This window comes from Phenylobacterium sp., from assembly GCF_030651185.1.
Lineage (GTDB): Bacteria > Pseudomonadota > Alphaproteobacteria > Caulobacterales > Caulobacteraceae > Phenylobacterium.
The window spans coordinates 449,445-503,479 of record NZ_JAUSCJ010000022.1; the positions used below are offsets into that span (position 1 = coordinate 449,445).

Sequence of the window (54,035 nt, forward strand, 5' to 3'; positions counted from 1 at the left end):
CCTGATCGGCCTGCACGTGGCCGGCGCCCTGAAACACCAGCTGTTCAGCCGCGACGAGCCGGTCCTGGCCCGCATGGTGCCGGGCGCGGTGGCCGGCCGCTGGCTGGAGCCACGCCTGGCGCTGATCGCTCTGGGGGTCGTCTTCGCCATCGGCGGCGCCTGGCTGATCCATCCGAAGCCCACCGCCTCCGCGCCCCTGCCGCCGCCTCTCGTCCAGACCGCCGAGCCGGTGACGCCCGTCGTCACGCCGGCCGCGGTTCCGGCGCCGATCGCCGAGGTGGCCGCAGCGCCGGCCGAGGCTTCGAAGTGGACCGTCGCCAAGAGCTCGACCCTTGGCTTCTCCACCTCCTGGGGCGGCCAGGCGCTGGAGGGCCGGTTCGACCAGTGGACCGCCGACATCGCCTTCTCGCCGGACGCGCTGGACCGCAGCCACGTCAAGGTGACCATCGACCTGGCCTCCGTCGCCACCGGCGATCCGCAGCGCGACGTGGCCCTGCCGGGCGCCGACTTCTTTGACGTGGCGCAGCATCCCAGGGCGATCTTCACCGCCGACCGGTTCGAGGCCGCCGGTCAGAACCGCTATGTCGCCCACGGCAAGCTCGCCCTGCGCGGGGTCACCAAGCCGGTGCGGCTGCCCTTCACCCTGAAGATCGACGGCGACAAGGCGCGCATGAGCGGTGTAACCAGCCTCGACCGGACCGCCTTCGGCGTGGGGCAGGGCGAGTGGCAGGCGACCGATCAGATTCCAGCTCAGGTGAAGGTGAGCGTGCAGCTCACGGCGACGCGCTAGACGCGGCGCTCGCGGCTTTGCGCGCGGGCGCGCTGGTCATCCTGCCCACCGAGACCGTCTACGGCCTGGGCGCAGATGCGGCCAACCCCGCCGCCGTGGCCGCCATCTATGAGGCCAAGGGCCGACCGCGGTTCAATCCGCTGATCAGCCACGTGGCCGATCTCGCGACAGCCGAGCGGCTGGCGGTGTTCGACGACCGGGCGCGCAAGCTGGCGGCGGCCTTCTGGCCGGGGCCGCTGACGCTCGTCTTGCCCATCGCGACCGACACCGTGGTCTGCGACCTGGCCCGCGCCGGGCTGGAGACCGTGGCGATCCGCGTCCCCGCCCATCCGGTGGCCCGGAAGCTGCTGGTTCGGTTCGGTGGCCCGGTGGTGGCGCCGTCGGCCAACCGCTCCGGACGGCCCAGTCCCACCACCTTCGCCGACGCGGTGGACGAGACGGGCGACAAGGCCGCCGCCGCCCTCGATGGCGGTCCCTGCGCCGTGGGTCTGGAATCCACCGTCGTCGCCCTGCTGGACCGGCCGCGCCTGCTGCGGCCGGGGTCGGTGACCCGCGACCAGATCGAGGCGGTGATCGGGCCGCTGGCCGAAGCGCAGGACGACGCCAAGCGCTCGCCCGGTCGGATGGCGCGGCACTATTCGCCGGAGGCCCCGGTGCGCCTGAACGCCGACGCGCCCGCGCCGGGCGAGGCCTATCTCGCCTTCGGGCCCACGAGGGCGACCGGCAATGTCCTGAACCTCAGCGCCTCGGGCGACCTGCGCGAGGCCGCCGCCAACCTGTTCGCCTTCCTGCGCGCCGCCGACCGCACCAAGCCCGCGGCCATCGCCGTCGCGCCCATCCCCGCCGAGGGCCTGGGGGAGGCCATCAATGACCGCCTGATCCGCGCGGCGGGCTTTGTCGGCTAGGGCCTTCGGGAGTAGGCTGAGCGCCATGACCATCTCCGTTCCTGCCGATGTCCTGTCCCGCCTGAAGGCCGTGCTCGGCGAGGGCGGGTGGAGCCAGGACCCTGAGCGCCTGGCGCCCAAGCTGCTGGAATGGCGCGACCGCTGGAAAGGAACCACGCCCTTCCTGGCCCTGCCGAAAACCACGGCGGATGTTTCTGCGATCGTCGGCGTCTGCCATGAGGCGGGCGTGCCGATCACCACCCAGGGCGGCAACACCGGTCTGGTGGGCGGCCAGATTCCGCAGGGCGAGATCCTGCTCTCCACCGAACGGCTGTCGACCATCCGCGATGTGGACGCCTTCGACGACGTGATCGTGGCCGAGGCCGGGGTGACCCTGGCCGCGGTGCATGAGGCGGCGCTGAAGGTGCGGCGGCGGTTCCCCATGGGCCTGGCCTCGGAGGGCACGGCCACCATCGGGGGGATCGTCTCCACCAACGCCGGCGGCACGGCGGTGCTGCGGTATGGCAACACCCGGGACCTGGTGCTGGGGATCGAGGCGGTCCTGCCCAATGGCGAGATCTGGAACGGCCTGAAACGGCTGCGCAAGGACAACACCGGCTATGACCTGAAGCAGTTGTTCATCGGCGGGGAGGGGACGCTGGGGGTCGTCACCGCAGCGTCCCTGAAGCTGTTCCCGATCCTGTCCAGCCGCGCCACGGCCGTGGCGGCGGTGGAGTCGCCGGAGGTGGCGATCCAGCTGCTGGTGCGCGCGAAAGAGGAGGCTGGCGGCGCCGTCGAGGCCTTTGAACTGATGGGCCGGCGCGGGGTGGCGTTCGTGCTGAAGAATATTCCGAACCAGCGCGACCCGCTGCACCGCGAGTATCCATGGTATGTGCTGATCGAGATCGCCTCGGGCGAACCCGGCGCGGCGGAATCGGCCATGGAGCGGCTGCTGGGCAAGGCCCTGGAGGACAGCCTGATCCTCGACGCCGCCATCGCCCAGAGCGAGGCCCAGGCCCAGGCCTTCTGGTCGGTTCGCGAGAACCAGTCGCCGGGCCAGAAGCCCGAGGGCGCGACCTGGAAGCACGACATCTCGGTCCCCGTCAGCCAGGTGGCCAAGTTCATCGGTGAGGCGACGGCGGCCATGGAGGCCTTCGCCCCCGGCTGCCGCATCACCGCCTTCGGCCACGTCGGCGACGGCAACATCCACTACGACGTGATCCGCCCCGAGGGCGGCGACGACGCGGCGCACTCGGCCAAGCGCAATGAGGGCTCGCGGATCGTCCACGATATCGCCGCGGGCATGGGCGGCTCGATCTCCGCCGAGCACGGGCTGGGGGCGATGAAGACCGAGGAGGCCCGGCGCTACAAAAGCCCGGTGGAGGTTGCGGCGCTGAGCGCGATCCGGCAAAGCCTGGACCCCAAGCGGATCATGAATCCCCGCGTCTTCTTCTGAGCCGCCATGCTGATTGTCCTGTCCCCCGCCAAGGCGATGAACTTCGCCGCGCCGGACAAGCCCCTGCCGATGACCACGCCGCAGATGGGGGAGGATATCGCCCTGCTGTCGGAGACCACCCGCAAGCTGACGGTGGCCCAGCTGAAGCGGCTGATGAGCCTGTCGGACAATCTGGCCGAGCTGAACCGCGAGCGTTTCCAGGCCTTCGATCCGGCCATGGAGGAGGGGCTGCAGGCCGCCTTCGCCTTCAACGGCGACGTCTATATGGGCTTCAAGGCCCGTGAGTTGGACAAGAAGGCGCTGGCCTTCGCCCAGAACCACGTCCGCATCCTGTCAGGACTTTACGGTCTGCTGCGGCCCCTCGACGGCATCCAAGCCTACAGACTTGAGATGGGGACGCGGCTGAAGACCCAGCGCGGTCCCAGCCTCTACGCCTTCTGGGGCGACAAGGTCGCCCTGGCGCTGAACGAACAGTCCGCCGGCCACCGGGATCCGACCCTGGTGAACTGCGCCAGCCAGGAATATTTCGGCGTGGTGGATATGAAGGCCCTGACGCTGCCCGTCGTGAATGTCCGCTTCGTGGAAGAGAAGGACGGTGAGTCCCGGGTGATCAGCTTCTTCGCCAAGCGGGCCCGCGGCGCCCTGGCGCGCTACGCGGTCGACCACCGGATCACCAAGGCCGCCGACCTGAAGGCCTTCGACACCGACGGCTACAAGTTTCAGCCTCAGGCCTCCAGTGAGGCTGAGTGGGTGTTCGCCCGCCCGCAGCCGCCGCTGGTCAAGGCGAAGGCCACCGCCGACGCTTGACGCAGCGTCCGGCGCGCCGGATGTTCTTTCTAGGGGGCAGTATGGCTCCCGAAGGGGAGAACGCCATGAGTAAAGCCGCCACGCTCGACGCCACGGTCAAGACAAACGCCGGCTGGGTCGAGGGGCTGACGCGCGGCCGACACATGGCTTTCTACGGCATCCCCTATGCCGCCGCGCCCACCGGCCAGACCCGGTTCCGCGCGCCCAAGCCGGCCGGCGCCTGGGCGGGCGTGCGCAAGGCGACGGAGAAGGGCTATGCGGCCTTGCAGACCGCGCACTTCATTCCGGGCTTCGCGGCCAGCGGACCCCAGGATGAGGACTGCCTGAACCTCAACGTCTTCACCCCGGCGGCCGACAGCGGCAAGCGGCCGGTGATGGTCTGGATTCACGGCGGCGGCTTTACCCACGGGGCGGGCTATGAGCCGCTCTATGACGGCGGCCCGCTGGCCGAGCGCGGCGACGTCGTGGTGGTGTCGCTGAACTATCGCCTGGGGGCGCTGGGCTTCCTGTCGATCCCCGAGGCGGGCATTCCCGGCAACGCCGGCCTGCTGGACCAGGTGGCGGCGCTCAAGTGGGTGGCCGACAATGTCGCCGCCTTCGGGGGCGATCCCGACCAGGTGACCATCTTCGGCGAGTCGGCGGGGTCGGCGGCGGTGGCCTGCCTGGTGGCCATGCCGGCGGCCAATGGGCTGTTCAAGCGCGCCATCCTGCAGAGTGGCGTGGGCCGTGCCGGTGCGCCCGAGGTCGCCGCCAAGGCGGCCGACAAGCTGCTGGCGTGCCTGGGGCTGGACCGCAGCCAGGTGGTGGACCTGTTCGAACTGCCCGCCGCCAAGATCCTGGAAGCTCAGGCTTCCGGCGGCTTCGGGCCTGGCATGGGCTTTGGTCCGACGCGCGATCCGTCCACCCTGCCGCAGGACCCGATGAAGGTGGTTCGCGACGGCGGAGCCGCCGACATCGGCCTGTTGATTGGCTCCAACCGCGACGAGGTGAAGCTGTTCGTGCCCGGCCGGCGTGAGCCGCTGACCGACGAGGCGCTGGCGGCCGCTGTGCGTGTCCGTCTCCCGAAGGCAAGCGAGGATCAGGCTCGCGAGCTGATCGAGGTCTACCGCGCCTCTCGCCAGACCAAGGGCCTGCCCGCCGACAATCTCGACCTCATCGACGCCATCGGCAGCGACCTGCAGTTCCGCATCGCGTCGACCAAGTTCGCCGCGTCCCAGACGCCGCACAACCCGGCCTGGCTCTATCTCTTCACCCATGTGTCCCCGGCCCGCCGCGGCGCGCTCGGCGCCTGTCACGCCCTGGAGATGCCCTTCGTGTTCGGCACCACCAAGATCGAGGGCCAGGTGAATTTCGCCGGCGCGGGCCCGGAGGTTGAGCGGCTGGAGGGCGAGATCATGGACGCCTGGATCGCGTTCGCCCGCACCGGCAATCCCAACCACCGGGGCCTGCAGGCCTGGCCGGCCTACGACGCCGCCACTCGGGACACCATGGTGTTCGACACCGCCGCGGCCACCGTGCAGTCCGATCCCTTCGGGGAGGAGCGCAGAGCTCTGGAGGCGCTGCTCTAGCCGCGCTAGGGTTCCCCCCGCGTGGCCGAACCGAGCCGCCGAGGGGGATATCAGATGGCGAAAGACAGCAGCGGACCGGTGGTGCTGATCACCGGGACCTCCACGGGCGTGGGCCTGCACACCGCCATCGCCTTCGCCCGCGCCGGCTATGTGACCATCGCCACCATGCGCGACACCTCCAAGAAGAAGGCGCTGCTGGCGGAGGCCAAGGCCGCCGGGGTGAAGGTCAAGGTGGAGAAGCTCGACGTCCAGAAGAGGAAGTCCATCGAGGCCTGCGTCGAGAAGGTGATCCGCAAGCATGGCGGCATCGACGTCCTGGTGAACAACGCCGGGGCCGGCTTCCTGGGCAGCCTGGAGCAGACCACCGACGCCGACCTGGAGCGGACCATGGGGGTGAATTTCTTCGGGGTCTGGCGGATGACCAAGGCGGTGTTCCCGCACATGCGCGAGCGCGGTTCGGGGCGGATCATCTCGGTGACCAGCGTTGGCGGCCTGATCGGCCAACCCTTCAACGACGCCTACTGCGCCGCCAAGTTTGCCGTCGAGGGGATGATGGAGTCCCTGGCGCCCCTGGCGCGGCGCCTGGGCGTGCAGGTCAGCCTGATCGAGCCTGGCCCCATCAACACCGAGTTCGTCAACAGCGTGCGGTCGGTGAGCGACCTTTCGGCCTATGCCCCGCCCTATGACGCCATCGTCGCGAAATACATGGGCGCCAGCACCGGAGTCTTCGCCCAATACGGCCAGACGGGCGCCGAGGTGGCCGAGGTGATCCTGGGCGCCGCCACCGCCGAGACGCCGGACTTCCGCTACATCACCTCGGACTTCGCCAAGCAGGTGGTGGGGCCCAAGGTCGTGGACCCCACCGGCAACACCGTGGTCGAGGCCTTCGCCAGCAGACTGTAGACTATTTCTTCAGGCCATCGACGGCCGCCAGAACCACGTCGACCGGCGGACGAGTCTTGTAGCCTTCCTCGGCCAGCTTGGCCTGGACGACACCGCGCGGTGAGATGACGAAGATCGCCGGCACGGGCACGCCGTAGGCGAAGCTTTCGGGCTTGTACTGCGGGTCGCGCAGCTTGAAGGCGTCGATGGTCGCTGAGCCCGTATCGGAGAGGAAGGCGTAGGGGATCTCCCGCTGTTCGGCGAAGCGAGTCAGGACCTCGGGTGAATCGTAGCTGAGGGCCACCAGCCGGTAGCCGCGCTCGGCCAGGGGCGCCTTGGCGGCCTTCAGGTCGATGAGTTGCTTCTGGCAGTAGGGGCACCATTTCGCAGACCGGACGAAGACCAGGACCACACCGTTCCTGTCCGACAGGCCGGCGACGGTCACCGGCTTGCCCGCCAGGTCGCGGGCCGAGATCGGCGGAACCCTGGACCCCACCGCGGGGCCGGGATCAAAGGCGGCGGCGGCGGCGGCGGCGGCGGCGGGCCAGGCCAGCAGCAGGGCGGCGAACAAAGGTGCGAGCTTCATCGGGTGTCTCCGGCCGCCAACAGGGCGGGTCACATCCTGGTTCGCGCCGAGGCCAGCGAAGGTTTCAACGCGACCTCGGCGCTTGACGGACCGGGCGTCAACCCGGCCTCTGTCCTCCCAACAAACAAGACAAATGGGAGCAGACGCCATGGCCTACAAACCCTTCGACCTGACCGGCAAGGTGGCCCTTGTCACCGGTGGCAATGGCGGCATCGGCTTCGGCATGGTCGAGGCCCTGGCCCAGTCCGGCGCCGACGTGGTGATCTGGGGCTCCAACCCCAAGAAGAACGCCGACGCCGAGGCGAAGCTGAAGGGCGTCGGGGTCCGGGTCCTGACCCAGGTGGTGGACGTCGCCGACGAGCATGCGGTCAAGGCGGGCATGGCTCAGGCGATCGCCAAGATGGGTCGCATCGACACGGTGATCGCCAATGCCGGGATCGGCGGCGGCGCGCCCTCGTTCTCGGAGTTCTCCACCGAGATGTACCGCAAGGTGCTGTCGGTGAACCTGGACGGAGTGTTCTTCACCTTCCGCGAGGCCTGCAAGCACATGGTCGAGCGGGCCGGCTCCGGCGACAAGGCCGGTGGTTCGCTGGTGGTGATCTCCTCGCTGTCGGCCCTCGACGGCGCCCCGAAGAACGAGGCCTACGCCGCCACCAAGGGCGCCGTGATCTCCATGATTCGCGCCATCGCCGTGGAGCACGCCCGCTACGGCGTGCGGGCCAACGCCATCCTGCCCGGCTGGATCGCCACCGACATGACGGCCGGCGCGCAAGGCAACGACAAGTTCAACGACGCGGTGATTAAGCGGGTCCCGGCCCGCCGCTGGGGCCAGCCGGCGGACTTCGGCGGCATGGCGGTCTACCTGGCCTCGGACGCCTCGTCCTTCCACACCGGCGACAGCTTCCTGATCGACGGTGGGTACGGCGTCTTCTGAGGATGCGGCGCGGATGAGCCCACGCGCCTACTCCGCCCGCCTGGGGGAGATTTCTGACGCCCAGTTCCAGCAGGCGCTCGACCGGCTGGGCCTGGGCGAGATTCGCCAGGCCCGCGCCGTGCCCTTCGGCCTGTTCGGACAGAACGTCTTCCTGACCACCTCGCGCGGTGAATTCATCTTCCGCGGCGCTCAGCACGGCGACTGGCAGTTCGCCAAGGAGGTGTTCTTCGCGCGTCTGTTGGCGGAGCACACCACCGCGCCGGTCGCCTGGCCGCAATGGCTGGAGACTTCGCCGGAGACCTTCGGCTGGCCCTACATCCTCGCGCCGCGCCTGCCGGGATTGGCTCTGGCCGACCCGCAGGTGATCGCAGCCTTGTCGATGGACGACCGGCTGCAGATCGCCCGCGCCCAGGGTGAGACCCTGGCGGCGCTGCAGGCCCTGACCTGGGCGGCGGCGGGCGATTTCGACCTCGCCGCGGGTGGCGTCGTGCCGTTCGAGGGCGGTCACATCGGGCATCTGGTCGGCGAGGTGCGAAAGCTGATCGCCGACGCGGACGTCTCCGGCTCGCTGACCGCCGAGGACCACGCCTGGATCGAAGGCGTATTGGACCAGGCCGCCTCCGCGCGCGACGCCGAGCCTTCCGTATATCTGCACAATGATTTCAGCCTCAACAATGTGCTGGCTGAGCGGCGCGACGGCGCCTGGGCGATCACCGGCGTCGTGGACCTGATGACCTCGACCTTCGGCGGCGGCGAGGCCGACCTCTGCCGTCAGGCCGCCAACTATCTGGACCAGGACCCGGCCCTGACGGCGGCCCTGATCGGGGCCTATCGTGGGGCGGGCGGCGGCGGCCTGGACGCGCAATCCCGCGCGCCTTTGTACGTGGTCTATGAGCGCCTGCTGCTCTGGGAATACTTCACCCGCCCGCCGCAGCGCGCCGACTGGACGGCTGGCAAGACCTTCAGCGGCTGGGCGCGGCGATATGTGGACCGGCTGAGCGCCCTGCTCCGAGCCTGACCCAGGGTCATGGTTTCCTTCGCAACGCTGCGGCGCCATCCTGCGATCAACGAGATTTCGGGAGAAGACGCCATGACCCTGCACACCCCACTTTGCGACCTCCTGGGGGTCAAGCATCCAATCATGCTGGCCGGCATGGGGGGCGTCTCCTATGCCGAGCTGGTGGCCGCGGTCTCCAATGCCGGGGGCTATGGCGTGCTGGGCATGGCCGGCCGATCGCCGGAGTTCATCCGCGACGAGATGCGCAAGGTCAAAAGCCTGACCGACAAGCCCTTCGGCGTCGACCTGCTGGCGGCCTCGCCTGAGAGCCTGACGGCCTCGGTGGAGATCATCATCGAGGAGGGCGCCTCCAGCTTCGTGGCCGGGCTGGGCGTGCCCATGCCGATCATGGAGAAGCTGAAGAAGGCCGGCCTGACGGTCATGGTGGTCTGCGGGGCGGTGAAGCACGCGGTGAAGGCCGAGCAGGCCGGCTGTGACGCGGTGATCTGCCAGGGCGGCGAGGGCGGCGGCCATACCGGCCTGGTGGGCACCATGCCCCTGGTGGCCCAGGCGGTGGAGGCCGTGAAAATCCCGGTCGTGGCGGCCGGCGGCCTCTATGACGGCCGTGGCCTGGCCGCGGCCCTGACCCTGGGCGCGGTCGGCGTCTGGATGGGCACCCGCTTCATCGCCAGCGACGAGGCCCATGCCGGCGAGCTCTACCGCCAGACTATCGTGGAAGCCGCCGACGAGGACACCGTCCGCACGCGGTCCTATTCCGGCAAGCCGATGCGGGTGCGCAAGAACCCCTATGTCGAGGACTGGGAAACCCGTCCCCAGGACATCCAGCCCTTCCCCATGCAGGCCATGCTGTCGAGCCAGGCCGGCGTCATGGGCGGCATCGGCGGCCAGATCGAGGGCCTCGACCCTGACAAGTCCTGCTTCGCCATGGGCCAGTCGGCGGGGGGCATCCACGAGGTGCTGCCGGCGGCGCAGATCGTGGCCAACCTGATCTCAGAGGCCGAGACCGCGCTCAGCCGGGCGAGTAGGCTGGTGAAGGTCACCGCCTGATTTTCACGCGCCCGTCGTGGGGAGGACGTGAGGTCAGGCCCGTGTCCTGACCATGCGGTTTGGCCTCGCCTTCCAGACCCAGCCGAACCGTTGCCTGACGCGACCGAACGCCCCCCGCAGCCGCGCCCGAGATATACCCAGGGTTTCCGAAATCCGGCGAGCATCGATCCTAGGCTGAAGGAGGCGGTCTATGGCGAGCACGCGTCCAGCCTGCTGCTGGTGGACTATGACCTGCTGGCCGCGCCGGCCAAGGTCATGGACCTGATCTACGACTTCCTGGGCGCGCCGCGCTTCGCCCACGACTTCGACAACGTCCCTGATCCGGGGCTGGATCGCGGGCTGGACTCCAAAGGTCATCGCAGACTGCGATCAGGGTGGAGGCGCGGGTGTGTGCGCGCGCCTCCACCCCTCGCGGGCCGCCGGGCTGGGGGTCAGCCTGGGCGGCGGGGGCCGTCATCCTCCCGGGGGAGGTCGGAACGACGGCCTGTCGGTCAGGCCGCCAGCTTGGCGGCGGTCTGGGCGATCTTGCGGCCCTGATAGCGGGCGCCGGTGAGTTCGTTCTCGCTGGGCTGACGCGAACCGTCGCCGCCGGCGATGGTGGAAGCTCCGTAGGGGCTGCCGCCGGTGATCTCATCGACGGTCATCTGGCCGGCGTGGCCGTAGTCGAGGCCGACGATCACCATGCCGAAGTGCAGCAGGTTGGTGATGATCGAGAACAGGGTGGTCTCCTGGCCGCCGTGCTGGGTGGCCGTCGAGGTGAAGGCGCCGCCGACCTTGCCGTGCAGGGCGCCCTTGGCCCACAGGCCGCCGGCCTGGTCGAGGAAGGCCGCCATCTGAGAGGGCATGCGGCCAAACCGGGTGCCGGCGCCGATGATGATGGCGTCGTAATTGGCCAGGTCCTCGATCCTGGCGATGGGGGCTTCCTGGTCGAGCTTGAAGTGGGCGCCCTTGGCGATCTCTTCCGGCACGGTCTCGGGGACGCGCTTGATGTCCACCGTGGCGCCGGCCTCGCGGGCGCCTTCGGCCACGGCCTTGGCCATGGTTTCGATGTGCCCGTAGGCGGAGTGATAGAGGACGAGGACCTTGGTCATGGCGATGTTCCTGGGGAGAGGAAGGGGAGGGGCCGCCCCGGTTTTCACCGGGGCGGGAAGGATCTAGGCTGCGTCGACGAGGACGAGTTCGGCGTCCTCCAGGGCGGTGACGCGGACCGTGGCCTCATCGCGGATGGCGGCGCCGTCGCGGGCCTGCAGCGTGACGCCGTTGACCTCCACCGAGCCGGTGGCGGGCACCAGGTAGCCGAAGCGGTCGGCGCCCAGCTGGTACTCGGCGGTCTCGCCGGCCTTCAGGGTGGCGGCCACGACGCGGCCGTTGGTGCGGATCGGCAGGACATCGGTGTCGCCTTCGACGCCGCTGGCCAGGGTCACGAACTTTCCGGCCCGATCACCCTTGGGGAAGGGCTTGGCGCCCCAGCTGGGGGCTCCGCCGGTCTTGTTGGGCTGGATCCAGATCTGGAACAGGGTGGTGGGTTCGTTCTCCAGGTTGAACTCGGCGTGGCGGATGCCCGACCCCGCGCTCATCACCTGGACGTCGCCGGCCTCGGTGCGGCCTTCGTTGCCCAGGCTGTCCTTGTGGGTGATGGCCCCGGTGCGGACATAGGTGATGATCTCCATGTTCGCGTGGGGGTGCGGCGGGAAGCCGGAGTTGGGCGCGATCTTGTCGTCGTTCCAGACCCGCAGCGGGCCCCAGCCCATGCGCTTGGGATCGTGGTACTCGGCGAAGGAGAAGTGGTGCTTGGCGTCGAGCCAGCCGTGGTTGGCGCCGCCGAGCGAGTCAAAGGATCTGCGTTCGATCATCTCGAGGTCTCCTGTGTCTGGTGAGGAACGCGTCGGCCGCGTCGCTGTCGAGATCAAGGTAGCCATCCCTGGGCATTCTGAAATAGAAACGATGGAAACAAATCGTTTCAGGAATCGTCATGGCTAAACTTCCCGACTTCGAGGCCTGGGCGGTGTTCGCCAAGGTGGCCGAGACCGGCGCCTTCTCCCGCGCCGCCACGGAACTGGAGCTTTCGAAGGCCACGGTCTCCAAGGCCGTGTCACGGCTGGAGCAGCGGCTGGGGACGACCCTGTTCCACCGGACCTCGCGCAAGCTGGCCCTGACCGAGAGCGGCCGCACGGCCCTGGAGCGCGCGTCCCGCATCCTGGCCGAGGGGGAGGCGGTGGAGGCCGAGGCCGCCGCCCAGTCGGCGACGCCCCAGGGCTTGGTGCGGCTGGCCGCGCCGATGTCTTTCGGCACGCGGCACCTGGCGCCCCTGCTGCCGGAGTTCCTGCGGCTGTATCCGGAGGTCTCCATCGACCTCAGCCTCAGTGACCAGAAGGTGGACCTGGTGGGGGAGGGCTTCGACCTGGGCCTACGGATCGGCAACCTGGCCGACTCCTCGCTGCTGTCGCGCAAGCTGTGCGGCGTGCGGCTGGTGCTTGTGGGATCGCCGGCCTATCTGGCCCAGCACGGGCGGCCCGAGCATCCCCGCGACCTGCTGTTCCACAAGGCCCTGACCTACGCCTACGTCCTGACGCCGGAGGTCTGGACCTTCGTCCACCCGACGCAGGGCACGCAGTCGGTGACGGTTTCCGGCCCGCTGAAGGTCAACAATGCTGACGCCCTGATCCCGGCCCTACGCGAGGGGATGGGCCTGGCCCTGCAGCCGGAATTCATCGTCTGGCCCGAGCTGGCGGACGGATCCATAGAGTCGGTGATGTGCGAGTGGCGGACCCCACCCATCGCCCTGCACCTGGTCTCGCCGCCAGGACGGCTGCGGCCGGCGCGGGTGCGGGTGCTGTACGACTTCCTGGCCGCACGGCTGTCGACGGCGGCCTGGGCGGTGGTCGAGGAATTGGAGGGAGCCTAGCCCCTCAGTCCCCCACCGTCTTTGTGAACGCGCCGAAGTTCCCGAGGCACCCCTGCCAGACGCCCACGTGCTGCTTCACCTCCTCGGCGGTCATCCGCAGGTTCACCAGGGTGGCGTAGGCGACGTTGGGCTTGCCGTCGTCGGCGAGGAAGGCGCGGCAGGCGACCTGATCCTTGTTGAAGCTGTTGATCTGGCCAAGCGACACGCCCTTGGTCGAGAAGGCGGTGGAGAAGATCAGGGCGCGGCAGGCCTTCCCCCTGGCGTCGCAGTCGACGTACTGGGCGCCGAAGTCGCCGCCCGGCGTGGTGACGTTGAGAAAGACCACAGTGGCCTCCGTCCTGGCGATCTGCGCCTTGGCGTCCATCGTCTTCAGCAGGGTGATCAGGGCCGCAGGATCGCGCACATCGAAGGGCCCCGCGGGCTTGGCCGGCGTTGCGGCGTGGGCGGCGACCGCCAGGGCGGCGATGGCGGTGGCGAGGAGGGCGGTGCGCATGACAGGTCCTTGGATCGACTCGACCGGGATTTAGCCGTTTTCCGCGCATCCGGCGGCAGGAGAATGGCGCTCGCCTTGTGCGCGCGACGGGATGACAAAATCGTCGATCTTCCCTTAGATGAGCCCATGCGCCGTCTGCTGCTCATCCTCGCGCTCAGCGCCGTGGCCTTCCCGGTCGTCGCCCAGGATCGCAGCCCGGCCCTGCGCCAAAACCTTGTGGACCTGGCCTATGTGCTGGGGGAGAGCCACGCCCTGCGTCAGGCCTGCGCGGGCCCCGAGGATCAATACTGGCGCACGCGGATGATGAACCTGGTCAGCAACGAGAAGCCTGATGCGGCCCTCGACGGCCGGCTGAAGGAAAGCTTCAACACCGGCTTCGCCTCCCGCCAGAGCGAATTCCAGGCCTGCACCCCGGCCAGCCGCCGCGCCGAACTGGCCGCCGCCAACCACGGGCTGGATATCTCCAAGCGCCTGGCCAAGGTGATGATCAAGACCGAGCGCGAGCCGCTGCCCACCATCTTCGAGATGAACGCGACAGGCGAACAAGCTCCGCGCTAAACTCCCCGGACGTACAGTCGGGAGATCTCGTCATGGCCGCCGCGACCATCGCGTCTATCGCCTTCCTCATCCTGGCCCTGGTCATTGTGCTGGGCGCCATAAAGATCGTGCCCCAGGGGCGCGAGTACACGGTGGAGCGGTTCGGCCGCTACACCCGCACCCTCAAGCCCGGCATCTCCTTCCTCACCCCCTTCGTCGAGGGCGTGGGCCGGCGCATCAACATGATGGAGCAGGTGCTGGACGTGCCGCGCCAGGACGTGATCACCAAGGACAACGTCTCGGTCCAGGTGGACGCCATCGTCTTCATCCAGGTGATGGACGCCGCCGCCGCCGCCTACCGGGTGACCAATCTCGACTACGCCATCACCCAGCTGACCATGACCAACCTGCGCACCGTGGTGGGCAACATGGAGCTGGACGAGGTGCTGAGCCAGCGCGACCAGATCAACACCCGCCTGCTGGACGTCATCGACCAGGCCACCAGCCCCTGGGGCGTGAAGGTGGCGCGCATCGAGATCAAGGACCTGCAGCCGCCGCCGGACATCACCAACGCCATGGCGCGTCAGATGAAGGCCGAGCGCGAACGCCGGGCGGTGATCACCGAGGCTGACGGCGAGAAGCAGGCGGCCATCACCGTGGCCGAGGGCGCCAAGCAGGCCGCCATCCTGCAGGCCGAGGGCCGCCGCGAGGCGGCCTTCCGCGACGCCGAGGCCCGCGAACGGGCGGCGGGCGCGGAGGCCGAGGCCACCAAGCTGGTGTCCGACGCCATCGCCAGCGGCGACGTCAACGCCATCAACTACTTCGTCGCCCTGAAATACGTCGAGGCCTTCGCCAAGCTGGCCGAAAGCCCGCAGCAGAAGACCGTCATCGTGCCCGCCGACATGGGCTCGCTGGTGGGCTCCATCGCCGGGATCGGCGAGCTGGTGAAGTCGATCTCGTCCGACAGCCCGCCGCCGCGTCCGCCCGCGCCCCGCGCCACGGCGGTTCCCAGGGCGGGGAGCTGATCGGATGGAGGGCCTGATCCAACTGGTGATGGAAAATCCCTTCTGGGTCTGGGCCGCCATCGGCGCCCTGATCCTGGCGACCGAGGTCTCGACCGGGTCCGGCTGGCTGCTGTGGCCGGCGGCCAGCGCCGCGGCCGTCGCCGTGGCGGCCCTGCTGTTCCCGCAGCTGGGCTGGGTCGGGGCGGTCGGCCTCTATGCCGGCCTGACCATCGTCACCACCCTGATGGCGCGCCGCTTCTGGCCGTCCCGGCAGCCGGGCGACGCCGAGGACATCAACGACAACAACGCCCGGCTGGTGGGCCATCACGGCAAGGCGGTCGCCGATTTCCGTGACCGTTCGGGCCGGGTGTTCATCGACGGCAAGGAGTGGGCGGCCGAACTGGATGACGACGCGATCCTCACCTCCGGCGGCCCGGTGGAGGTGACCGGCGTCAGCGGGGCGCGGCTGCGGGTGCGCCCAGCTCGCTGATTTCCGACAGGAAGACCCGCAGAGCCTTGAGGAACGGCGTCACCGCGCGGAACTCGTCATCGGTGAAGCCCTCGCGCAGGGCCTCGGTCTTGGCCTTCATGTCCTTCATGATGGCGTTGGAGGCCTCGAGTCCGGCACGGGTGATTTTCACACGCTTCTTGCGGCCGTCGTCACAGTCGGCGAGCACCACCACAAAGCCCATCTTCTCCAGCTTGTGGAGGATGTTGGTGATGGCGCCCTTGGTCAGCAGCATCAAGCGGGCGAGTTCGGCCGGGGTCTGGCCATCGCCGTAGCGCAGGAACCATTGCAGCATCTCGAACTGCGCGTGGGTCATACCCTCGGGCAGGTGCTTGGTCACCGCCGCGCGCAGATAGTGCTCAATGGCGCCGATCTCCGTGAAGACCTCCACATAGGGCTGATCCTGCACGGCGGGTGTGTGGCGAGGGGTTGGCGTCGGCATCCGCGCCTCCATAACGTTCACTGTTGAACGATATGGGTGGACGCTGCTCCAGCTTCAATAGGCGCCTGCAACAATGCGCGTCGGGCGGGTGAACCGGCCTCCACTTGAGCCTGACGCGCTAGATCACGATGCGCTCAGATGGAATCGTCTGAGCGTTGAATCGTGATCTAATTTCAAAGTTATAGAGCCGGATTCAGGCTTCGAGAGAAGCCAGCCGGCTCTAGGCCCGCGCTTTCATCAGGGCTTCCTTCAGCCCCTTGCCCGCCAGGAAGTCGGCGTGCTCGTTTAGTTCGTGGCCGGCGTGGCCCTTGACCCAGCGCCAGTCGACCGTGTGGCGGTCACGGGCGGTGTCGAGCCGGCGCCACAGGTCCTCGTTCTTCACCGGCTTCTTGTCGGCGGTCTTCCAGCCGCGCTTCTTCCAGCCGTGGATCCACTCCGAGATGCCCTTCATGACGTAGGTGCTGTCGGTGTGCAGTTCGACGACGCAGGGCTTGGTGAGGGCCTCCAGCGCCTGGATCGCCGCCATCATCTCCATGCGGTTGTTGGTGGTGTCAGGCTCCCCGCCGCAGATGTCCTTGCGGTGGCCGCCGGAGATCAGCACCGCGCCCCAGCCGCCGGGCCCCGGATTCCCCGAGCAGGCGCCGTCGGTATAGATCACCACCTTGCTCTCGCTCACGCCTGATCTCCGAAGAGGACGAGGTCGGGCGCCTCGCGGTGAACCGCCAGCTTGCGCTCATACTCCAGCGGGTCCTTGGGGCGCACCAGGGCGCCGGCCGGGGTCGAGCCCCAGGCCTCGAGCCGGGTCAGGAAGAACCGCATCGCCGCGCCATGGGCCAGGACCGGCAGGGCCTGACGCTCGGCGGCGCTCAGCGGCCGGTGGGTCTCGTAGCCCGCCACCAGGGCCCGGGCGCTGGTGATGTTGAAACTGCCGTCGGCCTCGAAGCACCAGGCGTTCAGGGCCACGGCGATGTCGTAGGCCAGGGTGTCGACGCAGGCGAAATAGAAGTCGATGGCCCCGGCGAACCTACCCCCTGAGAAGAAGACGTTATCGGGGAAGTAGTCCTCGTGGATGATCCCCTGCGGCAAACCTTTCGGCCAGGCCTTGGCCAGCCGGTCCAGGTCCGCCCCGATGGTGGCGGCGAGGCCGGGCTTCAGGGCCTCGGCGTCGGCCTTGAGGGTGGCGAACAGCGGCGCCCAGGCCGCCTGGCCCAGGGCGGGCGCTCGCGTGCCGGGGAAACCCTGGGCGGCCAGATGCAGCCGCGCCAAGCCGTGGCCGGCCTCGCGGCAGTGGGCGGCGGTGGGGCGGCGGACCGATAGGCCGGGCAGAAATTCGATGATGGCGGCCAGCTTGCCACGGACGTGCTTGATGGTCTCGCCGTTGCGGTCGGCGACCGGGGCGGCGCACGGGTAGTCGTGCTCGGCCAGCCAGCGCATCAGGTCCAGGAAGAACGGCAGTTCTTCCGCCTTCATGCGCTTCTCGTAGACGGTCAGGAAATAGCGCCCGACCGTCGTCTCCAGCATGAAGTTGGAGTTCTCCACCCCCTCGGCGACGCCCTTGAACGCCACGGCGGTCCCGAGGTCGAAGTCGGCGAGCAGGAGGGCGAGCTCCTCATCGTTGATGTCGGTATAGACGGCCATGCGGGGCTCGGGATGGGGGAGCCCGCGCCGGGCGTCAAGCCTTGGCGACCACCCAGAGGTCCTGGCCGCCGTCATAGTCGGCCGGCGCCGCCCAATTGCCCTTGTGAACCGAGACCACCTTCAGGCCGGCGTCGTCGATGGCGTGGTTCAGGGCGTGGAGCTCGTGGGCGATGGCGCGCTCGGGGCTGCGGGGGTCCACCACGCTGGAGGTGGCGTCGTAGTCCTGGAAGACAAATTGCGGGTTCTCGGCGCGCCGGGGGGAGAAGGCCGTGAAGGCGAATCGCCCGCCGGGCTTCAGGGTCCGGGCGGCCTCCTTCAGATAGTGGCTCATGCCTCCAAACCGCATGTGGGTGAAGACCGACATGGCGAAGGCCACGTCCACCGAAGCGGTCTGCGCCGGGAAGACCACCTGGTCCTCCGCGACGGCGCCGCCGCGGTTGTAGTCGCCGTTCCAGACATCGAGATGGACGAAGGTCAGTCCGGGGTAGCGGCGCTTGCACATCCCGATCGCCGCCTTGGAGAGATCAAAGCCCGTATAGGGATGGTCGGTCAGGTGGCGGGCCATCCGGCCCGTGCCGCAGCCGATATCCAGCACCGCGTCGCCGGGTTTCAGGCCGGCATAGGTCTTCAGCCAGCCCACGGCCTGCAGGCCGATGGCGTCGTGGTCGCCGTTGCCGACATTGTGGATCACGCTCCACGGATCGCCCGCCCGCCGGGTCGGCAGGCTCTTGATGTCCAGCCACAGGCCCGAGAGGGCGCGGCGGAGAGGGGGCGGAGCGTAGGCGGCGAGAGCGCGGATCATGGTGTGAGGATATCGATCGGAGCGGGCGCTGTCTGCGGGCCAGGGGTCGGAGTTTGTATTACGTGCGTTATAACGATAAGATCGGTGAATGATCACGCTCAAGCTCAGCCAGATCGGCAACTCCGTCGGACTGATCCTACCGAAGGAAGCCTTGCTACGGCTGGGCGTCGCCAAGGGGGACACCCTCTATCTGACCGAGGGGCCAGGCGGTGAGATGCGACTGTCGGCCTACAGCGCCGAGGTCGCCGAGGAGATCGCGCTCGGCGAAGACTTCATGGACCAGTATCGCGACACCTTCCGCGCCCTGGCCAAGTGAAGCGCGAACCCCGCTGGGTCACCAAGGAAGGTCTGATCGTCCTTCATGACCGCAGCATCGCGCTGCATGGCGGCGCGCCGGGTTTGCGGGACGAAGGCCTGCTGGAGTCCGCCTTGGCCAGGCCCGCCAACCTCTTTCACTATGAGGGCGTGGACGATGTCTGCGCCCTGGCGGCGGCCTACCTTGTCGCGGTGGCCAGCAACCATCCCTTCGCGGACGGCAACAAGCGCGCCGCCTATCTGGCGATGGGTCTCTTCCTGATGAAGAATGGCCGGCGATTGACGGCCCAGCCCGCGGAGGCGGCGCTCATGGTGCTGTCGGTCGCAGGCGGGGAACGAGACCTTGACGCCTTGACCGCCTGGATCCGCGCCCGCTCGGTCCCTTAGCCTTCCACCAGCACCCGGGGCAGCTTGAAGCTGACGGTCTCGCGCACGGCGTCGACCTCCTCTACGGTGACGTCGAAGACCGCGCTGAGGGCTTCGATCACGCCCTGAACCAGGACTTCAGGGGCAGAGGCGCCGGCCGTGACGCCCACGGTCTGGGCGCCGTCGATCCAGGCGAGGTCCAGGAAGGACGCATCGTCGATCAGGTGGGCCTGGGCCACGCCTTCCCGCTTGGCGACTTCCACCAGCCGCACCGAGTTGGAGGAGTTGGCTGAACCCAGCACCAGCAGGACGTCGCTGCGCGCGGCCACGCTCTTCACCGCCTCCTGGCGGTTGGTGGTGGCGTAGCAGATGTCTTCCTTGTGCGGCGCCGAGATCTCCGGGAACCGCTCGCGCAGGGCCGCCACGATGGCGGCGGTGTCATCCACCGACAGCGTCGTCTGGGTGGCGAAGGCGACATTGGTCGCGTCCTTCGGCGTGAAGGCGCGCGCGTCCTCCACGGTCTCGATCAGGGTCACGGCGCCGTCTGGCAGCTGGCCCATGGTGCCGACGACCTCGGGATGGCCGGCGTGGCCGATCAGCACGATCTCCATGCCCGCGTCGTAGTGGCGCTGGGCCTCAACGTGGACCTTGGAGACCAGCGGGCAGGTGGCGTCGAGATAGAGCATGTTGCGCGACTTGGCGTCGGCGGGCACCGACTTGGGCACGCCGTGGGCGGAGAACACCACCGGGCGGTCGGTAGGGCACTCGTCCAGTTCCTCGACGAAGATGGCGCCCAGCGCCTTCAGCCGGTCCACCACATGGCGATTGTGGACGATCTCGTGCCGCACATAGACCGGCGCGCCGTACTTTTCGAGCGTGCGCTCGACGATCTGGATGGCGCGGTCGACCCCGGCGCAGAATCCGCGAGGGGTTGCGAGCAGGACCTTCAGGGGGCGGCGGGCGCGAGTGGGATCGGACATGGCCCCAAACTAGGCGTCCGGAGCTTCCACCGCCAGCCGCGTTGCGGCCTCAATCGATAGCCAGTAGTACAGGGCCGACCGCGCGAACCTCCGCGCCCCGTTTCTCTGTCTGGACGACCCCATGCGCCGTTCCCTTCTGCTCGCCGCCTGCGCCTTCATGGCCACCGCGATCGCCCTGCCCGAAATCGCCCTGGCCCAGGCCTCGCCTCGCCGCGACGAGCAGCGCCAGCAGCAGGAGGCGGCCAAGAAGAAGAAATCCAAGGAAGAGTGGAACAACGTCCAGGCGCCGCTGGCCGCCCTGCGCAACGCCGGGCCGTGCCCCTTCGTGAAGGTCCTCTACGACGCCGGCCGCTACATCGAGTTCAAGGACGCCAAGGAGGCCTCGGCCAACGTCGCCTACACCGGCGAGATCCAGGGCATCTCCGCCGGCTGCCAGTACAAGGACGACGAGCCGATCCAGGTCGAGATGGAAGTGCTGTTCGAGCTGGGCCGGGGTCCGCAGGCGGAGGGCTCGTCCAAGAGCTACCGCTACTGGGTGGCCGTGACGAAGCGCAACGAGGCGGTCATCGCCAAGCAGTACTTCGACCTGCCCATCAGCTTCGGGCCCGGCCAGGACCGGGTCTACGCCACCGAGAAGATGGCCCAGATCACCATTCCGCGCGCCAAGGACACCACCAGCGGCGCCAATTTCGAGATTCTGGTCGGCTTCGACGTGACGCCGCAGATGGCCGCCTTCAACCGTGACGGCAAACGCTTCCGGGTGAACGCAGGCTCCGCGGTCGCCGCCGCGGGGACGACCGACCGTCAATGAGCGATCTGAAACGGGGCCTGAGCGAAGCGGTCGCCGCCGCCTTCGCCGCCGCGGGCCTGCCGGCTGAACTCGGACGCGTGACGCCGTCCGACCGGCCCGATCTCGCGGATTTCCAATGCAATGGCGCGCTGGCCGCGGCCAAGACCGCGCGCCGCGATCCGCGTGAGATCGCCGCCGGCGTCACCGCGACCCTGGCCGCCGATCCGCGCCTGTCGGCGGTGGAGATCGCGGGCCTGGGCTTCATCAACATGCGGGTCTCCGACACCGCGCTGTCGGAGCGCGCCAACGAGATCGCCGCCGATCCGCGTCTGGGCGCCAGTTCGGTCGCGGCCATGCGCCGGATTCTGGTGGACTATGCTGGCCCCAACGTGGCCAAGCCGATGCACGTCGGCCACCTGCGCTCTTCGATCATTGGCGAGGCCATCAAGCGCATCTATCGGTTCCGGGGCGACATGGTGGTGGGCGACGCCCACTTCGGCGACTGGGGCTACCAGATGGGCCTGCTGATCGGCGCGGTCATGGACGAGAATCCGTTCGTGAAGGCGCTGATGGAGCAGCTTAACGGCCGCACGACGCCGATCACCTCGGAAGAGGAAAAGACCGCCTTCGCCGCCCTGGAGAGCCGGGTCAGCCTGGACGATCTCGACCGGCTCTATCCGGAGGCCGCCGCCAAGGGCAAGGCCGAGATCGAGTACCGGGAACGGGCACGCAAGCTGACGGCCGAGCTGCAGTCCAAGATGCCGGGTTACCACCTGCTGTGGCGCCACTTCGCCCGGGTGACCAAGGTCGCCCTGGAGCGGGACTTCCATGCCCTGGGCGTCGATTTCGACCTCTGGAAGGGCGAGAGCGACGTCGACGACCTGATCGCCCCCATGGTCAAGGAACTGGACGACAAGGGCCTGCTGGTCGACGATCAGGGCGCCCGGATCATCCGGGTCGCCCGCCAGGGCGACAAGCGCGACCTGCCCCCCCTGCTGGTGGTGTCGTCCGAAGGCTCGGCCATGTACGGCACGACCGATCTGGCCACCGTGCTGGACCGCAAGACCAGCTTCGATCCCGACCACGTCCTCTATGTGGTGGATCAGCGTCAGGCCGACCACTTCGAGGTGGTGTTCCGCGCCGCCTACCTGGCCGGCTATGCGGCCGAGGGCAGCCTGGAGCACATCGGCTTCGGCACCATGAACGGCATCGACGGCAAGCCCTTCAAGACCCGAGAGGGCGGGGTGTTGAAGCTGAACGACATGATCGAGATGACCCGCACCAAGGCGCGCGAACGGCTGCGGGAAGCTGATCTGGGCGCCGAGCTCGACCCCGACACCTTTGACGACACCGCCCACAAGGTGGCCGTTGCGGCCCTGAAGTTCGCCGACCTGCAGAACTTCCGCGGCACCTCCTACGTCTTCGACCTGGACCGCTTCTCCAGCTTCGAGGGCAAGACCGGCCCCTATCTGCTTTACCAGGCCGTGCGGGTGAAATCCCTGCTGCGCAAGGCGCAGGGCGAAGGGGTCAAGACCGGCCCGATCACCGTGGCGGACCCGGCTGAGCGGGACCTAGTGCTGCTGCTGGACGCCTTCGACCAGGCGCTGACCGACGCCTACGAAAAGCGCGCCCCGCACTTCGTGGCCGAGCATGCCTTCAAGCTGGCCCAGGCCTTCAGCCGCTTCTACGCCGCCTGCCCGATCCTCTCGGCCGAGCCGGTGTTGCGCGCCTCACGCCTGGCGCTCGCCGACACCACCCTGCGCCAGCTGGAGCAGGCCCTGGACCTGCTGGGCATCGCCGCGCCGGAGCGGATGTAGCCGCGCGCTCACGAAGGCCTCGACTCACGCGGGGCCAGGTTCGGGAACGATGCGGCCGTCGAGCATGTGGATGCGGCGGTCGGCGGCGGCGGCGACACCCATGTCATGGGTCACGCAAACCACCGCGCGGCCCTCCTCGTGGGCGAGCCGCTGAAACTCCTCCACGATCAGCCGGGTGTTGGCGCTGTCCAGATTGCCGGTGGGCTCATCGCCAAGGATGATGGCGGGGTCATTGGCCAGCGCCCGGGCGATCGCCACCCGCTGGCGCTGTCCTCCGGACATCCGATCGGGTCGACGGTGGGCCTCGCCCTTCAGACCCAGCTTCGCCAGCAGTTCGTGCGCCCGGTCGTCGGCCTGGCTCCGGCTGAGGCGGCCCAGGCGACGGATCGGTAGGGCGACATTGGCCTCCGCGGTGAGCTCCGGCAGCAGGAAGTGGAATTGGAAGACAAAGCCGATGCGCTCCAGGCGCAGGTGTGTCCGTTCAGCGTCCGACAGGCCGTCGGTGAGGATTCCGTCGATCCGCACCGAGCCGGTGTCCGGGCGGTCGAGCAGACCCAGCAGATAGAGAAGTGAGGACTTCCCGCAGCCGGAAGGCCCGACCACGGCCACGAACTCCCCAGGCTGAATCTTCAGGCAGGCGTCGTCGACCAGGGTCACGGTCTCCGGGTCTATCAGCCGGCGCGTGACGTGGGCGGTCTCGATCAGCGCCGTCATGCGGCGCCCCGCAGGATATCGACGGGATCGACCCCGGCGGCCTTGCGGGCCGGAAGCCAGGCCGCGACCAGGGCCGAGGCTAGGGAGGCGGCGCCGGCGATCAGGTACTGTCGCAGGCCACGGTCCAGCGGTAGCTCCAGAGGCTTGCCCTGGACGGTGATTGGCAGGCGAGCCAGGACCTCCAGCAACACGCTGCCGAAGGCGAAGCCGACCAAGGCGCCGGCCACGCCCACCACCAGGCCCTCGATCAGGAACACCCCCTCAACGTCGCCCTCGGTGAACCCCATGGCCCGCAGGATGGCGATGTCCCGGCGCTTGTCGGTGACGCTGGTGGAGACAGAGGTGTAGATGCCGAAACTCGCCACCAGCAGGATGGCCGCGATCACCGCGTACATGATGACATTGCGCACCACGAGCAGGTTGCGGATGTCGCGCGACCGCTCCTGCCAGGACACCCACTTGTAGCCCCAGCGGGCCTCAAGCGTCACCGCGACGCCCTCTGCCGCCTGGGGGTCGCCCAGCTTTATGTGCAGTTGGTTGACCACATTGGGGCGGGCGAACAGCACCTGGGCGGTGCGCAGCAGGCCGTAGGCGGCGTTGTCGCCGGCGTAGAAGCCGGCGCGGGCGTCCGGTTCGATCAGGGCCAGGATCCGCATGCGCTGGAGAACACCGGCCGAGGACGACACCAGCAGGGTGTCGCCCAGGCGCGCGCCGACCCGGTTGGCGAGGGGGCGCGAAATGATGATGCCGTCGGGCCGCGCCTCCAGGTCGGTCAGGTGGCCCCCGACCAGAGAGGCCTCGATCTTGGTCAGCTGACCCTCGATCCGCGGGTCGATTCCATTAAGCGAAAGGGGCTCTGTTCGGCCCGCGAAGCGCACCGCGACGGCGCCGGACAGCGAAGGCGCGGCCACGGCTCCCGGCTGGGTGCGCGCGGCGGCCAGCATGGCGGGCCAGTCCTTCAGGCCCCGGACCTCATCCTGGGGCCTCACGCCTCGAACCGCGACGGCGGCCTGAGGCCAGGCTGTCACGGCCGGCTGACGGGCGGGGTTGCGCTGCTCGTCCTGGACAATGATGTGCGGCGCCGTGTCGATCAGGGTGCGAATGAAATCGGTCTGCGATCCGGTCATCATCCCCGACACCGCCAGGAAGAAGCCGACGCCAATGGCCACCCCCAGTATCGCCACCAGGGTCTGGCGCGTGCGAACCGCCAGGTGGGCGAAGGCGATCCCGGCCAGGACGCCGATCCCGTTCATCGGCCGGGTTCCGGTCGTGGGGCGATGCGGTCGCCGTCCTTGAGGTCGGCGGGCGGGTCGAGCACCAGGCGCTCGCCGACCTTCACCCCTGCCAGCACCTCGGTACGTTCCGCGCCCTGGACGCCCAGGGTGACCGCGCGGCGATGGACCCGTCCGCCGGCGGCGATCCAGACCGCGCCCTCGCGCAGGGACGGGGTCGGGACCAGGATGGCCGCGGGCCGCCTTGCGATCACCAGATTGGCTTCGACGGTCATGCCGGGTCGCAGCACCGTGGCGGGATCCAGGCTCAGCCGCGCGCGGAACACGCGCCCCGTGGCGTCGCCCTGGGGGGTGATTTCGGCGATGCGGGAGGCGAAGACCTGTCCTGGAAAGGCGTCGGCGCGGATCACCGCTTCCCTGCCCACGGCCAGCCGGCCAACATCGCGCTCATCCACGCCGGCGGTCACCCGCAGGGCGCCGGGGACCGCCACCACGAAGAGAGGTACACCGGCCGCCGCCAGATCACCGGGCTCGGCCTCGCGGCGCAGAACCTGACCCGCGAAGGGCGCGCGAAGGCGGTAGTCTTCCAGCCGTACCCGGGCGCTGCGGGCCGCCTGCTGGGCGGCGTCCACCTGAGAGCGGGCGTCCTCATCGGCGGCGCGGGCGGCGAACCCGACGGCGTAGAGGCGCGCGATGCGCCGCGCCGCGGCGCGGGCCAGACCCGCCTGCGCCTCGAGTTGCAGGGCGGTGGCGGCCTGCGGACCATCCTCGAGCTGGGCCAGGGGCTGGCCTGCGGCGACCGCCTGGCCTTCGGTCACCAGAACCTGGCGAATCGGGGCGGTGACAACCGGTGCGATACGGGCCTGTCGGACATATTCGACGACCCCCGAGGCATAGACGGTGTCGACCGCTTCGCCGCGGGTGGCCGCGGCCAGGGTCACCGGAAGCGGCCGCAGCAAAGCCCAGGCGGTCCCGGCAGCCGCGCCGAGGGCGGCGAGGAGGAGGGAGGCCGACAGCCAGGTTCGCCGACGCCGCTTGCGCAGGTCCCGGGCGGAGCCTGCGGCAGGGGATGGGGCGGGAGAGGTCTCGACGGCCAAGGGCGCCTCGGGGGGATGCACGCGCGGCCGGGGGGCTGGCCTACCGGTGGGTCGCACGGCGCGCGGGGGCGGGGAATGATGCGGATCAAAGAGGCCGCTCGCCCCAGCCTGGCCGTCAGGCCGCCGGCTGGGACGGCAATCCTACTAGTCCCGTCGCAGACGCGATCTGGCGCATTGACTCAGCCCGGGCCTTCGAACAGGTTCCGCCTCGACTCTCGCGGGAGAGACCGGGCCTCGAGCCCGGAGCCGAAGGCGCAACCGCCCCGGAAACGCTCAGGCAAACGGACCGCGAAGGCTGATGAACGCTGGAAAGTAGCGCCCCCTCGGGAGCGCTCGCCGAAGGAGCAAGGGGCTGTCCCACGATCGGGGCGACCTGAAATCTCTCAGGCCCAAGGACAGCGGGGGCAGGGCGACGGCGGAGCTTTTTCCGTCGGCGCCTGCAATCGTCAGCCGGAGTCTAACACGTGTCCGATGAAGTCCTGAAGACCACCCCGCTCGCCGCCGCGCATGTGGAAGCCGGCGCGCGCATGGTGCCATTCGCCGGCTATTCCATGCCGGTCCAGTACAAGGACGGCGTGCTGAAGGAGCACCTCTGGACCCGCGAACACGCTGGCCTGTTCGACGTCTCCCACATGGGTCAGGCCCGGCTGCGGGGGGTCTCGCCGCTCTCGGCCTTCGAGGAGATCACGCCTGGCGACTTCATCGGCCTGAAGCCCGGCAAGCAGCGCTATTCGGTCCTGCTCAACAAGAAGGGCGGGGTGATCGACGACCTGATGGCCGCGCGGCCCGACGACGATGGCCTGTTCGTGGTGGTCAACGGCGCCTGCAAGGACAACGACTTCAAGGTCATCGACAACGAGCTGGCCGGCCAGGTCACCATCGAGCGCCTGGAGAACCGCGCCCTGCTGGCGATCCAGGGTCCCGAGGCCGCCGCCGTCATTGGCCGCCACCTGCCCGCGGCCCTGCGCATGGTGTTCATGGATAGCCGCGCCATGCCGGGCTTCGGGACCAACATCCTGATCTCCCGCTCGGGCTATACCGGCGAGGATGGCTACGAAATCTCCGTGCCCAACCATCAGGCGCAGGCGATCTGGAACCTGTTGCTGGAGGACGAGCGCGTCCGCCCCATCGGCCTGGGCGCGCGGGACTCCCTGCGCCTGGAGGCCGGCCTGCCGCTCTATGGCCATGACGTCGACGAGACGGTCAGCCCCATCGAGGCCGACCTCGCCTTCGCCGTCTCGGTGAAGCGCCGCGACGCCCGCGACTTTCCCGGCGCGTCCCGCATCGCCAAGGAGTTGGCCGAGGGCCCCTCGCGCAAGCGGGTCGGCCTGAAGGTGCTGGAAGGCGCCCCGGCCCGAGAGGGCGCCGAGATCGCCGACGGTTCGGGCGCCGTGGTCGGTGTCGTCACCTCCGGCGGCTTCTCGCCGAGCCTGGGCTACCCCATCGCCATGGGTTTCGTGCCGCCGGCCCTGGCCGCGCTCGGGACTCAGCTGAAGGTCATCGTCCGAGGCAAGCCGCAGGCCGCCGAGGTCGTGGCCATGCCCTTTGTTCCCACCCGCTACGTCCGCAAGATCTGAGGAGATCACCCCTATGCGTTTCACCAAGGATCACGAGTGGGTCGCGCTCGACGGCGACGTGGCCACCATCGGCATCACTGCCTATGCCGCCGAACAGCTGGGCGACGTGGTGTTCGTCGAGACCCCTGAGATCGGTAAGACCGTGAAGGCCGGCGACGGCCTGGCGGTGGTGGAGAGCGTCAAGGCGGCCTCCGACGTCTACGCCCCCATCTCCGGTGAGGTGGTCGAAGCCAACACCGAACTGGGCGACGCGCCCGAGACGGTCAACGCCGTGCCGGAATCGGGCGGCTGGTTCGCCAAGCTAAAGATCGCCGACAAGGGTCAGTACGACGCCCTGATGGACCGCGACGCCTACGAAACCTACCTCGGGACCCTGTAAGCACCCATGCGCTATCTGCCCCTGACCCCGGCCGACCGGGCCGAGATGCTCGGTGTCATCGGCGCGGCCACCATCGATGACCTGTTCGTCGACGTGCCCCCCGCCGCCCGCAAGGCCGACCTCTTCGACCTGCCGCTGCACGCCGGGGAGATGGAGGTGGAGCGCGAGCTCTCCGCCCTGGCCGCCAGGAACCGTCCGGCCGGCGCCGGGCCGTTCTTCTGCGGGGCAGGGGCCTACAAGCACCACGTGCCGGCCACGGTGGATCACATCATCCAGCGGTCTGAGTTCCTCACCAGCTACACGCCCTACCAGCCGGAGATCGCCCAGGGCACCCTGCAGGTGCTGTTCGAGTTCCAGACCCAGGTGGCGGCCCTGACCGGCCTGGATGTGGCCAATGCGTCGATGTACGACGGCTCCACCGCCTGCGCCGAGGCGGTGATGATGGCCCAGCGGGTCACCCGCCGGAAGAAGGCGGTGCTCTCGGGCGGCCTGCACCCGCACTATGCGGCGGTCACCCAGACCATCGCCCATGCCGAGGGCATGGACATCACCCGCCAGGCCGTGGCCATCGACGCCGAGGCCGCCGTGCTCTCGGCCATCGACGCGCAGACAGCCTGTGTCGTGGTCCAGACCCCCAACGTGTTTGGCGTCGTCACCGACGTGAGCAAGATCGCCGAGGCGGCGCACGCCGCCGGCGCCCTGCTGATCGTGGTGACCACCGAGGCGGTCTCCTACGGCCTGCTGAAGTCGCCCGGCGAGATGGGCGCGGACATCGCCGTGGGCGAGGGCCAGTCCATCGGCGTCGGCCTGAACTATGGCGGCCCCTATGTCGGTCTCTTCGCGGCGCGTGAGAAGTTCGTGCGCCAGATGCCGGGGCGGCTCTGCGGCGAGACCGTGGACGCCGACGGCGCGCGGGGCTTCGTGCTGACTCTCTCGACCCGCGAGCAGCATATCCGCCGCGAGAAGGCGACATCCAACATCTGCACCAACTCCGGGCTCTGCGCCCTGGCCTTCACCATCCACATGACCCTGCTGGGGGAGCGCGGCCTGCGCGAACTGGCGGCCCTGAACCACAGTCGGGCCCGCGAGCTGCGCGAGGCGCTCGCCGCCGTGCCCGGGGTGGAGATCCTGTCGCCGCGCTTCTTCAACGAGTTCGCGATCCGCGTTCCGGGCAAGGCCACCGAGGTCGTCGAGGCCCTGCTGGCCGACGGGGTGGTGGCCGGGGTGCCCTTCAGCCGTCTCGATCCCAAGGCCGGGATGGACGACGTCCTGCTGGTGGCCGCCACCGAGACCACGACGCGCGATGATATCGCCGCCTTCGCCAAGGCTCTGAAGGGGAGGACCGCCTGATGGCCATGTCCAATATCGGCCGCCCGACCCAGCCCCAGGCTGCCGGCGCCAGTTCCGTCCACACCTCTCTGACCGGCGCCCGCGGCCTGCTGCAGGACGAGGCCCTGATCTTCGAGATGGATGGCTGGGACAAGACCGGCGTCGATTTCGACCTGCCGGCCCTCGACGCCTCGGACCTCGGCGACCTGGTCCGCACCGCGCCCATCGGCCTGCCGGGGCTGTCGGAGCCCGAGGCCATGCGCCACTTCGTGCGCCTGTCCCAGAAGAACCACGCCATCGACCTGGCCCTCTACCCGCTGGGCTCGTGCACCATGAAGCACAACCCGCGCCTCAACGAGAAGATGGCCCGCCTGGCGGGCTTCGGCGACCTGCATCCGATGTCGCCGCAGTCGACCACCCAGGGCGCCCTGGAGCTGATGGACCGCCTGGCCCACTGGCTGAAGACCCTGACCGGCATGCCCGCCGTGGCCCTGTCCCCCAAGGCCGGCGCGCACGGCGAGCTGTGCGGCCTGCTGGCCATCAAGGCGGCTCATGAGGCCAAGGGGCAGGGCCATCGCCGCACGGTGCTGGTGCCCACCTCCGCCCACGGCACCAACCCGGCCACCGCGGCCTTCGTCGGCTATGACGTGGCCGAGATCGCCCAGACCGCCGACGGCCGGGTCGACCTCGCCGACCTGGAGGGCAAGCTGTCGCCTGACGTGGCGGCGATCATGGTCACCAACCCCAACACCTGCGGCCTGTTCGAGCGCGACATCATCGAGATAGCCCGCCTGACCCACGCGGCCGGAGCCTATTTCTACTGTGACGGCGCCAACTTCAACGCCATCGTCGGCCGGGTGCGCCCGGGTGACCTGGGTGTCGACGCCATGCACATCAATCTGCACAAGACCTTCTCCACGCCCCACGGCGGCGGCGGGCCGGGCGCGGGTCCGGTGGTGCTGTCGGCGGCGCTCGCCGCCTACGCTCCCACCCCCTGGGTGGTGAGCGCCGGCGAGGGCTTCAAGCTGGTGGAGGAGGCCGAGGACGAAGCCGCCGCCACCTTCGGCCGCATGGTGGCCTTCCACGGCCAGATGGGCATGTTCGTCCGCGCCTATGCCTACATGCTCAGCCACGGCGCCGACGGCCTGCGCCAGGTGGCCGAGGACGCCGTGCTCAACGCCAACTATATCAAGGCCAAGCTCTCGCCGGTGATGACGCCGGCCTTCCCGGACGGGCCCTGCATGCACGAGGCCCTGTTCGACGACAGCTGGCTCGAAGGTACCGGGGTCACCACACTGGACTTCGCCAAGGCGATGATCGACGAGGGTTTCCACCCCATGACCATGTACTTCCCGCTGGTGGTGCACGGGGCGATGCTGATCGAGCCGACGGAGACGGAGTCCAAGCAGGAGCTGGATCGCTTCTGCAACGCCCTGACCCTGTTGGCCCAGGCGGCCAAGGCTGGCGATGTGGAGCGGTTCACCGGCGCGCCATACCTCGCGCCCATGCGGCGCCTGGATGAAACCCTGGCAGCCCGCAAGCCTCGCCTGACGTGGCGCCCAGAGCCCACAACTGTGGCTCCGGCGCCGATGGCGGCTGAATAGCTACAGTCTGGACGAAATTTAACCCGCCCGAACCTTTACGAGTCGCTCGGACGTTCTCATACCTGTTGGTGCGCGGTGGCCGAACGACCTCCCCAGATCGGGCGGGCCGCGCATTCCAGGTTGAATCTCTAGTCCTACGCCATCTCTGGTGGGCGCATCTTCGCGCACGTCAGTGACGGATCGGCCGAACCTGGCTCGCCGGGGTTTGGGCTCGGGGGAAAGTGTGGCTCTGGCGCCGCGCGATCCCCGAAATGAGCATAAACCTTAAAATTTAACGCGGACGTCGCCTTTACGACTCTCTTGTGCGTTCGCATATGCGCTTAACGACGACCGCCTGTCCTCCCCCGAACAGGCGCACGTCAGAACCCCTGGTTTGAACCAAAGTGTCCTACGCCATGCCCAGCGTGCGCGCCCTGCGCGCCTCCGATGAATTCGCCCGCGAGGTTGTGGGACGGATTGTGCGCGTTGGTCTGGCGTCGCTCGGCGTGCTGATCGTGCTGGCCGGGATCGCCGTGGCGCCCCTGCCGGGTCCCGGTGGTCTGCCGGTGATCGTGGTCGGCCTGATGCTGCTACTGCGCAATTCCTTCAAGGCCCGGCGGACCTTTGTCCGTTTCCAGCACGCTCACCCGAAGATGGTGTTTCCGATCCGCCGCCTGCTGCGGCGCGAACCGGAGATCCTGCTGGTGGCCTGGCAGCAGGCCCTGCGCATTGAGCGTCTGATCGTGCCGCGCAAACTGCGCTTTGCGGTCAAGACCCGCCGGCGCTTCCGCCGCCGTCCTTCCTGAAACCGAAAACCCCTCCCGCGAGGGAGGGGCTATCGCCGAGCATAGATGTCGGACGCCCGAGGGCGGCGGCTATTGCAGCTTGGTGGCCAGTTGGCCGAGCGCGCCGTCGATCAGCGGATCGCTCTTCATGCCGGCCAGGCGCTTGGTTAGCACCACCTCGGCGGCGGCTGCGGCCAGGTCTGCAGCCGCGGCGCGAACCTCGGTGGCGGCCTGGGCCTCGGCATTGGCGATGCGGCGTTCCGCCATCTGCTGGCGGCGAGCCAGGCTCTCCTCCAGCTTGGCCTTGGCTTCGGCGGCGTAGAGTTTCGCCTGTTCCTCGGCGGCGGCCATCATTTCCTGGGCCTGGGCCTCGGCCTCGGCCCGCTCGATCTTGAGTTGAGCCAGCAGGTGCTGGGCCTCCTCGCGGATGCGGGCGGCCTCGTCGAGGTCGGACTGAATCTTGGCGGTCTGGGCGTCAAGGCTGGCGTTGATCAGCTTGGGCGCCTTGGCCCCGAAGATCACGATGCCGAGGAAGATCAGCAGGCCGACGCCGACCCACATCTCCGCTTCGGCGGGGTTCAGGAAGGCGGGCATCAGGCGGCTCCTTGGGCGGTCATGGCCGCGTCGACCTCGGCCGTGGTCATCTTCTGACCGGTCAGCTTCTGGACGATGGCCTGCGACGTTTCCACGGCGATACCGCGGACGTTGGTCATGGCCTGGTCGCGAAGACCGCGGATGCGGGCCTCGGCCTCGTCCATCTGCGCCTGGAGGCGCGCGTCCTCGGCCTTCTGGCTCAGGGCCAGATCGGTGGCGGCCTTGGCCTTGGCGTCGGCGGCGACCCGCCGGGAGCGGTTACGGGCTTCGGCGATCTCGGCCTGGGCGGCGGCGGCGTGCGACTCCGCTTCAGCCTGGACGCTGCGAGCCTGGGCGACCGCCGCGGCGATGGTGGAGGCGCGCTCGTCCCGGATCCGGCGCAGCTTCGGTACGAAGACCTTGGCCAGCAGGACATAGAGGACGGCGAAGATCAGGAAGAGCCAGACGATCTGGCCGCCCCAGTACTCGAACCTGAACTGGGGCAGTCCGCCGCTCTCGCCGCCGTGGGCGGCGGCCTCCGTGGTGCCGGCTGAGCCATGGCCCTGCGCGGCGCCTTGGGCGTCAGCGGCGGTGTGGCCGTCGCGGAGGTCCGCGGGCGGCGGTGATGTGGTCTCGGCGGCCATAAGGCTTGATCGTCCCTAAAACGCAGGCTGAGGACGCCCGGAGGGCGTCCCCATGACCCTGCGGATCTTGGCTTAGGAGAACAGGATGAGCAGGCCGAGCACGAAGGCCAGGATGCCCAGGGCTTCGGTCAGGGCGGCGCCCAGGATCAGGTTGGTGAACTGGCTGCCGGCGGCCGACGGGTTGCGCGTGGCGCCCGCCAGGAAGTGGCCGAAAATGGTGCCAACGCCGATGCCCGCGCCGATCATGCCGAGGGTCGCGAGGCCCGCGCCGATGTACTTAGCCGATTCCGCGTCCATAGTTTTCAGTCCCGTTTGGATGTTGAGAGAGGTTGTTTGTATTCGGCGATCAGTGGTGATGGCCGAGGTTGACCACGTCGTTGAGATAGACGCAGGCCAGAACCGCGAAGACGAAGGCCTGGAGGAAGGCCACCAGGAATTCCAGCGCCGTCAGGGCCACGACACCGCCCAGGGAGAGGGCCGCGCCGGGGATACCCAGCAGGCCCAGTCCGCCGCCGGCCGCCATGGCGCCCAGGGAGACGACGAAGCCGGCGAAGACCTTCAGGGCCACGTGGCCGCCCAGCATGTTACCGAACAGACGCAGGGCCAGGGTCACCGGGCGCAGGACGAAGGAGATGATCTCGATCGGCGTCACCAGGATCAGCATGTACCAGGGGATGCCGGCCGGCACGAACAGCTTGTACATGTTCGCGCCGTTGCGCAGCACGCCGTAGCCGATCACCAGCAGCATGGTCATCACCGCCAGGGAGGCGGTCACCGCCAGCTGGGAGGTGGCCGTGAACACCAGGAACAGACCCAGCACGTTCATCGCCAGGATGAACAGGAACAGGGTGAAGACGAAGGGGAAGAACTTGCGGCCCTCGGGACCGATGATCCCGGCCACGAGGTCGTCGATATAGCTGAAGACGCCCTCGCCGATCACCTGCATGCGACCGGGCACGACGGCGGCCTTGGCGGTGGCGACCGCGAAGAACGCCACGACCAGAGTCGCGGCGAGCATCATCGCCATGACGGAATTGTTGATCGACAGATCGATCGCGCCAAGACCGGGGATATTGACGGTGGGCAAAGGGAGAACCTGTTGGATCTCGAACTGATGCATCGGGCTGGCCATGCCGCCGCGAACTCCTTCAATCTTCCTGGTCGTCGAAAGGGAGGTCCTGTGGGGGGCCCCATTCTTTCGCCGCTTCGGCAGCCATACGCTGAGCCGAATTTACGGCCATCCAAATCGAAATACCGAAGCCCAGGAGGACGCCGACAATCATCCCCCAGGGCGCTGTCTTTAGGACAGCGTCCGCCCCGGCGCCCAACCCCAGCCCCACAAACACCCCGCCTATCAGCACGCCCATGAGGCGATAGCCATAGCCGGCGGCCTGCGAGCCGTAATCCCGCGGTATCTGGACCGTTCGCGCCTCAAGCGCGGCGGCCCTTTCGTCGAGGCGTCGAATGTCCTCGGCGCGCGAGTTTTCCGGATGCGGCATCTGTTATGGCCTATGTGACCACGACAACGCCCGCCGCGGCCGGGGCTTCAAGTCGCGGCGGAACCTATAGAGCCGTGTGTAGTGCGTCAAGGCTGGGAAGTTATGAATTAACACGTTGAATTCAATCGTCTTTTGTTGTCGCCCTCAGGGTGGGCGCGGAGATTCGGGAAGCGCTCGCCATGGCGCGCCTACTGCGCCGCCATAGCCTCGGCCTGGCGCAGGTCCACCGAGACCAGCTGGCTGACGCCGCGCTCGGCCATGGTGACCCCGAACAGCCGGTCCATGCGGGCCATGGTCACCGGGTTGTGGGTGATGGCGATGAAGCGGGTCTGGGTCCGCCGCCGCATCTCGTCCAGGAGGTTGCAGAAGCGGTCGACATTGGCGTCGTCCAGGGGCGCGTCCACCTCGTCCAGCACGCAGATGGGCGCGGGGTTGGCCAGGAACACCGCGAAGATCAGGGCCGCCGCCGTCAGGGCCTGCTCGCCGCCGCTCATCAGGCTCATGGTGGCCATGCGCTTGCCGGGCGGGCATGCATAGATCTCCAGCCCCGCCTCCAGCGGATCGTCGCTCTCCACCAGGCGCAGCTCGGCGACCCCGCCCTCGAACAGGCTCTCGAACAGGGTCTTGAAGTGCGCGTTGATCACCTCGAAGGCGGCCACCAGGCGTTCGCGGCCCTCGCCGTTCAGCTCGTCGATGCCTTGGCGCAGCTTGCCGATGGCGCCGGTCAGGTCCAGGCGCTCGGCCTGCATGGTTTCCAGGCGCGTGGCGTGCTCGGCGGCCTCTTCCTCGGCCCGCAGATTCACCGGGCCGATGGCGTCGCGCTGGCGTTCCAGGTTGTGGAGGTGGGCCTCCATGCCGCCGGCGTCGCCGGGGATGGCGATGGCCGCGTCGGCCAGGCTCTGGGCCAGGTCGGCGGGTTCGACCCGGGCGGTCTCGCGAATCTGGGTGGTGATCTCGGCCAGTCGCTCGGCGGCGGCCTCCAGCCTGGCCGACAGGCTGGCGCGCAGCTCCCGGGCCTGGCTGGCGGCGGCGTCGCTGGCGCGGACGGCGCGGTCGGCCTCGGCGCGGGCCCCCTCGGCCTGGGCGAGCGCATCGCTGCTCTTGGCGCGGCGGGCCTCGGCGGTGGCCAGTTCGTCCAGCAGCTTCTCGAATCGGTCCTGGTGGGTGGCCGGCGCCTCGTGGGCCTTGTCCAACAGGCCCTTGGCCTTGGCGCGCGCCTCTTCCAGGTGATCCAGGCGCTTGGCGGCGCCCTGGGCCCTGCGGGTCCAGTCGTCGCGGTCGCGGGTCAGGTTCTCCAGGCGCCGCGCCCGACCCTCGCGCTCGCGGGTCTCGATCTCCATGGCGCTGCGGGCCTCGGCGGCGGCCTCGCGGGCCGGGCCGGCGGCGAGGCGGGCGGCGGCCAGCTTAGCGGCCAGGTCCCCGATCGCGGTGTCCTCGGCCGATTCCGACTGCGCGACCCGCAGGATCGATTCGGCGTCGGCCAGCTCGGCCTCGAAGCGGCGGATGACGTCGTCCAGGGACTGGGCGTGGGCCTCGCGCCGGGTGGCCTCGCGGTCCAGCTTCTCCAGCACCAGGCGCGCGTCGGCCACCTTCTGCTCGGCGGCCTGGGGCTGACGGCGGGCGTCGCGCAGGGCCTCCTCGGCGGCCCGCACCCGGGCGTTGGCGGCGGTCTGCACCTCGCGGGCGGCCTTGGCCCGGGGCTCCAGCGTCTCGATCTCGGTCTCGACCTCGGTCAGCCGGGTCTTCTGCTCCATCCGCACGGCGGCGGGCTTGGGCGCATCGGCCCGGGCGGTGAACCCGTCCCAGCGCCAGAGGTCGCCCTCCTTGGAGACCAGCCGCATGCCGGGCGCCAGGGCCGGCTGCAGCCGGTCACCGTCGGCGCGGGCGGTCAGGGCCACATAGGCCAGGCGGGCGGCGAGGGCGCCGGGCGCCTTCACCAGCGGCCCGAGCGGGGTCGCGCCGTCCGGCCACTTCGGCGCCTGTGCATCGCGGCCGCCCCAGAAGGCCGGGGCCTTGGGGTCCAGGGCGGCGTCCAGGTCATCCCCCAGGGCGGCGGCCAGGGCCTGTTCGTAGCCGCGGTCGGGGGAAACCTCGTCCAGGGCCGGCGTGAACCCGCCGCGCTTCTGTTGCGCCACGATGCCGGCCAAGGCGCGGGCCTCGGCGGTCAGGCGGCCCAGCTGCTCGTCGGCCTTGCGGGCGGCTTCCCGCGACGCCAGCTCGGCCTCCTGGGCCTTGCCGCGTTCGTCCTCGGCGGCCTCCAGGGCGGCGCGCAGGGCGACAAGCGTCGCCTCGGCCCGCTCCAGTTCGGTCTTGGCCTCGGCGGCGGCGGGATTGACCGCCGGGCCGATCTGTTCGCGTTCGTGTTTCGCCTGCTCCAGCGCCCGGCGGGTGCGGTTCACTCGGCCCTGGGCCTCCTCGACGCGGGCCGCTCCGGCCCGGCGGCGGGCCTCCTCGGCGGCGGCCTGGGCGGCCAGGGCCTCCACGGCGGCGTCGGCCTCCACGCGGGCGGCCTCGGCGGCGCGGGACGCGGCCTCCAGTTCCGGGGCGCGCTCCGGCGCGGCGGCGATGGCGGCCTCCAGGGCCTCCAGGTCGCCGGCCATGCGGGAGAGCGCATGCTGGGCGTCCTCCACCATCTGGGTCTCGCGGGCCCGGTCGGCCTCGATGCGCGAGACGTCGCCGGTCAGCCGCTCCACCTCGGCGGCCAGGGCCTCGCCCTCCCGCTCCAGCCGGTCACGGTCGATGGCCAGGCGGTGCAGCACGGCCGCCGCAATGGTCTCGGCCTCCCGCAGCGGCTTGATCTGTTCCTCGGCGGCGGCGGCCCGCGTGGTGGCGCCGGCGGCCTCGCGGGCGGTCTCCTCCACCGCGCGGATGGCGTCGGCGGCCTCGGCCTGCAGCCGCTCGGCCGCGCCGCGCGCCTCGTTCCAGCGGGCATAGAGCACGGCGCCCTGCAGGGCTCGGATCTCCGCCGACATCTTCTTGTAGCGGTCGGCCTGGCGCGCCTCGCGACGGAGGCGGTTCAGGGCGCTCTCCAGCTCCTTGGCGACGTCCTCCAGCCGGGTGAGGTTGGTCTCCGCCGCCCGCAGCCGCAGCTCGGCCTCATGGCGCCGGGTGTGCAGGCCCGAGACCCCGGCCGCCTCCTCCAGGATCATCCTCCGGTTCTGCGGCTTGGCGGCGATCAGCTCGGAGATCTGCCCCTGGCGCACCAGGGCCGGCGAGTTCGAGCCCGTCGAAGCGTCCGCAAACAGCAGCTGCACGTCGCGGGCGCGGACCTCGCGGCCGTTGATCCGGTAGGTGGAGCCCTCGCCCTTGTCGATGCGCCGCACCACCTCCAGCACCGGGTGGTCGTTGAAGGCGGCCGGCGCCCTGCGGTCGGCGTTGTCGATGGTCAGCGTCACCTCGGCGTGGTTGCGCGAGGCGCGTCCGCCGGAGCCGGCGAAGATCACGTCGTCCATCCCGCCGGCCCGCATGGCCTTGGCGGAATTGGCCCCCATCACCCAGCGCAGGGCTTCCAGCAGGTTCGACTTGCCGCAGCCATTGGGTCCGACGATGCCCGTGACTCCGGGCTCGATGCGGAACTCGGTCGCATCGACGAAGGACTTGAAGCCCGAAAGGCGAAGCCGCTGGAAGTGCACTTGTGTGCGGGGTCCTTCCTACTTCTTGGCTTGGGCGGCGGCGATGGCGGCGTCGAACTCGGCCAGGGTGGCCTCGCCCTCCTTCATCTTCTCGCCGTTGATCAGGAAGGTCGGGGTGGCGGTGATCTTCTCGTCGCGGGAGGCCTTTTCCACGCGTTCGTTCAGGGCCTTGAGGGCCGCCTCATCGGTGATGCAGGCGTTGAACTGCGGTTCAGTCATCCCCGCCGACTGGGCCACCCGCAGCAGGACGCCGCGCATGTCGCCGGTGGTGAACATCTCGTTCTGGGCCTGGAACACGGCGTCCAGCACGCTGAAATACTTGTCCTTGCCGGCGCAGCGGGCGGTCAGGAAGGCGGCGGCGGCCACCTCCACCGGCGGGGTCAGGAATTCCTTGAAGGTGTAGTGGACCTTGCCGGTGTCGATGTACTTCGCCTTCAGGGCCGGGAAGACCTCATTGTTGAAGGTGGCGCAGTGGGTGCAGGAGGCCGAGGCGTACTCGGTGATCTTCACCGGCGCCTCGGGATCGCCCAGGGTCATGTCGGCGGCGTCGATCTTCGCGCCCCCCTTGGAACAGCCGGCCAGGGCGAGCAGGCCCACGGCGGCGACAACGAGGAGGCGACGGCTGAAGTTCGGCATTGGACCCTCTGCGGAATTCCGAATGAAAGATTAAAGCGCGATTCCCCCCAGGCCGGGGGCAAAGTCAACGGGTGCGGCGATCGCGCAGCACGCCCCGACCCAAGCTCAGCAATGCGGCCTTCAGAGGGCCGTCCGGCTCGGCGGCCAGGCTGGCGGCCAATTCGGCCTCCTTGCCCGCGTCCAGCGGGGGCAGGGGGCGGCGCACGGGCCGCACCGACTCGGGGTTCACGTTGCGCAGGGGGCCCTGGACGATCCGCAGCTTGTTCACCGCGCCCGCGCCCAGGAACAGGTTCACCCGCGCCACGATCTCCGGCGCCTGGTGCTGGATCAGGGCGGCGGCGGCGCCGGCCACCCGGATCTCCAGGGCGGCGGGCTCCCCGGCCTTCACCTTCGACAGCTTCACCGGCTCGGTGCGCTTGGCGATCTGCTCGCCGACGATTTCCTTCCAGCGGGCCTGCAGGGCGCCGGGACCCTGGCCGAACCGGGCGTCCAGGTCCTTCAGCAGCTTGGACAGACCCCGCCCAGCCGCAGGTGGCGGCCGCCGCTGCGGCCGCGTCCGCTTCCGCGACAGGATGAAGGCCGCCTCCGCGGAGGTGGGCAGGGGGCGCTTGGGCATGGAGGTATCTTATAGGCTCAGGGCCCTGTCGGTCATCAGTCGGAAGAAGATCAACCACGAACCTCACGAACGACACGAACACCTGTGTCATCCCGGAAAGCGCGCAGCGCTTGTCCGGGACCCAGAAGCGCGGGGCGTGCAGGATGGATCGGAACGTATGGGTCCCGGTCTTCCGCTTGCGCGGAAACCGGGATGACACCGCAGGTGCGCCGCCGTTCTTGTTCGTGTCGTTCGTGAGGTTCGGGGTTCCTCTCTTCCCCCACCCGCCTTGACGCCCCCGCCCTCAGGTCGCAATCACCAGCCGCTACACCCGGGGGAGCTCACCAATGTCCGACACCAAGCCAGCGGCCTCGCATCGCCGCATCCTGGCCGCCAGCCTGGTGGGCACCGCCGTCGAGTTCTACGACTTCTACATCTACGCCACGGCCGCCTCCCTGGTGTTCGGCAAGCTGTTCTTCCCCGCGGCCTCGGCCTCGGCCCAGCTGATGAGCGCCTACGCCACCTTCGCCCTGGCCTTCTTCGCCCGGCCCCTGGGCGCTGCCGTGTTCGGTCACTTCGGCGACCGGCTGGGGCGCAAGTCGACGCTGGTGGCCTCGCTGATGTTGATGGGGGGCTCGACGCTCGCCATCGCCTTCCTGCCCACCTACGCCCAGGCCGGCTGGGTCGCGCCCTTCCTGCTGTGCGTGCTGCGCTTCGGCCAGGGCTTCGGCCTCGGCGGGGAATGGGGCGGGGCGGCCCTGCTGGCGGTGGAGAACGCGCCGCCCGGCTGGCGCGCCCGCTTCGGCATGTTCCCGCAATTGGGCGCTCCCGTAGGCTTCATCGCCGCCAACGGCCTCTTCCTGCTGCTGGGGGTGCTGCTGACGCCCGAGCAGTTCCTGGCCTGGGGCTGGCGCATTCCCTTCCTGCTCAGCATCGTCCTGGTGGGGGTCGGCCTGTGGGTCCGGCTGAAGCTCACCGAGACGCCCGCCTTCGCCGAGGCCATGAAGGAAGCCCCGCCGGCCAAGGCGCCGCTGGGCGAGCTGCTGAAAACCTACCCGCTGCAGACCCTGGCCGGCACCTTCGCCGTGGTCTGCTGCTTCGCCATCTTCTACCTGACAACCGCCTTCGCCCTCGGCTATGGCACCACCAAGCTGGGCTACAGCCGAGAGACCTTCCTGGGCGTGCAGCTGGGCGCCATCGGCTTCATGGCCGCGGGCATCATCGCCGCCGGCTACTGGGCCGACGCCACCAGCCCCAGGCGCGTGCTGATGGCCGGCTGCATCGCCACGGTGGCGCTGGGCTTCCTGCTGCCCGTCATGATGGGATCGGGCTCGCTGTGGCTGATCTGGGGCTTCCTGTCCCTGGCGCTCGTCATGATGGGCCTGGTCTACGGACCCCTGGGCGCCTTCCTGCCCGGCCTGTTCCCGGCCCGGGTCCGCTACACCGGCGCCTCGGTGGCCTTCAACGTTGGCGGCATCCTGGGCGGGGGCCTGGCCCCCATGATCGCCCAGGCCCTGGCCGACCAGGGCGGCCTGGTCCCGGTGGGCTACTATCTCAGCGGCGCGGCCCTGATCAGCCTGACCGCGCTGTTCTTCCTCAAGCGCCAGGCGGAATGAACCCCGAGGCCCTCCGCGCCCGATTGCTGGCCTGGTACGACGGGCAGGCGCGCGACCTCGCCTGGCGGGTGGGGCCTGCGGGCGGTCGGGTGGGTGTGCGCCAGGACCCCTACCGGGTCTGGCTGTCGGAGGTGATGCTGCAGCAGACCACCGTGCCGCACGCCACGCCCTATTTCCTGAAATTCACCGCGCGATGGCCCACCGTCTCGGCCCTGGCCGCCGAACACGACGGCGAGGTGATGGCCGCCTGGGCGGGGCTCGGCTACTACGCCCGCGCCCGCAACCTGTTGGCCTGTGCGCGGGCCGTGGCCAACGACCACGGCGGGGTCTTCCCCGACACCGAGGAGGGACTGCGCGCCCTGCCGGGGCTCGGCCCCTATACCGCCGCCGCCGTGGCCGCCATCGCCTTCGACCAGCCGACCAACGTCGTGGACGGCAATGTCGAGCGGGTGATGTCGCGGCTGTTCGCGGTCGAGACCCCGCTGCCCGACGCCAAGCGGGAGCTCAAGCGCCTGGCCCAGACCCTGGTCGCCGACGACCGCCCCGGCGACTGGGCCCAGTCCCTGATGGATTTGGGCGCGACGATCTGCAAACCGAAGTCGCCGCTCTGCGACCGCTGCCCGGTAGCCGTCTATTGCGCGGCGCTGGCCACCGGGGCGCCCGAGACCTATCCGCGGAGGACCGCCAAGGCGGTACGACCCCATCGCCACGGCGTGGCCTACATCCTGACCAAGGGCGACCTGGTGGCGCTGGTCCGCCGCCCGCCCAAGGGGCTGCTGGGCGGGATGCTGGCCCTGCCCACCAGCGATTGGCGCGCCGCGGCCTACACCGATGGCGAGGCCCGCGCCGAAGCGCCGGCGCCTGCCGACTGGCGCCATGTCGGCGAGGTGGAGCACGGCTTCACCCACTTCACCCTGACCCTGAAACTCTACCGCGCCGAGGGCCAGGCCGACGGCGTGATCTGGTCTCCGAGGCGTGACCTGGACGGCCTGCCCAGCGTGTTCCTGAAGGCGGCGAGGGCGGCGCTGACCAACCTGCTCTAGGTTTTCGCCGCCTCCGCCTTGGCCTCCGCGACGGTCGCGGCCCGGGGGAACAGGAAGGTCAGGGTGATCAGCGCCGTCAGCGACATGGCCAGCGCCGCCGCCGGGATGGCCGGGACGCCGTAGGTGGCCAGGGCCGCGCCGCCGACCGTCGAGCCCAGGGCCTGGCCCACCGAGATCACCGAGCCGTTCAGGGCCAGGGCGACGGGGGCGCCGCCGGTGGCCTGGATCAGGCTCGACTGGATCACCGGGGTGATGGAGAACAGCGCCGTGGCGGCCAGGAAGATGCCCAGCGCCACCAGGGCCGCGCTGGGCCAGCCGGCGGGCAGGACCTGATGGGTGGCGGCGAAGTGGACGCTCATGGCGGCGGCCTGGATGATGAAGCCCTGCAGGATCCAGGACCGGCCGGCGTTGCGGTCGGCGGCCCGCGCCCCCAGCCAGAGGCCGGCGATTGAGCCCACCCCGATCATCGCCTGGAAGGCGCCGATCCCCGCCCCGGTGACGCCCGCGCCGACCCGCACGATGGGGGCGATGTAGAGGTTCAGGGTCATGTTGGCGGCGAAGGTCAGGAAGGTGGTCAGATAGAAGGGCCAGATGATCGGCAGCAGGACCTTGACCGTGTCGCCGCCGCCCTCGCGCTTCGGCGGCGCCGGAACCTTGGGCAGGAAGAAGATCACCGCCACCAGGGCGAAGAGCGACAGGCCTGCAGCGAACAGGAAGGTGGCGCGCCAGTCGAAGACCGAGCCGATGATGCTGCCCAGCGGGATGCCCACTACGAAGGCCAGGGTCATGCCCCCCGACACCATGGCCAGGGCCGAGCCCCGGCGCTCCGGCGGCGCCAGGGCGGCGGCGGCCACGCTGGCGGCCGGTCCCGACATGGCGCCGGCCAGGCCCGCCAGGGCGCGCAGGACCATCAGGACCTCGAAATTGGGGGTCAGGGCGCAGGCGATGTGCAGCAGGGCGCCGAGACCCAGGGCGGTCATCACCATGATCTTGCGGTCGACCCGCGCAAACAGCCAGGCCGCCACCGGTCCCAGCACCGCCGAGGTCAGGACGAACACGGTCTGCAGTTGCCCCGCCAAGGCGGTGGTCACGCCCAGGTCGGCGGCCAGACTCTCCAGCAGACCGGCGAAGATGAAAGCCCCCGACCCGAAGGCGAAGGTCACCAGGGTCAGGACATAGATGCGCGGATTCATCACCCGAGCTTAACCACCACCGTACCGACCGCCAGACAATTTGGCGGCCGGGGTGATTTTCCGGGTCAGGCCGCCAGTTGAGCGAGTGAAGACCGCATCTTCATCCGCAGGACGTCGATCGGAGCCAGGCCCTTGTCGGTCTTGAAGTGCCAGTAGGTCCAGCCGTTGCAGGCCGGCGCCGACTGGATCATGGCCCCCACCTTGTGGATGGACCCGGCCATGTCGCCGATCACCAGGCTGCCATCGGCCCGCACCCGAGCCGAGCGTTCGCCCTTGGAGCAATAGAGCATGTCGCCGGGACGCAGCATGCCGCTCTCGACGATCTGGCCGAAGGGGATGCGCGGCTCCGAGCGCTTGGAGCCCATGACCTCCAGGTCGCTCTCGGTCAGCGGAACCACCTTGCTGATCCGCTCGCGGGCCAGGGTTGCATACTGTTCCTCGCGCTCCAGGCCAATGTACTTGCGGCCCAGCTGCTTGGCGGCCGCGCCCGTGGTTCCGGTGCCGAAGAAGGGGTCCAGGATGATGTCGCCGGGCCTCGTGGACGCCAGGATGATCCGGCGCAGCAGGGCCTCGGGCTTCTGTGTCGGGTGGGCCTTGACCCCGTTCTCGTCCTTCAGCCGCTCCTCGCCGGTGCACAGCGGGAAGGTCCAGTCCGAGCGCATCTGCAACTCGTCATTGGCCATCTTCATGGCGTCGTAGTTGAAGGTGTAGCGGCGCGAGCCCCGGCCCTTGGCGGCCCAGATCAGGGTCTCGTGGGCGTTGGTGAAGCGGGTGCCCTTGAAGTTCGGCATCGGGTTGGACTTGCGCCAGACGATGTCGTTCAGAATCCAGAACCCCAGGGTCTGCAGGATGGCGCCGACCCGGAAGATGTTGTGATAGCTGCCGATCACCCACATGGCGCCGTCGTCCTTCAGGACGCGCTGGCACTCGCTCATCCACTGCGTGGTGAAGCGGTCATAGGTCTCGAACGAGTCGAAGCGGTCCCACTCATCGTCGACGGCGTCGACCTTGGAGTTGTCCGGCCGCAGCAGGTCGCCGCCCAGCTGCAGATTGTAGGGCGGATCGGCGAAGACCAGATCGACGGACTTCGACGGGAGCTTCTTCAAGCTTTCGATGCAGTCACCCAGGATGACCGTGTTGGTGGCAATCGCGCCCATGTCCGCCTCGCTTCTAAGGAAACGGAATCCTGAGTCATCGTAGTGAAGGGTCCGTGAGCAAACGTGGTGAACGGAGCGTTAATCGCTCAAATCAACCACTTAACCCACGCGGGGAGGGCTCAATCTTGAGTCAGCAGATCAAGCTCGCTGTTCACCAGTTCACCGGCCATCGCCAGCTTCACCGGCGCCCAGCCCATGCGGTGGATCTCGCAGGGGCCCAGGGTGCGCAGGGCCTCCACGTGGATGGGGGCGTGGTAGCCCTTGTGGGCGGCGAAGCCGTAGCCCGGATAGAGCCCGTCCATCTCGGCCATCAGCCGGTCGCGGGCCACCTTGGCGAGGATCGAGGCTGCGGCGATGGAGGAACTGATCCCGTCGCCCTTGATCACCGTCTTGATGGGGCAGGGCAGCTTGAAGGCGTAATTGCCGTCCACCAGGGCGAAGGCCGGCGTGACCGACAGCTCGCCGATCGCCCGGCACATGGCCAGGCCCGCGGCGTGCAGGATGTTGAGCTCGGCGATCTCCTGGACGCTGGCGAAGCCGACGCCCCAGGCGAGCGCCATGTCCTTGATCTCGATCTCCAGGGCCTCGCGCTGCTTGGCCGAGAGCTTCTTGGAGTCGTTCAGGCCCTTGGGCACGCGGTCGGGATCGAGGATCACCGCCCCGGCCGAGACTGGCCCCGCCCAGGGGCCACGACCGGCCTCGTCGACGCCGCAGACCGGCCCCGGACAGGCGCTCTCCAGCAGCATGTCTGGCATCAGGCGCTCATCCGGTCGGTGGGAGCGTGGCGATGGCAGCAGGTGAGGTGGTCGTTCACGAAGCCGGTGGCCTGCATGAAGGCGTAGACGATCACCGGGCCCACGAACTTGAAGCCCTTCTGCTTGAGCCCCTTGGCCATCTGCTCGGCGACCTCGGTCTTGGCCGGGACATCGCCGATGGCTTCCCACCTGTTGTGGATCACCCGGCCGTTGGTGAAGCTCCAGAGGAACTGGGAGAAGTCCTCGCCCGCATCACGCATGTCGAGATAGACGCGCGCGCCATTGATGGCGGCGTCGATCTTGGCGTTGGAGCGCACGATGCCGGCGTCGGCCATCAGCCGGGCGCGATCCTCATCGCCGAAGCGGGCGACGATCTCCGGATCGAAGTCGGCGAAGGCCGCGCGGAAAGCGTCGCGCTTCCTCAGGATGGTGATCCAGGAGAGCCCGGCCTGGAACCCGTCCAGCACCAGCTTCTCCCAAAGGGCGCGGGAATCGTATTCCGGCACGCCCCATTCCGTGTCGTGATAGGCCTCGTACAGGGGATCACCCTGCATGCCGCGCCAGCCGCAACGAATCGGTTCGGAAGTCATGACCGATCTTTTCGCAGGCGGGGCGGCGGCCAATCAAGCGGGACCGAAGCGGATGGCGTTCGAAGGCTTCCAACTGTCGCGGGTCGATCTGGGGGAAGTGACCGTTCGGGTTCGGCGCGGCGGCTCGGGCCCGCCGCTCCTGCTGCTGCACGGCTACCCAGAAACCCACATGATGTGGAGCCGGGTGGCCGACGACCTCGCCCGCGACTTCACCGTCATCGCGCCCGATCTGCGCGGCTACGGCGAGAGCACGGCGCCCCCGACGACGCCCGACCACGAGACCTATTCCAAGCGGGCGATGGCGAGAGACGCCGTGGCCCTGATGCGCCACTTCGGCTTCGACCGCTTCAACCTGGCCGGTCACGACCGGGGCGGGCGGGTCGCCTATCGCCTGGCCCTGGATCACCCGGACGTGTTGCTGAAGCTCTCCATCCTCGACATCATCCCGACGGCTGATGTGTGGAAGCGGGCCAACAAGGCCTTCGCCCTTGCCTACTGGCACTGGTCGTTCCTGGCCCAGGCCCATCCGTTCCCGGAGACGGTGATCGGCGCAGATCCGGACTTTTTCCTGTTCCGGGGTTCGGGCGGGATGTTCGATTCCGAAGCCTATGCCGACTATGTCCGCTGCCTGTCCAACCCCGCCATGGTCCACGCCATCTGCGAGGACTACCGCGCCGGCGCCTCCTATGATGTCGCCGCCGACGAGGCCGATCGTGGCAAGCTCAGGATCAAGGTCCCGGTCCAAGTGCTGTGGGGCTCGAAGGGCGCGCTGGCCGCCTGGTACGACGTCCTGGCGATCTGGCGCGAGTGGGCCGACGACGTGCAGGGCCACGCCATCGAGAGCGGCCACTTCATCCCCGAGGAAAACCCGGCGGAGACGCTGAAGGCGCTGCGGGAGTTCTTCCTCACCTCTTAGCTGTCATCCCGGTTTCGCGCAGCGAAGACCGGGACCCAGAAGCACCGATCTCTCCTGCACGTCCTGCGCGTCTGGGTCCCGGACAAGCCCTGCGGGCTTTCCGGGATGACACGGGTGGCTAGAGCGGCAACCACTCGGGCCGATCCACCCGCACGGCCTTGCCGTCCGCCGTGAGATCGCCGTCGATGCGGTCGAGGCGCACCAGCGCCATGGCCCGGCCGTCCTGCCCCGAGAGCACCTCGCCCGCGCGCCGGTCGCCCAGCAGGACCTCGGCGTCGAAGGCCGGCGCCGCGCCGTCAAAGGAGAGCGGCAACATGCGGTTCTTGATCTGGCCCCGGCGCTTCATGCGCGAGGTGGTCTCCTGGCCGACGAAGCACCCCTTGTGGAAGTCGATGCCGTTCAGCAGGTCGAAATTGGCCTCGATGGGATAGGTCTTTTCGCTACCCCAGTCGGCGGGGCCGGGCACGCCCAGCGCCAGGCGGTGCGACTCGTAGGCGGCTTCATCGACCTGCGCCGCCTCGGCGGGCGGCGCTGCGCCGTAGCCGCGCCAACCGAGGGTCGAGAGCCTCGGATCAACGATCCAGCCCGCCGGCGCCGCGCCCTGGCCGAACAGGGCGGCCACGGGGGTGTCGTCAGCGGCGATCACCACCTTGGCCCGCAGGCGGTACATGGTCAGCCGCATCGTCAGGGCCGCGCGATGCTGGGCCTCGACGTCCAGCCAGCAGCCATCCGCGCGGCCCACGACGAACAGGTCGAACAAAAGCCGTCCTTGCGGGGTCAGTAGGCCTCCGAACCGCGCTTCGCCCGGCTGGAGCGTCGCCACATCCTGGGTGATCAGGCCCTGCAGGAACTCGCGCCAATCCTCGCCCGAGAGCGAGATCAGGGCTCGGCTGTTCAGGACGGCGTAGGAGAAAGCTTGCGGCATGATGTCGAAGTTAGGGACGCCATGGGTGGAGCGCCAGCGCGCGGAGCCTTATAGAGGGACGATGACCCCCGGGTCCTTCCCGATTCTGTTCATCACCGCCACGCGGATTGGCGACGCCGTGCTCTCTTCCGGGCTCATCCGGAAACTGCTGGCCGAAATCCCCAGCGCCCGTTTCACCATCGTGGCCGGGCCTGTTGCGGCGCCTCTGTTCCTGGACGTTCCTAACCTTGAAGAGATCATCGTCTTCGAGAAGGCCAAGGACGGCCGCCATTGGTTCCGGCTGTGGCGACAGGTGCGCAAGCGTCATTGGGGCCTGGTGGTGGACCTGCGCGGCTCGGCGATCTCCGGCTTCCTGAAGCGCGACCGCCGCGCGGTGTTCCGGCGGCCGTCGACCCCCATGCACAAGGTGGTGGAGGCCGCCCGCGTGCTGCAGATCGAGGACGATCCGCCGTCGCCCCATCTCTACACCTCGCCTGAGACCGAGGAGATGGCCGCCGAGCTGACCGCCGGTGAAGGCCCGATCCTGGCGCTCGCACCGTCGGCTAACTGGGTCGGCAAGACCTGGCCGGTGGAGCGCTTCGCCCAGACCGCCATCCAGCTGCTGGGGGATGAGGGGCCGCTGGCCGGGGCGCGGCTGATGGTTCTGGGCGGGCCCGCGGACGCCCAGGCGACCCAGTCCCTGCGCAACGTGGTCCCCAAGAGCCGCTTCATCGACCTGGTGGGCAAGGTGGACTTGCTGACCGCCCATGCCTGCCTCAAGCATGCGCGGCTGTTCATCGGCAACGATTCGGGCCTGATGCACATCGCCGCGGCGGCCGGCGTGCCCACGATCGGCCTGTTCGGACCGTCGGATGAGACCCTCTACGGTCCCTGGGGCGCCGACACCCGGGTAGTGCGGGGCCCTCGAGATTTCGCGACCATCGCGGCGGTTGACCCTGGCTTCCAGCAGGCGCTCTGTCACATGATGGATCTCCCCGTCGATACCGTGGTCTCCACGGCGCGCGATCTGCTGGCGAAGACAACCGGGACAAGATGAGCGAGACCTACGACCTAATCATCCGGGGCGGCGAAGTGGTGAACCACGCCGGCCGAGGCCTTTCCGACGTCGGCGTCCGCGCCGGCAAGATCGTCGCCATCGGCGACCTCTCCCAGGCGTCGGCCGGCGAGGTGTTCGACGCCAAGGGGCTGGCGGTGCTGCCCGGCGTCATCGACACCCAGGTCCACTTCCGCGAGCCCGGCCTGGAGTGGAAGGAGGACCTGGAAAGCGGGTCCCGCGCCGCCGTCCTGGGCGGGGTCGTCGCCGTGTTCGAGATGCCGAACACCGAGCCCACCACCACCGATCCGGATGCGCTGGCCGACAAGCTGGTGCGCGCCAAGGGTCGCATGCACTGCGACCACGCCTTCTATGTCGGCGGCACCCACGAGAACGCCGTCTTCCTGGGCGAACTGGAGCGCCTGCCCGGTTGCTGCGGGATCAAGGTGTTCATGGGCGCCTCGACCGGCAGCCTGCTGGTGCAGGACGACGCGGGCATTGAGCAGGTGCTGCGCCACGTGAACCGCCGCGCGGCCTTCCACTCCGAGGACGAATACCGCCTGGCCGAGCGCCGGCCGCTGGCGCGCACCGGCGACTGGACCAGCCACGAGGAGGTCCGCGACGCCGCCTCGGCCCTGGAGTCCACGCACCGGCTGGTGCGCATCGCCAAGGCGCTGGGCAAGCGCATCCACGTCCTGCACGTCACCACCGCCGAGGAGATGATCTTCCTGGCCGCCAACAAGGACGTGGCCAGCGTCGAGGTCACCCCCCAGCACCTGACCCTGACGGCGCCCGAGGCCTATGAGCGGCTGAAGGGCTACGCCCAGATGAACCCGCCGATCCGCAACAAGTATCACCAGGATGGCCTGTGGGATGCGCTGGCCGCCGGGGTCGCCGACGTGCTGGGCTCCGACCACGCGCCCCACACCAAGGAAGAGAAGGCCCGGCCCTATCCCGCCTCGCCCTCCGGCATGCCGGGCGTGCAGACCCTGGTGCCGGTGATGCTGACCCATGTGGCCAACGGGCGTCTGACCCTGGAGCGCTTTGTCGACCTGACCAGCCACGGCGCCAACCGCCTGTTCGGGATGGCCGACAAGGGCCGGCTGGCGGTGGGCAACGACGCCGATTTCACCATCGTCGACCTCAAGGCCCGCCGCACCATCAAGCACGAGGACATGGCCAGCCGCGTCGGCTGGACCCCCTTCGACGGCTTCGAGGCCACCGGCTGGCCGATGGCCACCATCATCCGTGGCCGCGTGGTGATGCGCGACGACGAGGTGATCGCCCCGCACCTGGGCGAACCCGTCCGCTTCTCCGAGACCCTCGGCGGGTAGCGCCCCTCACCTTGGCCCTCGACCTTGCCCCGGCCGAACAGCTCAATCGGCGGACGAGGCTTACGAGGCTCGCCTGAAGGTTCGCGCTTTCCTTCCGCGCCCGCGGGGCGATAAGCCTAGGGCATGGACGCCGAGCTGAACATCGCCACCGCCCCCTTCCGCGACGCCCGCTTCGCCCCGCGACGCGTTGAGATCGCGCGCCGGGACAATGGCGAGATCATCGTCTCCAACCCGACGCCCTTTTCCACGGCCTTCTCGACCACGACGGAGGCCCTGGCGCATTGGGCCGCCAGGACCCCCTCGGCCATCTGGCTGGCGGAGCGGTCCGGCGACGGCTGGCGGACCATTTCCTATGCCGAGGCGCTGGGCGCGGTCGCCGCCATCGCCGGGGGGCTGCGCGAACTCGGCGTCGTCAGCCAACGGCCACTGTTGATCCTGGCCCGCAACGGGATCGATCACGCGCTGATCAAGTACGCGGCCATGAGTCAGGGCATGCCCGTGGCGCCGGTCTCGCCGCAGTACGGCCTGCCGGGCGCCAACCTCTCGCGGCTGGCCCATGCGGTGGAGGTGCTGAACCCCGCCGCCGTCTACACCGAGGACGCCACCCTCTTCATCGAGGCTCTGGAGGCCCCGTTCCTGGCTGGCCTGCCGGTGATCGCCGGGAAGACCCCGCGGGTGGGCGATGTGCCGCTGGAACGCCTGCTGAAGGCCAGCCCCGCCGCGCCCACCTCCAAACCCGACGACCACGCGAAATACCTGCTCACCTCCGGCTCAACCGGCCTGCCCAAGGCGGTGATCTGCACCCATCGCGGCATGGCCTGGAACTCCGCCCAGATCCGCGCCTGCTTCGAGGATGACGAGCCGCCGGTGATGGTCAATTCCGCGCCCTGGAGCCACAGCCTGGGCGCCAACTCCATCCTGCACATGTCCACCCACCGGGGCGGGGCGGTCTATATCGATGCGGGTCAGCCGGTGGCCGGGCGCTTCGCCGAGACGGTGCGCAACCTAAAGGACATCGCGCCCACCTATCAGAACATGGTGCCCGCCGGCTGGATGCTGTTCGCCGGCGAACTGGAGCGGGACGATGACCTGGCGCGGACCTTCTTCTCCCGGGTTCGCCTGCTGCAGTACGGCGGCGCGGCGCTCGGCCAGGAGATCAACGACCGTATCCAGGCCGTGGCCGTCCGCACCGTGGGGGAGCGCATCTCCTTCGCCTCAGGCTATGGCGCGACGGAGACCGGGCCCACGGCGGCGACGGTCCACTGGCACAACGGCCGGATGGGTCTGATCGGCCTGCCGGTCCCCGGCACGACGGTGAAGCTGGCGCCGTCTGGCGACAAGCTGGAGTTCCGGGTCAAGGGCCCGCAGATCACCGCGGGCTACCTCGGCCGCCCCGATCTCACCGCCCAGAGCCGTGACGCGGAGGGCTTCTACCTGCTGGGGGACGCCGCCCGCTTCGTGGACGCCGAAAATCCTGAGCAGGGCATGGTGTTCGACGGCCGGCTGTCGGAGAACTTCAAGCTGGCCAGCGGAACCTTCGTGACGGTCGGAGACCTGCGGGTGGCCGCCGTTTCCGCGGTGGGCGACGCGGTCACCGACGCGGTGGTCTGTGGCGAGAACCAGGAAGGCGTCGGCCTGATGTTCTATCCCAACCCCGACTTGGCGCCCGAGGCCGTTGCGGTCGCCGTGCGCCTGGGTCTGGAAGCCTTCAACGCCCGGGCCAAGGGCGCGGGCGGCCGCATCGGCCGGGCCCTGGTGCTGGACGGCCCGCCCGACGCCGGGGCCGGCGAGATCACCGACAAGGGCTATATCGCCCAGGCCCTGGCCCGTTCGCGCCGGGCGCAGACCGTGGCGAAGCTGTTCGCCGATCCCCCTTCCTCCGACGTGATGGTGTTCTGACATGAATGGCGCCGACGCCCTGATCGAGACGCTCGTGGACAACGGCGTCACCGCCTGCTTCGCCAATCCCGGCACCAGCGAAATGCAGTTCGTGGCCGCCCTGGACCGGCAGCCGAAGATGCGGCCGGTGTTGTGCCTGTTCGAGGGCGTGGCCACCGGGGCCGCGGATGGCTACGGCCGAATGAGCGACACGCCCGCCTGCACCCTGCTGCACCTGGGGCCCGGCTACGGCAACGGCCTGGCCAACCTGCACAACGCGCGGCGGGCCTATACGCCCATCGTCAACGTGATCGGCGACCATGCCACCTATCACCGCCAGTACGACGCGCCGCTGAATTCCGACATTCGTTCCATCGTCGCGGCCAACTCGGTGTGGGTGAAGTCCGCCGACACGCCGGACACCGTCGCCGCCACCGCCGCCGAGGCGATCACCGCCAGCTACGGCCCGCCCGGCGGCCCGGTCAGCCTGATCCTGCCCGCCGACTCCGCCTGGCTGGAGACCAAGGTGTCCAAGGCCCTGGCGACCCGGCCGAAGCCTGCCGCGCCCGACGCGGCCACGGTCGAGACGGTGGCCAAGGCCATCAAGGCCGCGGCCAAGCCGGTGGTGCTGATCGGCGGCCGCGCCGTGCGCGCCGAGGCGCTCGTGCAGGCCGCGCGCCTGCAGGCGGCCGGGGTCAGGGTGATGGCCGACACCTTCGTCTCACGCCAGCCTCGGGGCGCCGGGATCTTCGCGCCCGCCCGCATGCCGTATTTCGGCGAGGCGGCCCTGGCCGATCTCGAGGGTGTGGACCTCATGGTCTATGCCGGTACGACGATGCCGGTGGCCTTCTTCGCCTATCCGGACCGGCCCAGCGTCCTGGTTCCCGAGGGCTGCGCCACCCTGACCCTGGCCGATCGCGAGACCGATTCCGTGGCGGCCCTGGCGGCGCTCGCCGATGCTCTGGGCGCGCCCGCGACGGGTCCGAGCCAGCCGCTGAAGCTGCCCGAAAACGCGCCCACCGGCGGCATGACCCCGCAGAGCGCCGGGGTTTCCATCGCCCGTCACCTGCCCGAGGGCGCGATCATCTGCGACGACTCGGTGACGTCTGGCGGTGGCGTGGCCGTGCCCTGCATGACCGCCCGGCCGCACGATGTCCTGGCGCTCACCGGCGGCGCCATCGGCATCGGCATGCCTCTGGCGATCGGGGCGGCCGTCGCCGCGCCGGGCCGCAAGGTGGTTTCACTGAATGGCGACGGGTCGGCCATGTATACGGTCCAGAGCCTGTGGACGATGGCGCGGGAGAACCTCGACGTCACCGTGGTGGTGTTCGCCAACCACTCCTATCGAATCCTCAACATCGAGATGGGCCGCACCGGCTCGGGCAATCCCGGGCCGTCAGCCTCCAAGCTGCTGGACCTGGGGGATCCGAAGATCGACTGGGTCTCGATCGCCAAGGGCATGGGGGTTCCCGCCGTGCGCTGCGAGACCGCCGAGCAGTTCGAGACCGCCTTCGCCCGCGCCATGAGCGAGCCCGGCCCCAAGTTCATCGAAGCCGCCATCTGATCTTTCCTCCCCCGCTACGCAGGGGAGGAAAAGACAAAGAAAAAGGCCCGCGGGACGAACCCGCGGGCCTCGATCTTGTCGGACGTCTGAACTCTTAGACGTTGCCGGGCAGCTTGCAGTCCTTCGAGAAGGCGCAGCCGATGACGCCCACCACCGACATCGGGCTCGGGGTGTATTCCACGATGTATCCCTTCAGACCGTCGGCGCAGGCGACTTCGAGATAGCCGGTGCCCTTGGAGGTCTTGCCGATGAAGCGGGTGGCCGAGACGGCGCAGTCGTTCTTGCCCATCTTCTTCAGGTCGGCCGTCACCAGCGGGAAGGCCGCGTCAGGCTTGGTGAAGGAGCAACGATAGCCGGCGACGGGCGCGCGGGCGCAGTCATAGACCTGCGGCTTCACGCCGGGGCCGCCGAAGACGCCGACGCCGCCGGTTCCGTTGGTGCAGGCCATCTCCACCACGTCCAGACCGGCGGGCGAGGGGAAGGGGGCGTACTTGGAGACTTCGCAGTCGAAGGCCGCCGACTTGGCCAGCTTGGTGTAGAGGCCGGCCTGGGCGGTTTCGGCTTCCTTGGCGTCGGTCAGCTCGCAGCCGCCCATCACCATGGAGGCCTTTTCGCAGGGGTAGGTCTGGGCCAGTTGACCCTTGTCGACCTTGTAGAGGTAACCCTTACCGTCGGTGCAGGAGGTCTCGTAGAACATCGCGCCAGCCTGGGACATACCGGCATAGCGGCGGTCCTTGACGGTGCAGCCGTTCTTCGAAGCGACCACCAGCGTGTCGATGATGGCCATGCGGTGGGCCTTGTCGTGCAGGGTGCACTTAATGTTGCTGGTGCTGTCGTCATACAGCAGGCAGTTGTCGGCCTGAACCGGCTTGGCCTCGTCGGCCGGGGCGCTGGTCTTCAGGACGTAGCCGTCGCCGGCGGCGCAGGAGATTTCCAGGAAGGTCTGGGTGGCGCTCTGACCGATGCCGCGCACCTGATCGGGGGTGCAGGCGATGCCGGCCTTGGCGATGTAGCCGGCCAGATCGGACTTGGGATCGGCGTTGCCCGGCAGCTTGCAGGGCAGGGTCGAGGGCTTGCCGTCCGGCTGCGGGCTGTTGGCCTCCACGCAGGTGAACGCGGTCGGCGTGCCGCCGGTCACGTTCGACAGGATGAAGCCGAGACCCTTGTCGCAGTCGATCTCGTAGTAG

At 69.2% G+C, this 54,035-nt stretch carries 55 protein-coding genes and 1 riboswitch (2 of these 56 cut by a window edge); of the genes, 29 read left to right on the forward strand and 26 right to left on the reverse strand.

The annotated features are described in order from the left end of the window. The 6 genes from Q7J39_RS11070 to Q7J39_RS11095 all read left to right on the forward strand — a co-directional run. Positions 1-790, forward strand: the 3' portion of a protein-coding gene (locus Q7J39_RS11070) for a YceI family protein (RefSeq protein ID WP_304824355.1). The gene continues 473 nt to the left of window position 1, outside the view; the window shows 790 of its 1,263 coding nt (coding positions 474-1,263); the start codon falls outside the window, past its left edge; it ends in the stop codon at positions 788-790. 17 nt (positions 791-807) lie between these two features. Continuing rightward, on the forward strand, positions 808-1,695 hold the full coding sequence (locus Q7J39_RS11075; RefSeq protein ID WP_304824359.1) for an L-threonylcarbamoyladenylate synthase: 888 nt from the start codon (positions 808-810) through the stop codon (positions 1,693-1,695). 25 nt (positions 1,696-1,720) lie between these two features. Further along, the gene (locus tag Q7J39_RS11080) at positions 1,721-3,130 is read left to right on the forward strand and encodes an FAD-binding oxidoreductase (RefSeq protein WP_304824362.1); all 1,410 of its coding nucleotides are present in this window, start codon (positions 1,721-1,723) and stop codon (positions 3,128-3,130) included. A 6-nt stretch (positions 3,131-3,136) separates the two neighbouring features. Next, a complete protein-coding gene (yaaA, locus tag Q7J39_RS11085; protein ID WP_304824365.1) occupies positions 3,137-3,937 on the forward strand; it encodes a peroxide stress protein YaaA in 801 nt (266 codons plus the stop codon). Between the two features lie 65 nt (positions 3,938-4,002). Continuing rightward, entirely contained in the window at positions 4,003-5,505 is a 1,503-nt protein-coding gene (locus tag Q7J39_RS11090; RefSeq protein WP_304824368.1) for a carboxylesterase/lipase family protein, read from the forward strand. A gap of 54 nt (positions 5,506-5,559) precedes the next feature. After that, positions 5,560-6,408: an SDR family oxidoreductase gene (locus Q7J39_RS11095; protein ID WP_304824370.1), complete on the forward strand. Its 849-nt coding sequence runs from the start codon at positions 5,560-5,562 to the stop codon at positions 6,406-6,408. Position 6,409: 1 nt separating this feature from the next. Here Q7J39_RS11095 and Q7J39_RS11100 read toward each other — a convergent pair whose 3' ends face one another. Beyond that, complete coding sequence (locus Q7J39_RS11100; RefSeq protein WP_304824373.1) at positions 6,410-6,973, reverse strand: peroxiredoxin family protein; 564 nt, start codon at positions 6,971-6,973, stop codon at positions 6,410-6,412. Between the two features lie 148 nt (positions 6,974-7,121). Between Q7J39_RS11100 and Q7J39_RS11105 the strand changes: the two genes are divergently transcribed. Genes Q7J39_RS11105 through Q7J39_RS11115 form a run of 3 tightly spaced genes read left to right on the forward strand, consistent with a single transcriptional unit; the run spans position 7,122 to position 9,972 of the window. Further along, entirely contained in the window at positions 7,122-7,907 is a 786-nt protein-coding gene (locus Q7J39_RS11105) for an SDR family NAD(P)-dependent oxidoreductase (RefSeq protein ID WP_304824376.1), read from the forward strand. A gap of 13 nt (positions 7,908-7,920) precedes the next feature. Continuing rightward, complete coding sequence (locus tag Q7J39_RS11110; protein WP_304824380.1) at positions 7,921-8,925, forward strand: phosphotransferase family protein; 1,005 nt, start codon at positions 7,921-7,923, stop codon at positions 8,923-8,925. A gap of 9 nt (positions 8,926-8,934) precedes the next feature. Beyond that, the gene (locus Q7J39_RS11115; protein ID WP_304824383.1) at positions 8,935-9,972 is read left to right on the forward strand and encodes a nitronate monooxygenase family protein; all 1,038 of its coding nucleotides are present in this window, start codon (positions 8,935-8,937) and stop codon (positions 9,970-9,972) included. Between the two features lie 491 nt (positions 9,973-10,463). Here the strand turns inward: Q7J39_RS11115 and wrbA are convergent, their stop codons facing one another. Both wrbA and Q7J39_RS11125 read right to left on the reverse strand, forming a co-directional pair. Continuing rightward, positions 10,464-11,063 (reverse strand): NAD(P)H:quinone oxidoreductase, encoded by a 600-nt coding sequence (gene wrbA, locus Q7J39_RS11120; RefSeq protein ID WP_304824386.1) that lies wholly within the window; start codon positions 11,061-11,063, stop codon positions 10,464-10,466. 63 nt (positions 11,064-11,126) lie between these two features. Then, a complete protein-coding gene (locus Q7J39_RS11125) occupies positions 11,127-11,825 on the reverse strand; it encodes a pirin family protein (RefSeq protein WP_304824389.1) in 699 nt (232 codons plus the stop codon). A 119-nt stretch (positions 11,826-11,944) separates the two neighbouring features. On the opposite strand from Q7J39_RS11125, the gene Q7J39_RS11130 reads away from it, so the two are divergent. Continuing rightward, positions 11,945-12,877, forward strand: coding sequence for a LysR family transcriptional regulator (locus Q7J39_RS11130; RefSeq protein WP_304824392.1), 933 nt, complete (start codon positions 11,945-11,947; stop codon positions 12,875-12,877). A gap of 4 nt (positions 12,878-12,881) precedes the next feature. On the opposite strand, the gene Q7J39_RS11135 is transcribed toward Q7J39_RS11130, so the two are convergent. Beyond that, positions 12,882-13,370, reverse strand: a complete 489-nt coding sequence (locus tag Q7J39_RS11135) for a hypothetical protein (protein ID WP_304824395.1) — start codon at positions 13,368-13,370, stop codon at positions 12,882-12,884. A gap of 126 nt (positions 13,371-13,496) precedes the next feature. On the opposite strand from Q7J39_RS11135, the gene Q7J39_RS11140 reads away from it, so the two are divergent. From Q7J39_RS11140 to Q7J39_RS11150, 3 genes are read left to right on the forward strand one after another with little or no spacing between them, the layout of a single operon-like run. Beyond that, complete coding sequence (locus tag Q7J39_RS11140) at positions 13,497-13,928, forward strand: TIGR02301 family protein (protein ID WP_304824398.1); 432 nt, start codon at positions 13,497-13,499, stop codon at positions 13,926-13,928. A 32-nt stretch (positions 13,929-13,960) separates the two neighbouring features. After that, a complete protein-coding gene (locus Q7J39_RS11145; RefSeq protein WP_304824401.1) occupies positions 13,961-14,932 on the forward strand; it encodes an SPFH domain-containing protein in 972 nt (323 codons plus the stop codon). Positions 14,933-14,936: 4 nt separating this feature from the next. Further along, on the forward strand, positions 14,937-15,401 hold the full coding sequence (locus Q7J39_RS11150) for an NfeD family protein (protein ID WP_304824404.1): 465 nt from the start codon (positions 14,937-14,939) through the stop codon (positions 15,399-15,401). Here Q7J39_RS11150 and Q7J39_RS11155 read toward each other — a convergent pair. The 4 genes from Q7J39_RS11155 to Q7J39_RS11170 all read right to left on the reverse strand — a co-directional run bounded on the left by Q7J39_RS11155 (position 15,364) and on the right by Q7J39_RS11170 (position 18,301). After that, positions 15,364-15,861 (reverse strand): MarR family winged helix-turn-helix transcriptional regulator, encoded by a 498-nt coding sequence (locus tag Q7J39_RS11155; protein ID WP_304824409.1) that lies wholly within the window; start codon positions 15,859-15,861, stop codon positions 15,364-15,366. The genes Q7J39_RS11150 and Q7J39_RS11155 overlap by 38 nt on opposite strands. A 220-nt stretch (positions 15,862-16,081) precedes the next feature. Continuing rightward, complete coding sequence (gene rnhA, locus Q7J39_RS11160) at positions 16,082-16,537, reverse strand: ribonuclease HI (protein ID WP_304824412.1); 456 nt, start codon at positions 16,535-16,537, stop codon at positions 16,082-16,084. Continuing rightward, positions 16,534-17,499, reverse strand: a complete 966-nt coding sequence (gene thrB / locus Q7J39_RS11165; protein ID WP_304824415.1) for a homoserine kinase — start codon at positions 17,497-17,499, stop codon at positions 16,534-16,536. The genes rnhA and thrB overlap by 4 nt, the downstream gene beginning before the upstream one ends. A gap of 34 nt (positions 17,500-17,533) precedes the next feature. Next, on the reverse strand, positions 17,534-18,301 hold the full coding sequence (locus Q7J39_RS11170) for a class I SAM-dependent methyltransferase (RefSeq protein ID WP_304824418.1): 768 nt from the start codon (positions 18,299-18,301) through the stop codon (positions 17,534-17,536). Between the two features lie 88 nt (positions 18,302-18,389). Between Q7J39_RS11170 and Q7J39_RS11175 the strand changes: the two genes are divergently transcribed. Further along, positions 18,390-18,617: an AbrB/MazE/SpoVT family DNA-binding domain-containing protein gene (locus Q7J39_RS11175; protein ID WP_304824421.1), complete on the forward strand. Its 228-nt coding sequence runs from the start codon at positions 18,390-18,392 to the stop codon at positions 18,615-18,617. Next, a complete protein-coding gene (locus Q7J39_RS11180) occupies positions 18,614-19,003 on the forward strand; it encodes a type II toxin-antitoxin system death-on-curing family toxin (protein WP_304824424.1) in 390 nt (129 codons plus the stop codon). The genes Q7J39_RS11175 and Q7J39_RS11180 overlap by 4 nt, the downstream gene beginning before the upstream one ends. Here Q7J39_RS11180 and ispH read toward each other — a convergent pair. Continuing rightward, positions 19,000-19,962, reverse strand: coding sequence for a 4-hydroxy-3-methylbut-2-enyl diphosphate reductase (gene ispH / locus Q7J39_RS11185; protein ID WP_304824428.1), 963 nt, complete (start codon positions 19,960-19,962; stop codon positions 19,000-19,002). The two genes, Q7J39_RS11180 and ispH, sit on opposite strands and share 4 nt — an antisense overlap. A 121-nt stretch (positions 19,963-20,083) precedes the next feature. Between ispH and Q7J39_RS11190 the strand changes: the two genes are divergently transcribed. Next, entirely contained in the window at positions 20,084-20,773 is a 690-nt protein-coding gene (locus tag Q7J39_RS11190; RefSeq protein ID WP_304824432.1) for a Tat pathway signal sequence domain protein, read from the forward strand. Then, positions 20,770-22,569: an arginine--tRNA ligase gene (locus tag Q7J39_RS11195; RefSeq protein ID WP_304824436.1), complete on the forward strand. Its 1,800-nt coding sequence runs from the start codon at positions 20,770-20,772 to the stop codon at positions 22,567-22,569. The genes Q7J39_RS11190 and Q7J39_RS11195 overlap by 4 nt, the downstream gene beginning before the upstream one ends. A gap of 24 nt (positions 22,570-22,593) precedes the next feature. Here Q7J39_RS11195 and Q7J39_RS11200 read toward each other — a convergent pair whose 3' ends face one another. The 3 genes from Q7J39_RS11200 to Q7J39_RS11210 are packed head-to-tail and all read right to left on the reverse strand — an operon-like array spanning position 22,594 to position 25,474. Next, positions 22,594-23,283 carry an ABC transporter ATP-binding protein gene (locus Q7J39_RS11200; RefSeq protein WP_304824438.1) on the reverse strand — a complete coding sequence of 230 codons (690 nt, stop codon included), beginning with the start codon at positions 23,281-23,283 and terminating at the stop codon, positions 22,594-22,596. Next, positions 23,280-24,536, reverse strand: coding sequence for an FtsX-like permease family protein (locus Q7J39_RS11205; protein ID WP_304824442.1), 1,257 nt, complete (start codon positions 24,534-24,536; stop codon positions 23,280-23,282). The genes Q7J39_RS11200 and Q7J39_RS11205 overlap by 4 nt, the downstream gene beginning before the upstream one ends. Further along, positions 24,533-25,474 (reverse strand): efflux RND transporter periplasmic adaptor subunit, encoded by a 942-nt coding sequence (locus Q7J39_RS11210; protein ID WP_304824447.1) that lies wholly within the window; start codon positions 25,472-25,474, stop codon positions 24,533-24,535. Before Q7J39_RS11210 ends, Q7J39_RS11205 begins: the two co-directional genes overlap by 4 nt. A gap of 346 nt (positions 25,475-25,820) precedes the next feature. Then, positions 25,821-25,911, forward strand: a riboswitch (glycine riboswitch). A gap of 165 nt (positions 25,912-26,076) precedes the next feature. Here Q7J39_RS11210 and gcvT point away from each other — a divergent pair. The 5 genes from gcvT (at position 26,077) to Q7J39_RS11235 (ending at position 31,286) form a co-directional block, all read left to right on the forward strand. Further along, positions 26,077-27,189, forward strand: a complete 1,113-nt coding sequence (gene gcvT / locus Q7J39_RS11215; protein WP_304824451.1) for a glycine cleavage system aminomethyltransferase GcvT — start codon at positions 26,077-26,079, stop codon at positions 27,187-27,189. Between the two features lie 13 nt (positions 27,190-27,202). Further along, on the forward strand, positions 27,203-27,568 hold the full coding sequence (gcvH, locus tag Q7J39_RS11220) for a glycine cleavage system protein GcvH (protein WP_304824454.1): 366 nt from the start codon (positions 27,203-27,205) through the stop codon (positions 27,566-27,568). A 6-nt stretch (positions 27,569-27,574) separates the two neighbouring features. Continuing rightward, on the forward strand, positions 27,575-28,918 hold the full coding sequence (gene gcvPA / locus Q7J39_RS11225; RefSeq protein WP_304824457.1) for an aminomethyl-transferring glycine dehydrogenase subunit GcvPA: 1,344 nt from the start codon (positions 27,575-27,577) through the stop codon (positions 28,916-28,918). After that, positions 28,918-30,501, forward strand: a complete 1,584-nt coding sequence (gene gcvPB, locus Q7J39_RS11230) for an aminomethyl-transferring glycine dehydrogenase subunit GcvPB (protein ID WP_304824460.1) — start codon at positions 28,918-28,920, stop codon at positions 30,499-30,501. The genes gcvPA and gcvPB overlap by 1 nt, the downstream gene beginning before the upstream one ends. Positions 30,502-30,896: 395 nt before the next feature. Next, a complete protein-coding gene (locus tag Q7J39_RS11235; protein WP_304825035.1) occupies positions 30,897-31,286 on the forward strand; it encodes a PGPGW domain-containing protein in 390 nt (129 codons plus the stop codon). 69 nt (positions 31,287-31,355) lie between these two features. On the opposite strand, the gene Q7J39_RS11240 is transcribed toward Q7J39_RS11235, so the two are convergent. From Q7J39_RS11240 to Q7J39_RS11275, 8 genes are all read right to left on the reverse strand, one after another. Continuing rightward, the gene (locus Q7J39_RS11240) at positions 31,356-31,859 is read right to left on the reverse strand and encodes a F0F1 ATP synthase subunit B (RefSeq protein WP_304824463.1); all 504 of its coding nucleotides are present in this window, start codon (positions 31,857-31,859) and stop codon (positions 31,356-31,358) included. Then, the gene (locus tag Q7J39_RS11245) at positions 31,859-32,482 is read right to left on the reverse strand and encodes a hypothetical protein (protein ID WP_304824466.1); all 624 of its coding nucleotides are present in this window, start codon (positions 32,480-32,482) and stop codon (positions 31,859-31,861) included. The genes Q7J39_RS11240 and Q7J39_RS11245 overlap by 1 nt, the downstream gene beginning before the upstream one ends. A gap of 72 nt (positions 32,483-32,554) precedes the next feature. Further along, positions 32,555-32,779, reverse strand: a complete 225-nt coding sequence (locus tag Q7J39_RS11250) for a F0F1 ATP synthase subunit C (RefSeq protein WP_293493770.1) — start codon at positions 32,777-32,779, stop codon at positions 32,555-32,557. 49 nt (positions 32,780-32,828) lie between these two features. Then, positions 32,829-33,614, reverse strand: coding sequence for a F0F1 ATP synthase subunit A (locus Q7J39_RS11255; RefSeq protein ID WP_293493767.1), 786 nt, complete (start codon positions 33,612-33,614; stop codon positions 32,829-32,831). Between the two features lie 16 nt (positions 33,615-33,630). After that, positions 33,631-33,981, reverse strand: a complete 351-nt coding sequence (locus Q7J39_RS11260) for an AtpZ/AtpI family protein (protein WP_304824469.1) — start codon at positions 33,979-33,981, stop codon at positions 33,631-33,633. A 188-nt stretch (positions 33,982-34,169) separates the two neighbouring features. Beyond that, positions 34,170-37,613, reverse strand: a complete 3,444-nt coding sequence (smc, locus tag Q7J39_RS11265) for a chromosome segregation protein SMC (RefSeq protein ID WP_304824472.1) — start codon at positions 37,611-37,613, stop codon at positions 34,170-34,172. An 18-nt stretch (positions 37,614-37,631) separates the two neighbouring features. Beyond that, entirely contained in the window at positions 37,632-38,249 is a 618-nt protein-coding gene (locus Q7J39_RS11270) for a thioredoxin domain-containing protein (protein ID WP_304824475.1), read from the reverse strand. A 64-nt stretch (positions 38,250-38,313) separates the two neighbouring features. Next, on the reverse strand, positions 38,314-38,865 hold the full coding sequence (locus Q7J39_RS11275) for a DUF721 domain-containing protein (protein ID WP_304824478.1): 552 nt from the start codon (positions 38,863-38,865) through the stop codon (positions 38,314-38,316). A 326-nt stretch (positions 38,866-39,191) separates the two neighbouring features. Here Q7J39_RS11275 and Q7J39_RS11280 point away from each other — a divergent pair, with 326 nt between their 5' ends. Further along, complete coding sequence (locus tag Q7J39_RS11280; RefSeq protein WP_304824481.1) at positions 39,192-40,460, forward strand: MFS transporter; 1,269 nt, start codon at positions 39,192-39,194, stop codon at positions 40,458-40,460. After that, positions 40,457-41,503 (forward strand): A/G-specific adenine glycosylase, encoded by a 1,047-nt coding sequence (mutY, locus tag Q7J39_RS11285; protein WP_304824484.1) that lies wholly within the window; start codon positions 40,457-40,459, stop codon positions 41,501-41,503. The genes Q7J39_RS11280 and mutY overlap by 4 nt, the downstream gene beginning before the upstream one ends. Here mutY and Q7J39_RS11290 read toward each other — a convergent pair. From Q7J39_RS11290 to Q7J39_RS11305, 4 genes are all read right to left on the reverse strand, one after another. Then, positions 41,500-42,696 (reverse strand): MFS transporter, encoded by a 1,197-nt coding sequence (locus tag Q7J39_RS11290; protein ID WP_304824487.1) that lies wholly within the window; start codon positions 42,694-42,696, stop codon positions 41,500-41,502. The two genes, mutY and Q7J39_RS11290, sit on opposite strands and share 4 nt — an antisense overlap. A 65-nt stretch (positions 42,697-42,761) precedes the next feature. Next, on the reverse strand, positions 42,762-43,853 hold the full coding sequence (locus Q7J39_RS11295; protein WP_304824492.1) for a site-specific DNA-methyltransferase: 1,092 nt from the start codon (positions 43,851-43,853) through the stop codon (positions 42,762-42,764). Between the two features lie 119 nt (positions 43,854-43,972). Next, a complete protein-coding gene (locus Q7J39_RS11300) occupies positions 43,973-44,608 on the reverse strand; it encodes a ribonuclease HII (RefSeq protein WP_304824495.1) in 636 nt (211 codons plus the stop codon). Then, positions 44,608-45,198, reverse strand: coding sequence for a DNA-3-methyladenine glycosylase I (locus tag Q7J39_RS11305; RefSeq protein WP_304824498.1), 591 nt, complete (start codon positions 45,196-45,198; stop codon positions 44,608-44,610). The genes Q7J39_RS11300 and Q7J39_RS11305 overlap by 1 nt, the downstream gene beginning before the upstream one ends. Here Q7J39_RS11305 and Q7J39_RS11310 point away from each other — a divergent pair. Further along, positions 45,197-46,114 carry an alpha/beta fold hydrolase gene (locus Q7J39_RS11310; RefSeq protein ID WP_304824501.1) on the forward strand — a complete coding sequence of 306 codons (918 nt, stop codon included), beginning with the start codon at positions 45,197-45,199 and terminating at the stop codon, positions 46,112-46,114. The genes Q7J39_RS11305 and Q7J39_RS11310 overlap by 2 nt on opposite strands. Before the next feature lie 118 nt (positions 46,115-46,232). Here the strand turns inward: Q7J39_RS11310 and Q7J39_RS11315 are convergent, their stop codons facing one another. Further along, entirely contained in the window at positions 46,233-47,039 is an 807-nt protein-coding gene (locus tag Q7J39_RS11315; protein WP_304824505.1) for a folate-binding protein YgfZ, read from the reverse strand. 61 nt (positions 47,040-47,100) lie between these two features. Here Q7J39_RS11315 and Q7J39_RS11320 point away from each other — a divergent pair, with 61 nt between their 5' ends. The 4 genes from Q7J39_RS11320 to Q7J39_RS11335 all read left to right on the forward strand — a co-directional run bounded on the left by Q7J39_RS11320 (position 47,101) and on the right by Q7J39_RS11335 (position 52,848). Next, on the forward strand, positions 47,101-48,075 hold the full coding sequence (locus Q7J39_RS11320; RefSeq protein ID WP_304824508.1) for a glycosyltransferase family 9 protein: 975 nt from the start codon (positions 47,101-47,103) through the stop codon (positions 48,073-48,075). Further along, on the forward strand, positions 48,072-49,406 hold the full coding sequence (locus tag Q7J39_RS11325) for a dihydroorotase (RefSeq protein ID WP_304824511.1): 1,335 nt from the start codon (positions 48,072-48,074) through the stop codon (positions 49,404-49,406). The genes Q7J39_RS11320 and Q7J39_RS11325 overlap by 4 nt, the downstream gene beginning before the upstream one ends. A 123-nt stretch (positions 49,407-49,529) precedes the next feature. After that, positions 49,530-51,305 carry a feruloyl-CoA synthase gene (locus Q7J39_RS11330; RefSeq protein ID WP_304824514.1) on the forward strand — a complete coding sequence of 592 codons (1,776 nt, stop codon included), beginning with the start codon at positions 49,530-49,532 and terminating at the stop codon, positions 51,303-51,305. Between the two features lies 1 nt (position 51,306). Then, positions 51,307-52,848: an acetolactate synthase large subunit gene (locus Q7J39_RS11335; RefSeq protein ID WP_304824517.1), complete on the forward strand. Its 1,542-nt coding sequence runs from the start codon at positions 51,307-51,309 to the stop codon at positions 52,846-52,848. A 94-nt stretch (positions 52,849-52,942) separates the two neighbouring features. Here the strand turns inward: Q7J39_RS11335 and Q7J39_RS11340 are convergent, their stop codons facing one another. Beyond that, positions 52,943-54,035 carry the 3' portion of a hypothetical protein gene (locus tag Q7J39_RS11340; RefSeq protein WP_304824520.1) on the reverse strand. 230 nt of this gene lie beyond the right edge of the window, so the window shows 1,093 of its 1,323 coding nt (coding positions 231-1,323); the start codon falls outside the window, past its right edge — the gene reads right to left on this strand; it ends in the stop codon at positions 52,943-52,945.

What these genes read in the sequence shown, in the direction of transcription:
- Q7J39_RS11080 (WP_304824362.1), top strand. Translation starts at nt 1,721, where the DNA reads ATGACCATCTCCGTTCCTGCCGATGTCCTGTCCCGCCTGAAGGCCGTG.
- yaaA (WP_304824365.1), top strand. Translation starts at nt 3,137, where the DNA reads ATGCTGATTGTCCTGTCCCCCGCCAAGGCGATGAACTTCGCCGCGCCG.
- Q7J39_RS11090 (WP_304824368.1), top strand. Translation starts at nt 4,003, where the DNA reads ATGAGTAAAGCCGCCACGCTCGACGCCACGGTCAAGACAAACGCCGGC.
- Q7J39_RS11095 (WP_304824370.1), top strand. Translation starts at nt 5,560, where the DNA reads ATGGCGAAAGACAGCAGCGGACCGGTGGTGCTGATCACCGGGACCTCC.
- Q7J39_RS11100 (WP_304824373.1), bottom strand. Translation starts at nt 6,973, where the DNA reads ATGAAGCTCGCACCTTTGTTCGCCGCCCTGCTGCTGGCCTGGCCCGCC.
- Q7J39_RS11105 (WP_304824376.1), top strand. Translation starts at nt 7,122, where the DNA reads ATGGCCTACAAACCCTTCGACCTGACCGGCAAGGTGGCCCTTGTCACC.
- Q7J39_RS11110 (WP_304824380.1), top strand. Translation starts at nt 7,921, where the DNA reads ATGAGCCCACGCGCCTACTCCGCCCGCCTGGGGGAGATTTCTGACGCC.
- Q7J39_RS11115 (WP_304824383.1), top strand. Translation starts at nt 8,935, where the DNA reads ATGGTTTCCTTCGCAACGCTGCGGCGCCATCCTGCGATCAACGAGATT.
- wrbA (WP_304824386.1), bottom strand. Translation starts at nt 11,063, where the DNA reads ATGACCAAGGTCCTCGTCCTCTATCACTCCGCCTACGGGCACATCGAA.
- Q7J39_RS11125 (WP_304824389.1), bottom strand. Translation starts at nt 11,825, where the DNA reads ATGATCGAACGCAGATCCTTTGACTCGCTCGGCGGCGCCAACCACGGC.
- Q7J39_RS11130 (WP_304824392.1), top strand. Translation starts at nt 11,945, where the DNA reads ATGGCTAAACTTCCCGACTTCGAGGCCTGGGCGGTGTTCGCCAAGGTG.
- Q7J39_RS11135 (WP_304824395.1), bottom strand. Translation starts at nt 13,370, where the DNA reads ATGCGCACCGCCCTCCTCGCCACCGCCATCGCCGCCCTGGCGGTCGCC.
- Q7J39_RS11140 (WP_304824398.1), top strand. Translation starts at nt 13,497, where the DNA reads ATGCGCCGTCTGCTGCTCATCCTCGCGCTCAGCGCCGTGGCCTTCCCG.
- Q7J39_RS11145 (WP_304824401.1), top strand. Translation starts at nt 13,961, where the DNA reads ATGGCCGCCGCGACCATCGCGTCTATCGCCTTCCTCATCCTGGCCCTG.
- Q7J39_RS11150 (WP_304824404.1), top strand. Translation starts at nt 14,937, where the DNA reads ATGGAGGGCCTGATCCAACTGGTGATGGAAAATCCCTTCTGGGTCTGG.
- Q7J39_RS11155 (WP_304824409.1), bottom strand. Translation starts at nt 15,861, where the DNA reads ATGCCGACGCCAACCCCTCGCCACACACCCGCCGTGCAGGATCAGCCC.
- thrB (WP_304824415.1), bottom strand. Translation starts at nt 17,499, where the DNA reads ATGGCCGTCTATACCGACATCAACGATGAGGAGCTCGCCCTCCTGCTC.
- Q7J39_RS11170 (WP_304824418.1), bottom strand. Translation starts at nt 18,301, where the DNA reads ATGATCCGCGCTCTCGCCGCCTACGCTCCGCCCCCTCTCCGCCGCGCC.
- Q7J39_RS11175 (WP_304824421.1), top strand. Translation starts at nt 18,390, where the DNA reads ATGATCACGCTCAAGCTCAGCCAGATCGGCAACTCCGTCGGACTGATC.
- ispH (WP_304824428.1), bottom strand. Translation starts at nt 19,962, where the DNA reads ATGTCCGATCCCACTCGCGCCCGCCGCCCCCTGAAGGTCCTGCTCGCA.
- Q7J39_RS11190 (WP_304824432.1), top strand. Translation starts at nt 20,084, where the DNA reads ATGCGCCGTTCCCTTCTGCTCGCCGCCTGCGCCTTCATGGCCACCGCG.
- Q7J39_RS11195 (WP_304824436.1), top strand. Translation starts at nt 20,770, where the DNA reads ATGAGCGATCTGAAACGGGGCCTGAGCGAAGCGGTCGCCGCCGCCTTC.
- Q7J39_RS11200 (WP_304824438.1), bottom strand. Translation starts at nt 23,283, where the DNA reads ATGACGGCGCTGATCGAGACCGCCCACGTCACGCGCCGGCTGATAGAC.
- Q7J39_RS11205 (WP_304824442.1), bottom strand. Translation starts at nt 24,536, where the DNA reads ATGAACGGGATCGGCGTCCTGGCCGGGATCGCCTTCGCCCACCTGGCG.
- gcvH (WP_304824454.1), top strand. Translation starts at nt 27,203, where the DNA reads ATGCGTTTCACCAAGGATCACGAGTGGGTCGCGCTCGACGGCGACGTG.
- gcvPA (WP_304824457.1), top strand. Translation starts at nt 27,575, where the DNA reads ATGCGCTATCTGCCCCTGACCCCGGCCGACCGGGCCGAGATGCTCGGT.
- gcvPB (WP_304824460.1), top strand. Translation starts at nt 28,918, where the DNA reads ATGGCCATGTCCAATATCGGCCGCCCGACCCAGCCCCAGGCTGCCGGC.
- Q7J39_RS11235 (WP_304825035.1), top strand. Translation starts at nt 30,897, where the DNA reads ATGCCCAGCGTGCGCGCCCTGCGCGCCTCCGATGAATTCGCCCGCGAG.
- Q7J39_RS11240 (WP_304824463.1), bottom strand. Translation starts at nt 31,859, where the DNA reads ATGCCCGCCTTCCTGAACCCCGCCGAAGCGGAGATGTGGGTCGGCGTC.
- Q7J39_RS11245 (WP_304824466.1), bottom strand. Translation starts at nt 32,482, where the DNA reads ATGGCCGCCGAGACCACATCACCGCCGCCCGCGGACCTCCGCGACGGC.
- Q7J39_RS11250 (WP_293493770.1), bottom strand. Translation starts at nt 32,779, where the DNA reads ATGGACGCGGAATCGGCTAAGTACATCGGCGCGGGCCTCGCGACCCTC.
- Q7J39_RS11255 (WP_293493767.1), bottom strand. Translation starts at nt 33,614, where the DNA reads ATGGCCAGCCCGATGCATCAGTTCGAGATCCAACAGGTTCTCCCTTTG.
- Q7J39_RS11260 (WP_304824469.1), bottom strand. Translation starts at nt 33,981, where the DNA reads ATGCCGCATCCGGAAAACTCGCGCGCCGAGGACATTCGACGCCTCGAC.
- Q7J39_RS11270 (WP_304824475.1), bottom strand. Translation starts at nt 38,249, where the DNA reads ATGCCGAACTTCAGCCGTCGCCTCCTCGTTGTCGCCGCCGTGGGCCTG.
- Q7J39_RS11275 (WP_304824478.1), bottom strand. Translation starts at nt 38,865, where the DNA reads ATGCCCAAGCGCCCCCTGCCCACCTCCGCGGAGGCGGCCTTCATCCTG.
- Q7J39_RS11280 (WP_304824481.1), top strand. Translation starts at nt 39,192, where the DNA reads ATGTCCGACACCAAGCCAGCGGCCTCGCATCGCCGCATCCTGGCCGCC.
- mutY (WP_304824484.1), top strand. Translation starts at nt 40,457, where the DNA reads ATGAACCCCGAGGCCCTCCGCGCCCGATTGCTGGCCTGGTACGACGGG.
- Q7J39_RS11290 (WP_304824487.1), bottom strand. Translation starts at nt 42,696, where the DNA reads ATGAATCCGCGCATCTATGTCCTGACCCTGGTGACCTTCGCCTTCGGG.
- Q7J39_RS11295 (WP_304824492.1), bottom strand. Translation starts at nt 43,853, where the DNA reads ATGGGCGCGATTGCCACCAACACGGTCATCCTGGGTGACTGCATCGAA.
- Q7J39_RS11300 (WP_304824495.1), bottom strand. Translation starts at nt 44,608, where the DNA reads ATGCCAGACATGCTGCTGGAGAGCGCCTGTCCGGGGCCGGTCTGCGGC.
- Q7J39_RS11310 (WP_304824501.1), top strand. Translation starts at nt 45,197, where the DNA reads ATGACCGATCTTTTCGCAGGCGGGGCGGCGGCCAATCAAGCGGGACCG.
- Q7J39_RS11305 (WP_304824498.1), bottom strand. Translation starts at nt 45,198, where the DNA reads ATGACTTCCGAACCGATTCGTTGCGGCTGGCGCGGCATGCAGGGTGAT.
- Q7J39_RS11315 (WP_304824505.1), bottom strand. Translation starts at nt 47,039, where the DNA reads ATGCCGCAAGCTTTCTCCTACGCCGTCCTGAACAGCCGAGCCCTGATC.
- Q7J39_RS11320 (WP_304824508.1), top strand. Translation starts at nt 47,101, where the DNA reads ATGACCCCCGGGTCCTTCCCGATTCTGTTCATCACCGCCACGCGGATT.
- Q7J39_RS11325 (WP_304824511.1), top strand. Translation starts at nt 48,072, where the DNA reads ATGAGCGAGACCTACGACCTAATCATCCGGGGCGGCGAAGTGGTGAAC.
- Q7J39_RS11330 (WP_304824514.1), top strand. Translation starts at nt 49,530, where the DNA reads ATGGACGCCGAGCTGAACATCGCCACCGCCCCCTTCCGCGACGCCCGC.
- Q7J39_RS11335 (WP_304824517.1), top strand. Translation starts at nt 51,307, where the DNA reads ATGAATGGCGCCGACGCCCTGATCGAGACGCTCGTGGACAACGGCGTC.